The organism is Streptomyces aurantiaciflavus (genome assembly GCF_049808595.1).
Lineage (GTDB): Bacteria > Actinomycetota > Actinomycetes > Streptomycetales > Streptomycetaceae > Streptomyces.
Genome location: NZ_JBNCAQ010000033.1, coordinates 20,471 through 77,347 on the forward strand (window position 1 = coordinate 20,471; position 56,877 = coordinate 77,347).

The following is a 56,877-nucleotide window of genomic DNA, read 5'->3' on the forward strand; positions in this document are numbered from 1 at the left end:
GCCGGGCTGCGACGGAGACGTCTCCGACCTCCAGGGCGAGGTGTACGTCGACGGGACGCGCGGCGTCAGCAACGGCGCCGCGCTGCACAGCGCCGTCTACGTGGTCGGCGCCAACCACAACTTCTTCAACAGCGAGTGGACGCCGGGCACGTCCGAGGCGCCCTCCTGGGACGACTTCGGGGAGGCCGAGGAGCAGCGGGACCCGGTGTGCTCGACGGGTACCGCCACCCGGCTCACCGCCGACCAGCAGCACAAGGCCGGCGCCACCTACATCGCCGCCGCGGCCCGGCTGTTCGTCGGCGGGGACGACAAGGTGCGTCCGCTGCTCGACGGCACGGGCAGGCGGGCCCCCTCCGCCGACCCCGCCCGGGTCCTGACCCACGCGGTCGGCGCGCGCCGGGGGGCCGGCCTCCTGCCGGACGGCCCGGTGAAGGTGACCGGCGCCCGGCTGTGCTCGGCCGTCGACCCCGACCCGGCCGTCGCCTGCCTGGACCGCGAGGCCGCCGGGTCCTCGCCGCACTTCGCGTGGTGGGAGACGGGACGGGAGACCGGCCGCCGCGCGGTCGCGCTGAAGTGGTCGTCTCCGGGTGCCGCGGCCCGCGTCAGCCCGGCGAAGCCGCTCTCGCTCTCCGGATCCAAGGATCTGGCGCTGCGCGTCTTCGTACCGCCGAACACGACCGGCACGAAGCTCGACGTCTCCGTCACCGACGCCTCCGGACGCCGGGCCACGCTCGGCCGGGTTCAGCTGGACGGGCTGCCGGGCAGCGAGCGCACCGCCTCCCACTGGGCGCGCGAGGTCCGCGTGCCGCTGACCGCCGCGACCCGCGCGAAGCTCGACCTGAAGCACATCAAGTCCCTTGACCTGACCCCGCGTTCGGGCTCCGGCCAGGCCTGGCTGATGGACGCCTGGGGCTGGGCTCCCGGCACCCCTGCGGTGCGGACGGCGGCTCTGCCGCGCGTCGACGTCGGCCGTATGACGGTCAAGGAGGGCGACTCCGGCACCCGCACCTACCGGGTCCCGGTCTCGGTCTCCGGGAAGGGCTCCGGCCAGGTCCGTGTCTACGTCCTCGACCCGGAGACCGGCCTGGGCAAGGACAAGCTGGTCACGGTACGGCCCGGCAGCAACGCCATCGACGTACCGGTCGAGGTGAAGGGCGACACCCGCTTCGCCTACGACGTGAGCCACGACATCGCCGTGAAGGCGGTGCGCGGCGCGGTCGTCGGCTCGCACCGGGGTGGGGTCCTCGCAGAGAACGACGACCCCGAGCCGACGCTCACGGTGACGCCGGTCGCGGACCGGGTGACCGAGGGGCAGCCGCTGACCTGGCGCCTGTCGCTGTCCGAGGCGGCCGACGTGGGTCTGTCGTTCCCCGTGGTGGTGCGTCCCGTCACCGAGGGCGCGGAGCTGTCCACCAAGGACGTCGACCCGCGCTGGCTGGACGAGTTCACCGGAGAGAGCCCCGACCCGGAACGGCCACTGTCCGCGCTCGACCTCTGGCTGTCGGTGGACGTTCCGGCCGGGAGCACGAGTGTCGACCTGACCGTGCCGACGGTGACCGACCAGGTGGCCGAGTCGGCCGAATCGGTGCGGCTGGAGCTGACCGACTGGGAGGGCGAGCCGCAGCCCGGCACGCCGCCCATGACGGGCACGGTGCTGGACGCGTCGTGACCCGGCGCGGGTGAGGGTGAGGGGCACGGGCCGTGACGGCCCGTGCCCCTCCTGTCACAGCGTGATCCGGATCCCGACCGTCCCGTCCAGGCCCCGCCGCAACCGGCTGCCGAGGAGCGTGAGGCGACCGGTGAGGCCGTACTTGCGGGCGATCAGCGTGCGGTAGCGGGCGGTGGTCTCCGGGTCGCAGATCTCGGCGGTGGCCGGTATCTGCTTGCCGGTCGGCCGCCCGCGCAGGTCGCAGGGGCCGACGAGGACGTCGCCGCGGGCCCGGATCCGCTTCACCTTCCAGGAGTCGGCGGCCGTCCAGGCCCCGAGCGTGTCCCCGTCGCGCACCACCCACACGGGGGTGGCGACGGGGTTTCCGTTCTTCCGGTAGCTGGTGATCAGCAGGTACTTGCCCGCTGCCAGCGTGTCGAGCGCCGTTGCGTCCATGTCAGGCAGTCTAGGCAGTGCGCCCCTGGTCGCCGCCTGGGCGGACGCGGCTCGTACTCCGGCCGGATCCGCCGCATGCAGCCGGTGTCGTCGCGGCGGCGCGCGGTGCCTCGGAAACCGGCCCCGGACACGGCGACGCCGCCCGCTCCGGCGGTGAACCGGAGGGGCCGCAGCACATGTCCCAGCTGGTCAGCGCAGCGCCGCCGCCATCCGGCGCACCCCTTCCGTCAGGATCTCCGGCGAGGTCGCCAGGTTCAGCCGTACGTGACCTGCCCCGCCCGTACCGAAATCGGGCCCGGCACTGAGGGCCACCCGGCCGCGCTCCAGGAAGACCCGGGCCGGGTCGTCACCGAGGCCCAGTGCGCGGCAGTCCAGCCAGGCCAGGTAGGTGGCCCCGCCGGGTCGGTGCACGACACCGGGCAGGTGTTCGGCCAGCAGGTCGGCGAGCAGGCGGCGGTTGCTGTCGAGGCCGGTCAGCAGGGCGTCCAGCCAGGGCGTTCCGTCGCGCAGGGCCGCGGTGTGGGCGAGGACGCCGACATGGCTGGGGCCGTGGCCGACCTCCTCGGGCAGCAGGGCCAGGTCGGCGGCTGCCGCGGGGCCCGCGACGGCGAGAGCGGCCTTGAGGCCGGCCAGGTTCCACGCCTTCGACGCCGACATCAGCGACAGGCCGCTGTCCGCGCCGGGGACGCTGAGGTAGGGCACGAAGTCGACACCGCCGGCCGTGAGAGGCGCGTGGATCTCGTCGGCGACCACGCGCACGCCGTACCGGTCGGCGAGGTCCGCCACGGCGGCGAGTTCCCCGGCGGTGTGCACGGTGCCGGTCGGGTTGTGCGGGCTGCACAGCAGGTGCGCGGCACGCCCGCCGCCCGCGACGGCCCGCCGGTAGGCCTCCTCCAGCACTCCGAGGTCGAGGCGTCCGTCCGGGCCGAGCGGCGCCTCGGCGATCCGGCGGTCCATGTGGGCGATGAACTGGAAGAACGGCGGATACACCGGCGGGTTCACGACGACCCGGTCACCGGGCCCGGTCACCAGCTTGAGCATCTCGACGACGCCCAGCATCACGTCGGGCACGATCGCGGTCCGCTCCACCGCGAGCCCGGCCCAGCCCCACCGCTTCGCGGCGAACGCCGACAGCGCCTGGGCGTAGGCGGTGCCCGCCGGGTAGCCCGTGTCGCCGAGCGCCAGCGCGTCGGTGACCGCGCGGACGACGGGCTCGGCGAGCGGCACGTCCATCTCCGCGACCCACAACGGCAGCACGTCCTCGGGATAGGTGCGCCACTTCATGCTCGTACGACATCGGAGGCGGTCGAGGGTCAGGGCGTGGAGGGGATTCGGTTCGCCGGACGGTTCGTGCGGGATCCTGGTCATGGGCACAAGATAGGGGGCTGTGGTGTGACCTGGGATCCCATGAACGGGACCTCCGTGGCGGACGGGGCGCGCGTCGCGGAAGTCGCCTGTGACGAGTCGGGGTCGGACGGGGAGAACCTCACCGGCGGCAACACGCTCGTGTTCGCGCACGCCAGTGTGCGGCTGCCGGTGGAAACGGCCGCCGCACACGTTCAGGAGATCCGTGATCGCATCCGTTCGCCGGCCGTGGAATACAAGGCGAACCATCTGCTGCGGGAGAAACACCGGGCCGTTCTGGAATGGCTGCTCTCGCCCGAGGGGCCGCTGCACGGGCACGCCCATGTGCATCTCGTGGAGAAGGCGTTCTTCGTCGTGGACCGGGCCGTCGACCTGCTGCTCGACGACCCGGATGCGGCCCTGGCGCTTTTCCGCCAGGGCCGGCCGACTTTCGGGGACGCGGAATGGCGGGAATTCCTGACGGCGGCCAACCGACTGCTGCGGGTCCGCCACGCGGGGGACGCCCGGGCACCCGTCGAGGACTTCTTCCGTACGGTCGACCGGCTGCGCCGGGCGCATTCCGGATCGGAGCCGGCGGGGATTCTGGAGCGGCTCGCGGCGGCCCGTTCCCAGGCGCTTTCCTACCGTGCGGAAATCGACGGCGGGCCGGCCCCGCTCGTTCCGGTGCTCAATCCGCTCCTGCCGTCCGTCGTGCGCACGGCCGCGCACTGGAGCGCCGGCGGACGTCCCGTCCTGCTCGCGCACGACCGGCAGAACATGCTCACCCCCGACCGCATCGCCTGGATCGAGGACACGGCGCGCCGGCAGGGCGTCGCGCTCGTCGGCGTGCGCCTGGTCGTCGCGCGGGAGGACGCCCGTGTCCAGCTCGCCGACTTCCTCGCCGGAATCGCCCGCAAGATCGCCTCCGACGAGCTGAACGGCCACGGCGAACCGGCGCTCACCGCGCTGCTGCGCCCGTACACCGGCCCGCGGGCGGTCTGGGGCGACGAGCCCAGCTGGGCCCGGCTCGGACCGGTGGCCGAAGCGGGGGACTGCCGCACGGAGCTCAACTCGGCGGTTTAGATTGCTCCTTGACCAGAACCACCACGCACCAGTGAAAAACCGGGGAGCTGATCCGTGACCGAGAACCCGCCGGCGGTGGACGAGGCGGCGCAGTCGCTGCGCGACCGCATCAACACCACCCAGCCGCACACCGCCCGCATCTGGAACTACTGGCTCGGCGGCAAGGACAACTACGAGGTCGACCGCGCGGCCGGCGACCAGATCCGTCAGCTCCACCCCGGCATCGGCGAGTACGCCCGCGCCGACCGCCTCTTCCTGGGCCGTGCCGTGCGCCACCTGGTGGCCGACACCGGGATACGCCAGTTCCTCGACATAGGCACCGGCCTGCCCACCGCGGACAACACCCACGAGGTCGCCCAGCGGACCGCCCCGGACTCCCGGATCGTCTACGTCGACAACGACCCGCTGGTCCTTGCGCACGCCCGTGCCCTGCTCACCAGCACCCCCGAGGGCCGTACCGACTACCTCGACGAGGACCTGCGCAACGTCGACGCGATCCTCGAGCACGCCGCGAAGACCCTGGACTTCAGCCGGCCGGTCGCGCTGATACTGCTCGGCGTGGTCATCTTCATCGGCGACGACGAGGACCCGTACGGCCTGGTGCGCCGCCTGGTCGACGAACTGCCCTCGGGCAGCCACCTGGTGCTGTCGCACACCATCACCTCCCCGGCGATGCCGGACGTGGACGAGGCCGTGAAGTTCTGGAACGAGCACGGCACGCCGAAGCTCACCCAGCGCACCCCCGAGGACGTGGCCCGCTTCTTCGACGGCCTGGACCTGCTGGAGCCGGGCGTGGTGTCCTGCTCGCGCTGGCGTCCGGAGGGGACCGGCGGCGCGGAACCGGAGGAGGTCGCCATGTTCGGCGGGGTGGCCCGCAAGGCGTGAGGCGATCACTCCCGGAGTGAACACGGCGGGGTCCCGGCACGTAACAGAGTAAGGGCGCTCAACGACCGGAGTGCCCCGCGGTGTTGGGACCGCTCGTTCGGGGTTTTTCGGGAGCCATGCATGAGGCACGTACGACGACGGACCGTCCGGCGAGTGACACGGCTGGCGGCCGTCGGCGGACTCCTCCTGGGAGGCGTCATGGTCACGCAGGCGGCCATGGCGAGCGAGACGCCCGCCACGTCGACGGTGCGCAACGACGCGGCGCAGTCCGTCGCGGGCACCGGGGTGAACCTGGTGAAGAAGCTCGGCACCTCCCGGACGGCGGGCACCTGGATCGGCTCCGACGGGCGTCCGGTCGTCGCCGTCACGGACGAGAACACCGCCGCGACGGTCCGGGCGGCGGGCGCCGAGGCGAAGGTCGTCGGGCACAGCATGAACGAGCTGAAGTCCGCGACGGCGACACTGCGTTCGGCGCCCAGGATCCCCGGGACCGCGTGGGTGATGGACTACAAGTCCAACCAGATCGTCGTACGGGGCGACAGCACCGTGTCGGCCTCCGAGTGGTCCGGTCTGACGAAGGTCGCGTCGGGCATCGGCAGTTTCGTCCGCATGGAGCGCACCTCCGGCACCTTCACCACCCGCCTCAACGGCGCCCAGCCCATCCTGTCGACGGGCGGGCGCTGTTCGGCGGGCTTCAACGTGACCAACGGGTCGAGCGACTTCATCCTCACCGCCGGGCACTGCGGCCCCACCGGCTCCGCCTGGTTCGCGGACAACCAGGGCAACCGGCAGGTGGGCCAGACGGTCAACTCCACGTTCCCCGGGGCCGACTTCTCCCTGGTGGAGTACACGAGCAAGGACGCCGGCCAGGGGGCCGACATCGTGGCCATCGGCGACGGCAACGGCGTGCGGATCACGGGCGTGGGCGACGCGGCCGTCGGCCAGCGGGTGTTCCGCAGCGGCAGCACGACCGGGCTGCGCGACGGCGAGGTCACGGGGCTCGACGCGACGGTCAACTATCCGGAGGGCACCGTCTCCGGGCTGATCGAGACGAACGTGTGCGCCGAGTCCGGCGACAGCGGCGGCCCGATGTTCTCCGAGGGCATCGCGCTCGGCATCACCTCGGGCGGCAGCGGCGACTGTACGTCGGGCGGTACGACGTACTTCCAGCCGGTGACGAAGGCGCTGGCCCAGCTCGGGGTGCAGCTGATCGTGGCCGCGCCGTCGGACGTCGCGCAGAACGGCGCCTCGCCCGCGCCGTCCGGCGGCGCCCAGCCGTCGTCCTCGCCGTCGGGGGCCACGGTCGCCCCGGGTTCGGCCGTCCCGGGGTCGACGACTCCGGTGACGGGCGGCGTGGACGGCTCCACCCTGGTCTCCCGGCTCACCGACCCCCGCAACGTCGGCCCCGGTCTGCTGGTGATCGCGGGCAGCCTGGTGGCGCTCGCCGCGACCAGGTACATCCGGGCGGAGCAGGACCGCAAGGCGTACCAGCGGTACTACTCGGCGACCTGGGGGTGAGGCGTCGTACGGCGGTGGCGGCGTCACCCGACCGCCAGCAGCACGGTGGCCGCCGCCGCACCCACCAGTCCCACCGTCTGCCCTGCGGTGACCCGCTCGTGCAGCAGGGCCAGTCCCAGGACGACGGGGAGCGCCGGGTAGAGGGAGGCGATGACCACGGCGACGGCCAGCAGCTCGCGCTGGGCGGCGAGTTGGTAGAGGGCGAGCCCCAGGGCCGCCCCGGCGCCGACCGCGAGGGCCGCCACGCCGAGTGCCGCGTCGGCCGTCGCGCACGGCGGACGGCGCCCGGCAGCAGGACGGCGACGGCGGCCACCGCGGCCACCCGCCCGGCCGCGAGCGGCCAGAGCCCGCTCGTCGGCCCCGCCTGTCCGAGCGCGAGGTACTGCACGGCGACGCCCGCGCTGGCGAGGAGCCCGTCGCGCGCTCCGCCGCAAGAAGGGCGGCCGCCGCGGCGAGCAGCAGGCCGCCGATCTGGCCGAGGACGGTGACGGTGGCGAAGTGGGTGCGGCGGGAGAGGATGCCGCCGCAGAAGTCGACGAGGCCGTAGAGGACGGCCGAGGTCAGTGCGAGAAGGGCACCCATGTGGTGGGGGGTGCCCCGGGACGGAGCTCCGATGCTGGTCGGCCCCGCGGGCGGGCGGCTGTCAGGCCGCCCCGACCGGATGCGGGGCCGCGGCGGCCCACTCCAGGACGAGCCGCTGGTACTCCTCGCGCTGCTCGACGCTCAGTGTCCCGCCCGACCGGAGCCACAGGGCCCGGATCTCCTCGTTGACCTCTTCGGCCGATCGCTCGGACAGGGGTTCAACAGTGGTGGACATGGTGTGAATCTTACGGTGTCGGAGGTGAAGGCAACGTGAGTAATACCCTAGTTGAACGGACAAAACGGACGTGTTACTGATCACGTCCGTCTGCCCGCTCACCTGCCGTTCGTTCCCCGTCAGGTCCCCGGCTTGCGGCCGTACACGAAGACGTCGTCGCCGGTCTTCAGCAGCGACCAGTACTTCTTCGCGGCGGTCTTGGTCATGTTGACGCAGCCGTGCGAGCCGGGCGGGTTCCACATGCTGAGGCCGACCGAGTGGAAGGCCTGCCCGCCGTCGAAGAACTGGCTGTAGGGCATGGGCACGTTGTAGATGCTCGACACGTGGTTGATGTTCCGCCAGTAGATCTTCTTCAGACCGGTGCGGGTCTCGTAGCCGTTGCGGCCGGTGCGGACCGGGACGGGCCCGTAGACGAGCCTGCTGCCGTCCTGGATCCAGCTGATCTGGAGGGTGAGGTTGACGCAGGCGATGCGGCCCTTGTTGGTCGGGCACCTGCCGTCCTTGTTGGGCTTGTTGCCCACCGCCTTCTGCTTGTTCATGAGATCCATCACGCCCCAGGTGACAGGCCCCGCGTAGCCGATGTTCGGCGTGATGCCGTGCTTGTTCTGGAAGGCCCGGATGGCCTTGCAGTCGGCGGCCGACTGCCTGCCGTCGACGGGCCGGCCGAGGAACTTCTCCACCTGCTTCTGGTACGGCCCCGTCGCCGTCGTGCAACTCGCGGCCTGCGCGGGTGCCGCGCCCAGCGCGAGTGTCAACGGCGCGACGAGCCCCGTGACGCCGAGCAGGACGGCTCCTCGTCTGCGTATGTCCCCCATGTCTGCCCTCTCCCTGGCACGCTCGTGAAGGTCTCGTCCCAATAGACAGGCGGGCGGGGGCGTCGGTTGTAGTACTGGTCGAGCTGTGACGAAACGGTGAACTTCCGGTCCGTCAGGTCACTTCGGCGCTGTCGGGCGGGCCGCCGAGTACGGGACCTCACCGGTATCCCGTCGTGTCCGCCGGTTTGCCCGCGTCCTGGACCTCGACGAGGTAGCGCCAGGCGTCGGGGCGGCTGCCGTCGAGGTCGGTGAAGCCGTAGACCGGGGCGAGGCCGCCGCTGGAGAGGGATCGGCCGTTCCAGCGGGAGACGTCGGGGTCGGCGGCCAGCGCGGCGACGGCGCGGCCGACGTAGCGGGGTGTCTCGGAGATGGCGAAGTGGGGGACGCGGTCGAGGGCGTCGCGCCAGTTGTCCTCGGTCACGCCGAAGGCGTCGAGCATGATCTCCGAGCGCAGCCAGCCGGGGGTGAGGGCGACGGCGGTGGCGCCGCGCGGGCCGAGTTCGTGGCCGAGGGAGTACGCCATGCGCAGGACGGACGCCTTGGCGAGGTCGTAGAAGAAGGAGTTCCGGTAGTTGTCCCGGTTGTAGTCGGCGGTGCCGTCGGTCATCTCGACGACCAGTCCGCCGGGGTGGCGCACAAGGAGCGGCAGGGCGTGGTGGCTGGTGATCGCGTGTGTCTCGACCGCGAGCCGCAGCAGCCGCAGCCCCTTGTCGAGGTCGTGCTCCCAGACGGGGGTGTCCCACTCGAAGAGGTGCTCGCCGCCCCAGATGTCGTTGACCAGGACGTCGAGCCGGCCCTGTTCGTCGGCGATCCGGTCGACGAGGGTGCGGACCTGAGCGGGGTCGAGGTGGTCGGTGGGTACGGCGATCCCGTGGCCGCCGGCGTCGGTGACCAGGTCGGCGGTGTCCTCGATCGTCTCGGGGCGGTCGTACTCGGAGCGGCGGGCGCGAGTGGTGCGGCCGGTGACGTAGACGGTGGCGCCGGCCGCCCCCAGTTCCACGGCGATGCCCCGTCCCGCACCCCGCGTCGCCCCGGCGACCAGCGCGACCTTGCCCTTCAGTGGACCCGGCATGTCCGACCTCCTGTGTGTGTTCCGTCGATGCGTCATCGAGGATCGCGCGGAAGCCGGACACCTTCTGTCGCCTTTTCCGGCGGGGTCACCCGGGTGACCCCGCCGCTGCGGCTCCGGGCCGGTGCGGTCCGGAAAGGGCTGCCTAGTGGCCCCGCGCGATCCACTCCTCCAGGTGGGGTGCCTCCGCGCCGATGGTGGTCGTGTCGCCGTGGCCGGTGAGGACCTTCGTCTCGGGCGGGAGGGTGAGGAGCCGGTCGCGGATCGAGGTGATGATCGTCGGGAAGTGGGAGTAGGAACGGCCGGTGGCTCCGGGGCCGCCCTGGAAGAGGGTGTCGCCGGTGAAGAGCGCGCCGAGTCCGGGGTCGTACAGGCAGACCGCGCCGGGCGCGTGCCCGGGCGTGTGCAGGACGGTGAGGTCGGCGCCGGCGGCCTCGATGACCTGGCCGTCGGCCAGATGGGCGTCGGGCTCGCGGCCGGGGTGGGTCAGCTTCCACAGCGGCAGGTCGTCGGGGTGCAGCCAGATCGTCGCGCCCGTCAGGTCCGCGAGGGCGGGAGCGGCGCCGATGTGGTCGTTGTGGGCGTGGGTGCACACGATGGCCGTCAGCCGGCGGTCCCCGACGGCGGCGGCGATGGCCTCGGCGTCATGGGCGGCGTCGATGACGATCACCTCGTGGTCGTCGCCGACGATCCAGACGTTGTTGTCGACGTCCCAGGTGCCGCCGTCGAGGCTGAACTGGCCGGAGGTGACGAGGCGTTCGATGCGCGCGGTCATCACAGCACCACCACCGAGCGCAGGACGTCGCCGTGGTGCATCCGCTCGAACGCCTTCTCCACCTCGTCGAGCTGGATGGTCTCGGTCACGAACGCCCCCAGATCCAGGCGGCCCTGCAGATGCAGGTCGATCAGCATCGGGAAGTCACGGGAGGGCAGGCAGTCGCCGTACCAGGACGACTTCAGCGCCCCACCGCGCCCGAACACGTCCAGCAGCGGCAGCTCCAGCTTCATCTCCGGTGTGGGGACGCCGACGAGGACGACCGTGCCCGCCAGGTCACGGGCGTAGAACGCCTGCTTGTACGTCTCCGGACGGCCGACCGCCTCGATGACCACGTCGGCGCCGAAGCCGCCGGTCAGCTCGCGGATCGCCTCCACCGGGTCGGTGTCCTTGGAGTTGACCGTGTGGGTGGCCCCCATGGCCCGCGCCTTGTCCAGCTTGCGGTCGTCGATGTCCACGGCGATGATCCTCGCCGCGCCCGCCAGCCGCGACCCGGCGATCGCCGCGTCCCCCACCCCGCCGCAGCCGATCACGGCGACCGTGTCACCCCGCCCGACGTTCCCGGTGTTGATCGCCGCGCCGATCCCCGCCATCACACCACAGCCCAGCAGCCCGGCCACCGCCGCCGACACCGACGGATCGACCTTCGTGCACTGCCCCGCCGCCACCAGCGTCTTCTCCGCGAACGCCCCGATCCCCAGCGCCGGCGACAGCTCGGTGCCGTCGGTCAGGGTCATCCGCTGCCGGGCGTTGTGCGTGTCGAAGCAGTACCAGGGCCGGCCGCGCAGACAGGCCCGGCACTGCCCGCACACCGCCCGCCAGTTCAGGATCACGAAATCACCCGGCTGGACGTCGGTGACGCCGTCACCGACCGACTCCACCACGCCGGCCGCCTCGTGCCCGAGCAGGAAGGGGAACTCGTCGTTGATCCCGCCCTGCTTGTAGTGCAGGTCCGTATGACACACCCCGCAGGCCTGGACCTTCACCACGGCCTCCCCCGGGCCCGGATCCGGCACCACGATCGTCTCCACCCGCACCGGCTCGTCCTTGCCCGGTGCGATCACTCCGCGCACTTCCTGCGCCATGGTGCTGCCCTTTCGTCGGCGGCCATCTGTCCCTGTGCCGACCCTACGCGCGACTGATCGGTAACGGCACACAACAAGGCAGGTCATCGCCCGGAACGCCTGCTTCCGGCCACGAGCCGGGCACGTCGACGTAGCCTGAACGCTCCACCCGAACGCCCCCCATGAGGAGCCCCGTGAGCAACGCGGAGACGGCCGCCGTCCCACCCCCCTGGCGCCTTCTGCTCGGCTATGTACGACCCCACCGCCGGGCGCTGCTCGCGGGGGCGCTGCTCTCCTTGGTCACCGGCGGCACGGGACTGCTGCTGCCGCTGGTGGCGCGGGGGTTGATCGAGGACCTGGCCGAGGACCGCGCCATCACGGGCGCGTTGCTCGCCCTGTCGGCGTTGGTCATCGCCAACGCGGCGGTGGGCGCGCTGGGTTCGTACGTGTTGCGGCGTACGGCCGAGTCGGTGGTGCTCGGGGCGCGGCGCGCGCTGTCGTCGTATCTGCTGCGGCTGCGGATCGCGGCGGTGGACCGCAGCGAGCCCGGTGACCTGATGGCGCGCATCACCTCGGACACGACCCTGCTGCGGGAGGTCACCACCGACTCGCTGGTCGGCCTGGGCACCGGCGGGCTCACGCTCGTGGCGACGGTGGTGCTGATGGGGGTGGTCGACCCGGTGCTGCTCGGGGTGACCCTGGCGGTGATCCTGGGCGCGGGCACGGTCCTCGGGGTGATCGTGCCGCGCATCAACCGGGCCAGTCGCCAGGCGCAGGACGCGGTGGGGGTGATGGGGGCCTCCCTGGAGCGGGTGCTGGGCGCGCTGCGCACGGTGAAGGCGTCGGGCGCCGAGGACCGTGAGGAGCGGGCGCTGCACGCGGCGGCCGAGGAGTCGTGGCGGCAGAGCGTACGGGCCGCCAAGTGGTCGGCGGCCGCGGGCAACACGGCCGGCCTGGCGATGCAGACCGCGTTCATCACGGTGCTGGCGGTGGGCGGGGCGCGGGTCGCGACCGGTGCGATCGACATCGCGACGCTGGTGGCGTTCCTGCTGTACGTCTTCTATCTGATGTCGCCGATCCAGCAGGTCATCGGGGCGGTCATCCAGTACCAGACGGGCTCCGCCGCCCTCAGCCGTATCCAGGAGGCGCTCGGGCTGCCCGCCGAACCGGCCGCCCGGACGGCGCCGCTGCCGTCGTCCGCCGCCGCACCCGCCTCGCTCGCCTTCAGCGACGTCCGCTTCCGGTACGCCGACGACCTGCCGTACGTCCATCACGGCGTGACCTTCGAGGTCCCGGCCCGGGGCATGACCGCGTTCGTCGGCCCGTCCGGCGCCGGCAAGACGACGGTGTTCTCCCTCATCGAGCGGTTCTACGACCCCGAGTCCGGCACGATCACCCTGGACGGCCGTGCCCTCACCGACTGGGAGCTGCCCCGGCTGCGGGCCGCCATCGGCTACGTCGAGCAGGACGCCCCCGTGCTGTCGGGCACCCTGCGCGACAACCTGCTGCTGGGCAACCCGGAGGCCGACGACGACACCGTGCGGCGCGTGCTGAAGACGACCCGGCTCGACGACCTGGTGGCCCGGTTGCCCCAGGGCCTGGACACGTTGGTCGGGCACCGTGGGACCAAGCTGTCCGGCGGGGAGCGCCAGCGCGTGGCCATCGCCCGTGCCCTGCTGCGCGGCCCCCGCCTGCTGCTGCTCGACGAGGCGACCTCCCAGCTGGACGCGGTGAACGAGGCGGCTCTGCGCGACACCGTCGCCGACGTCGCCCGGACGACCACCGTCCTGTGCGTCGCCCACCGTCTGTCGACGGTCACCTCGGCCGACCGGATCGTCGTCATGGACGCGGGCCGGGTCCGCGCGGTGGGCACGCACCGTGAGCTGGTGGCGGCCGATCCGCTGTACGCGGAGCTGGCGGCGACCCAGTTCCTCGCGACGGCCGAGTGAGGGCGAAGGTGGTGCCGCGCGGTGACAGTCGCGGCGGCCGGCTGCGCTTGCCGAGCCCGGTGGGGCGGAGGAGCCTCGAAGTGAGGGCCCTGCGGGCCCGTCCCCCTCGGTCCGCTGCCCTTCGAGGAGGTCACCATGGGCACTGCGGCAGGCTCCGCCTTCGACACCGAGACACTGCGCAGAGGCATAGAAGGACACACGTCGGCAGCGCTGCTGTCGCTGTACGCCGAGGACGCGGAGCTGCGCGTCGTCGACCACAACACCCAGCCCAGCCATCCCAGGGTGCTGCACGGCCGTGACGAGATCGCCGAGATGCTCGACGACGTCTACGGCCGTGACATGACGCACCAGTTGCAGGACTGCGTCGTACAGGGAGATCGCGCCGCCTTCAGCGAGTCCTGCGAGTACCCGGACGGGGTGCGCGTACTGGCCGAGTCGATGGTCACGCTGCGCGACGGCAAGATCGTCGAACAGACGATGATCCAGGCCTGGGACGAGTAGGCAGGAGGTTCACCCGGGCGCCGGGGCGGGCGCGTCCGGCTCGGCCTCGGCGGCCAGGACCAGCTTGCGCAGCAGGTCGGCGAGGGTGCGCCGCTCCGCCGCGGACAGCGTGGAGAGCAGGGCGGTCTCGCCGGCCTCCTCCGTCGCCGCGTGCCGCTCGAACGCGGCGTGCCCGGCTTCGGTGAGCCGCACCCGCACGCGCCGCCGGTCACCGGTCTCGTGGGTACGGCTGACCAGGCCCGCCTCCTCGATGGGGCCGAGCCGCGCCGACAGCGCGCCGCGGGTGAGCCCGAGCAGGTCGGCGAGGCGCGAGGGGCTGGTCTCGTACGGCGGTCCCTGGCGGCGCAGCATCAGCAGCACCTTGAACCAGGCGTGGGCGAGGCCGTCCGAGTCGAGGGCGTCGCGGCGTGCCTGCTGCGTGTACCGGCCCAGTATCGCCAGCCGCGCGATGATCTCCTCCTTGACCGGGTCCAGCCAGTCCAGTTCCTTCGCCCACACGGCGACGTGCCGGTCGACCGAGTCCCGCATTCGCTGCTCCCCGCAGTGGTTTTCTTGTGGATGGTTTTCGCCATAACTACCGTCCCCGGCATGCCGAACACCACCACTTCCGTAGACGTCGACGAACTCCTTCGCGCAGTACGTGAGTTGAGCCGCGCCGCCCGCTGGGAGACGGCCGGCCGTCTCCTCGCCGCGCTCTCGGTCGCCGAGCCGTCCGCGCGTGCCAATGTCGCGCTGACCGCCGCCGAAGTCGCCCTGGAACAGGACTGGTTCAGCGGCACGGACCGAGCCGCCGAACGCATCGCGGCCGCGGAGGAGGAGGTCCCCCACGGCAGCTGGCAGCTCGGCTTCCTCCGCCTGCGCCACACCTACGCCCGTCTCCTCCTGGTCGACGGCACACTGCGGTTCGGCCCGGCGGGCAAGGACCCCGAGGCACTCGCCACCCTGCGCCGCCGGGCACGGGAACTGCGCGACAGCGCCCCGGACGGTGTCCGGCGCGGCTGGGCCGAGATGTACCTCGGTCTGATCACCGACAACCATCTCGCCGAACGCACCGCCGCCCGCACGCACTACGAGGCGGCCCTCGGCGCCGCCGAGGCGGCCCCGGACGACCTGCTGGCCCGCGAGGCCCTGCGCCACCTCGGCGACCACGCCCACGACACCGGCGACCGCACAGGGGCCCTGGCCCACTGGCGCCGGGCCACCACCCTGGGTGCCCGCGCTGGGACCGTCCCCGGCACCCTGTCCCAGCAACTCCTGCTGGCCGTCCTCGCCCGTGACGCGGACGAGGAGTCGGCCGCCCGGTACCTGGCGACGGAGGTCGCGCACTGGGCGGAGGCGACCGGCGCGCCCCGCCTCGCCGCCCAGGCGACGGCGTTCCTGGCGGGCGCGGATCCGACGGCGCCTTCCCCAGGGAACTGAGGCCCTTCGACCGCCCGCCGGGACGGCGTTCTCCGCTCGGGCGGGCCGTGACGGGCGCTGAGGTGGAGCACCGCCGGGGAGCGGCCCGTCCACCGTGGATGCCGCCCGGCAGCTCGGGGTGCTCGCTCAGTAGCCGATCCTGACCCCGGTGACGGTGTGCCGGTCGGTACGTCCACCGGTGGCGGCGGCGAAGCCGACGAGTACGTTCTTCGGCAGGCCGACCAGCCGGTCGAGGATGCGCTTGCCGTCGACGCTCACCACCAGATGGCCGGCGCTCGTCCTGTTCACCTCGATCGTGTGCGAGCCGGTGCGCAGGGCGGGGACGGCGGTGGAGGTGGCGGCGTAGTGGGGCCGCCCGCCGGAGCCGCCGGTCGCGATGCCGACGAAGTTGTTCGACGGTTCGGTGCCGTTGCGGTAGGTGTCCAGGGTCACGGCGATTCCCGGCAGGCCCGCGTAGCCCAGCCCGGCGCCTCCCGCGCCGAGCGCCCTGGGGGTCGTCCTCGCGGCGTCGAGCAGCAGCAGGGCGAGTCCGTCGGCGCCGGTGCCGCCGCCGATGGTCGCGGTGAAGCGGGTGCGCAGCCGGGCGGAGGGGACGGCGGTGCCCTGGATGCCCGTCCCGCGGTTGCTCGGTGTGGCCGGGGTGAGCACCAGGCTCGTACCGGACAGGGCGGCGGAGCCGTTGAGGGACCAGCCGTTGGGGCCGGGCGGCGGGACGGCGTAGGAGGCGGCGGTGACGGCCACGTCCCGCACGGTGTGGATGTCGGTCCTGGCGCCGGTGCCGCCGGTGAAGGCGACGAAGGCGGTCGGGGGCAGCGAGTTCACGGTCGTCCTGAGCAGTTGCACGCCGTCCATCGAGACGGTGATCGTCCTGCCGGTGACGGACAGGGCGACGGCGTGCGGGCCCGAGCGCAGGTCCGGTACGGAGGTGGTGGTGGAGGCGTAGGTGAGGGAGGTGCCGCGGCCCGCGACGGCGATGCCGACGAAGTTCGCGGACGGGTCGTTGCCGTTGCGGTAGGTGTCGACGGTGACCGCCACGCCCGGCAGGCCGGTCCAGCCGAGGCCGCCGCCCTTGGCGCCGAGGGCGGCGGGGGTGGCCTTGGCGGGGTCGACGAGGGCGAAGGTGAGGCCGTCGGCGCCGGTGCCGCCGCCGATGACGGTGGTGAACGTCGTGTTCAAACCGTCGGTGAGGACGGGCACCGGGAAGACCGCGGAGCCCGCCTGCCAGGCGGTGGCCTGGGTGAGCTGGAGGTCGTCGCCGGCCAGGTGGGCGGATCCGTTGAGCTTCCAGCCGCCCGCGCCGGGGGCGGGCAGGGTGACGCCCGTGCCGGTGGTGCCGGTGCCGGTGAGGGCCTCGTTGTGGGGGCCGCTGCCGTCGTCGGCGGTGAGTTCGTAGATGCCGCTGACCGCGCCGACGGAGGTCGGGGAGAAGGTGACGGCCTGGTGGATGACGTCCTCGGGGCCGATGACCTGGCCCTCGCTGAGCGGGTTGCTGACGTGGAAGGGGGCCGCGGGGGCCTTGGCCTTGGTGACGGTCAGCGGAATGTTGCCGGCGTTGCTGATGTCGAAGGTCCTGGTGACGGAGCGGCCGACCTTGACCTGGCCGAAGTCGGTGGAGGTGGGGGTGATCGTGAGGCGGGCCTCGCCGACGACGGAGTCGCCGGTCAGGCCGACGGTGACGGTGCCGTTCCCGCCGGTGACCGACAGCGTCCCGGTGTGGTCGCCGGCCTCGGTCGGCGCGTACGTCACCTGGACGGTGACGGACTGCTTCGGCTGGACGACCGTGCCGGCGACGGGCAGTCCCTCGGCGGTGAAGGGGGCGTTCGGCGCGGTGGTCGCGGTGATGGTCTCGGGGGTGGTGCCGGTGTTGGTGAAGGTGACGCCGAGGGTCTTGTCGGTCGTCGTGGGCACCGTGCCGAAGTCCAGCGCGTCCGGGGTGGCGAGCAGGCCGGGTCGGGTGCCGTAGCCGGTCAGGCCGAGGCCCGTGGTGCCGAGGTCGGTGGAGAAGCTCAGGACGGCGTTGTCGGGTCCGGGCGAGGTGGGTGAGAAGGACACCGGCAGGGAGTAGCTCTGGCCGGTGCGCAGGGTGCGGGGCAGTCCGGTGGGCGCGGCGGAGAAGGCGCTGTCCGCCGGGGTGTTCACGGCCTTGATGGTGACGTCGCGGGTCGCCGTGACCGTCGCCGTGGACCGGCCGGTGTCCCCGACGGGTACGTCGCCGAGATCCACGGTGTCGCCGATCAGCGCCGCGTTGGAGGGCCGCCCGAAGGCGATGAGGTGTCCGTCGCGGGTGCCGACGTAGACGCGGCCGCCGTCGGTGGCGGGCACCGAGAACTTGGACGCGATGCCGATGGGGCCGGACCACAGGCGCTTGAGGGTGCCGTCGACGGGGGTCGCCCGATAGGCGCGCAGCTGCCCGTTGGCGCCGTTCGCGCCGTCGGAGTGGACCGCCCAGACGACGGCGGAGCCGGGGGTGGTGCCGGTGGAGGTGATCACCGGGGAGCCGGAGGTGTAGCCGAAGGTCTCCGTGCTGCGGCCGGTGTTGGTGAGCGCGGGCAGGCCGGCGCCGGTGACGCCGTACTTGAAGGCGCGCAGCGGGCCGCGGCTGCCGATCGTGTACACGTAGCCGCCCTCGCCGCCGTAGACACCGGGGTGGCCCCAGACGCCCTCGTACGGGCCGAAGTTGCCGAGGGCCTTGTCGGTGCCGCCCGGTCCCTGCTTGCGGCCGCCGAGATGGTCGCGGTCGTGGAGGAAGAGGCGGCCGTCCTTGCCGATCTGCACCAGCAGGTGGGGGTGCTGCGGGGTGCCGAAGACGTCGTCGGGCAGGGCGACCGGGCCGCCGGAGCCGAGGTCGGTGTCGTTCTGGTCGAGGACGGGGGCGTTGGCGGGGCTGAAGAAGTCCTGGGCGGACATCGTGCCGTCGCTGTTGACGCCGATGCGGACGACGGACTCGGCGAGCTGGCCGGGGGGCCGTGAACCGGGGCCGGGGGCCGGGGAGATGCCGTTGCCGGTGGAGACCAGGCCGCCGCCGCTCATCCAGATGCCGGCCATGCCGTTGGCGGCGGAGTCCTCGGTGGCCCACAGCGTGGTCCTGCGGTGGGAGGTGTTGACGCCCAGGACGTAGCCGACGTACGGGTTGCGGTCGCAGTGGGAGGCGAAGGCCGCGTACACGGAGCCGCCCATGAGGAGCAGGCCGGGGCGCTGCATCGCGGTGTAGGCGTTGAAGGGGCGGCCCGGGTCGTTCGTCGGGGAGCCGGTGACCTTCACCGGCCAGCCGGTGCGCTCGGCGCCGGTGGTGGGGTTCAGGGCGTGGACGTACCAGTTGGGGTGCCGGGCGTCGACGCCGTCGTTCTTCTTGGAGGTGAGATAGACGGAACCGGTGGCCCGGTCGTACACGGGTGTCGCGGTGACGCCGATGTGGGGGACCAGGTCGCCGCAGCCGATGGTGGAGGCGGGCCAGGCGGGGCCCAGGTTCCTCGTCCACCTGATGGCGCCGGAGGCCGAGTCGATGCCGTACACCTTGTTGTTCTCGGTGGCGACGACGACCGTCTTGCCGATGACCAGGGGCTGGGCGTAGATCTGGCCGTCGACGGTGGTGGAGAACTGCCGCCCGAAGTCGGAGCTGGCGACCTGGTCGGGGGCGAGGCCGGGTTCGTTGGGGTCCCAGCCGGTGCGGTGGTTGTCCTCGGAGATCGTCGTCACGTCGGCGGCGCGTGGGGGGTCGGGGGCGGCGAGGGCCGGGGCGGTGACGCCGGCCGTCAGCAGACAGGTCGTCAGCAGTGAGGCCAGGAAGCCCGGTCGGCGTCCGTCGCTGAACCTGTTCCGCATGTGCCGCTCCGCCCGGGGTTCGGTGGGCGGGGCCGTCCCGCCGACCGTCATGGTCGGCGGGACGGTGCTATTTACCGATGATTGCGGGCGGGTCCGCGCGGATGGTCCACCCGGACGGGGTAAGACGGACCGTCAGGTCAGGGTCCATTTCTGGTTGTCGCCGGTGCCGCAGGTCCACAGCACGATCGGGGTGCGGTTGGCCGTGCCCGCGCCGGAGGCGTCGAGGCAGAGGCCGGCGTGGACGTTGGTGAGCGTGCCGTCCGCGCCCACGTTCCACTTCTGGTTGTTCTGGCCGTTGCAGTCCCAGATGACGACCTTGGTGCCGTTGGTGGTGCCCTGGTTGTAGGCGTCCAGGCACTTGTTGCCGTACACCACGAGTTCCTTGCGGGAGGTGTACGTCCAGGCCTGGTTGCTGCCGCCGTTGCAGTCCCACAGCTCGGCCTGGGTGCCGTTGGCGATGGTGGTGTTGAACATGTCGAGGCAGCGGCCGGACTGCTTGCCGACGACGAGGGTGCCGCCCGCGCCGGGCAGCGGCTTGACCGTGATGTCGGCGAGGGTCGGGGCGCCGGTGAAGGTGAGGGTGTTCGACGAGCCCTTGGACAGGGCGACCTGGAGGGTGATCGTGCCCTGCGCGGAGCCCGTGGGCGGGAAGGACACCGTCGTCGCCGTCTGGCCGTTGACCTTCAGGGTCGCGGTGCGGGCGGTGGAGGCCGTGTTGGTGTAGGCGACGTCGACGACCTTCAGGCCGGTGCTGCCGGCCACCACGCCGGAGAAGCTCGACGTGCCGGTGTAGGTGCTGCCGGAGGCCTCGGTGGCGCCGGTGACGGTGAGCATGACCGAGCCGCCCGCCGGCACGTTCGCGGTGTAACTCGTGCCGTAGGTGCCGACGTCGGCGCGGGCCCACAGGTCGCGGACGGTCGCGGAGGCGTTGGTCAGGCCCAGGTCGGACCAGCGGACGGTGATGTTCTGCGCGGCGGAGGTGCGGTTGAGCAGGACGACGGCGCGTTTGCCGGTGCCGGCGAGGACCTTGCCGTAGACCTGTGCTCCGGCGGTGTCCTCGGCGACCTTGACGCCCTGGAGGCCGCGCGGGTCCTGGTCGACGGCGATGACCTCGGGGTTCTTGAGGATGTTCGCGGTCTCGGTGGTCATGGTGGCCAGGTTGTTGCCGGCGAGGAGCGGGGCGCCGGAGACGGCCCACAGGTTCATGTGGGTGCGGTTCTGGGCGGCGGTGAAGCCGTCCATGCCGACCATCAGCATGTCGGGGTCGTTGTAGTAGCCGGTGTGCTGGGCGGTGGGGTGCAGGCCCTGGTCGAAGTTGGACAGCAGGTTCGTCATCGAGGGCTTGTTGCCCCAGAAGATGATGTCGGTGCTGGTCCGGTACATCGGGGCGAGGCCGGGGGCCCAGTTCCAGGTGTTCTGGTAGCCCCAGTTGCAGATCGAGAGGGTGAGCGGGCGGCCGGTGGTGGCGGTCGCCTTGGCGACGGCGTCGCTGATCGCCCTGTACGTCGTCGCCGCGTCGAGGCCCTCGGCATCGCCGCCGCACCAGTCGACCTTCACGAAGTCGAAGCCCCACTTGGAGAACTGGAGCATGTCCTGCTCGTAGTGCCCCTCGCTGCCGCTGCCCGGCGCGGCGGGGCGGCCGGTCGGGAAGTAGTAGCCGCAGCCGTCCTTGCCGGCGTCGGTGTAGATGCCGGCCTTGAGGCCCTTGCTGTGGATGTAGGCGGCGATGGCGCTCATGCCGCCGGGCCACTCGGCCTCGTCGACGGTGATGTTGCCCGCGCTGTCACGGGTGCCCTGCCACCAGCCCTCGTCGATGTTGATGTACTGGTAACCGGCCGCGGGCAGGCCGGCCGCGACGAACGCGTCGACCTGCTGCTTGATGACGTTGTAGTCGATCTTCGCGGCGAAGCTGTTCCAGGACGCCCAGCCCATGGGCGCCGTCGGCACCGGGATCTGCCGCGCGGTCGCGGCCTGCACCGGACCGGCCTGGACGAACACGACGGCCGCGGCCGCGGTCAGCAGCAGGGCGAGAACGCGGGCGACGGCGTGTCTGCAGCGCCGGACGAGGCCGGGGCGGCGTGGGGGTGGGGGGTACATGCGGCTCCTTCGCCGGGGCGAGCCCCGGTTCTCCTACGGCGGCTGGGGGTTGCGGTGGTTTCGACGCACATCGGCATTCGAAATACCGGACGAGGATCGACGATTCGAACGTGCTGCGCGCCGAAAGTAGAGCCGTGGGAGGGGGAAGTCAACGGCTGGGACAGGAGTGAAGTGGCCGCTTTTCCACGGTGGTTCGCCCCGCCGCCGGCCCGGCGCCTCCATACTGTCGGTCGTGCGAGTGGCGATCATGACGGCGGGCTCCCGGGGCGACGTCGCCCCCTTCACCGGACTGGGGCACGCGCTGGTGCGCGCGGGCCACGAGGTCACCCTGGTCACCCATGCGCGGTTCGCACCGCTGGTGACCGGCTCGGGGGTCGGGTTCCACCCGCTGCCCGTCGATCCGCGGGAGGAGCTGGAGTCGGAGCGGGGCCGGGGTCTGCACCGCAGCTCCACCGGTGCGGGCAAGTTGCTGCGGGTCGCGCGGATGGGGCGGGCGCTGGTCGGCCGTATGACCGACGACCTCGTGGCCGCCGCCCGGGCGAACGACGCCCTGCTGCTCTCCGCCTCGGTGGCCCCGCTGGGGCACACCGTCGCCGAGGGGCTGTCCCTGCCGAGCCTCGGCCTCTTCCTCCAACCCGTCACCGCCACCCGGGAGTTCGGGCCGCCGATGCTGGGAGGCGGCTCGTGGGGCGCGCTCGGCAACCGGCTCGCCGGGCACGGTGTGGAGCTCGCCGTGGAGCAGGTCTTCGCCCCGGCCCTGCCCGCCGTCCGCGCACAGCTGGGGCTGCCCGCCGCCCGCCGCTTCGGCACCGGGATGCGGGAGCGCCGGGGCGGGCGCGTCCTGCACGGGTTCAGCTCCCACGTGGTGCCCCGGCCCCGCGACTGGCGGCCCGGCCTCGACGTCGTCGGCTACTGGTGGCCGTACGACCGCGAAACCCGGCTCCCGCCGGCGCTGCGGGACTTCCTGGACGCCGGGCCGCCGCCGGTCTTCGTCGGGCTGGGCAGTGCGACGGTGCCCGATCCGCGGCGGCTCGGCACCGAGATCGTGCGGGCGCTGCGGCGGGCCGGGCTGCGCGGGGTGATCCAGCGGGGCTGGGCCGGCCTCGCCGCCGACGGCGACGACATGCTGACCGTCGACGAGGTCCCCCACGCCCTCCTGTTCCCGGAGACTGCCGCCGTGGTCCACCACTGCGGCGCGGGCACGACGGCGGCCGGGGTACGCGCCGGGGTGCCCGCCGTACCGGTACCGATCCAGTTCGACGAGGGTTTCTGGGCGGACCGGTTGGTGGCCCTGGGGGTGGCTCCACGGGTGGTGCCGTTGCGCCGGCTCACCGCGGACGCGCTGTCCGCCGCGCTGGTCCGGGCCACCCGGGAGCGCGCCTTCCGGGAGCGGGCACGGGAGTTGGGGGCGCGGGTGCGGGCGGACGACGGGGTCGGGCGGGTGGTGGAGGCGGTGGGGCGCATGGGGTAGCGGGGCGGCTGCCGTGCCGCGGCCGGTCCGGCGTGCGGGTCAGGTCGCGCGCGGCTCCCACTGCGGCGGGCGCAGGATCCCCAGCAGCTGCCGGACCAGTTCGTCCACGACCTCGTCCAGGGTCGCGTCCACCCAGCCGGCGGTCCAGTCGTGGAGGAGGCCGTTGACGCTGCCGATGAAGGCCGTCGCCGCGAGGTGGTAGTCGCGGGGGAACGCCTCACCGCGTTCGGCGGCCGCCGTCGCCTCGGCGCAGATGAGCTCGATCCAGCGGGCGCGGCGGGCCAGGCGCTGCTCCTCCAGGCGGGGGCTGACCCCGACGATCTCGACGAAGGTGATGCGGATGCGGCGCGGGTCGGCGGTGACATTGCCGGCGTAGGCGCGGAAGATCGCGGTGACCCGGTCGGCGAGCGGCAGGTCCTGGGCGGCGGCGAACGCGGCCACGACCGCCTCCTCGGCCCAGTCGTTGACCTGCAGGTGCAGGGCCGCCAGCACGTCCTCCAGGGTGCGGAACTCCTCGTAGAACTGGCGTGTGGACAGGCCGGCCGCCTCGCTGAGCGCCGCCACCGTCGTGCCCCGGTAGCCGGGGGCGTCGCCGAACAGTTGCAGCGCCGCGTCCAGGAATCTCCGGCGCCGCTCGGCCTGCCGCTCCTCGGCGGACTTGCCGGCGTAACGGCCGGTCGGCGCCTTCAGCCTGCCCGCCATGACCCTCCCTCGTCGCTCCATCGGTCAATTTTGTCGTGTACGCAGTCTTGTCGCGAAGGGTGCCCCTTCCTTACTTTCCAGTAAGTCCACTCTGAACGCGGCTGTGTTCAGATTCGGGCCTTCCTTCCCCATGCCCCCGCACCCGCCCGCTAAGGAGAGAGCAGCCATGGCTGCCTTCAGAACCAGGCACCTTTGCTCGATCGCCGCCGCCCTCGTCCTGACCGTCACCGCGCCGGCGACCGCCGCCACGGCCGTCACCTCCGCGGGCGCCGCCGCGCAGCGCGAGGTGCTGCTGGTCGCCAACAACTGGGACGGCACGGCCGATGTCATCAAGTCCTCCGGGGACTTCGCGAAGATCGGCCGGATCAACGTCATCCCCGACAAGGACCAGCGGATGGCGGAGATCAACGCCGACCCGATCCGCTGGGTCGCCTTCATGACCATCCGCAACAGCGTCGGCGAGGGCCACGACCAGTTCGTCGACGACATGTACTCCACGCCGGACGGCTCGTCGGTGGTCGTCTCCCGGCCCAGCTTCGCCGACGTCGTCTCGATCAACGTGGCCACGGGGGCCGTCAACTGGCGCTTCCCCGTGTCCGGTTACCGCTCCGACCACATGGCGGTCTCCCCCGACGGCACCCGGGTCGCGGTCTCCGCCTCCACGTCGAACACCGTGCACGTGCTCGACATCAACACCGGCAAACAGCTCGGTTCGTACTCCACGGGCGACAAGCCGCACGAGAACATCTTCACCAAGGACGGCAAGTACATCTGGACCATGTCGATCGGTGACGTGAACACCGCGCTCGACGCGCCCTGGCTGGACTGGACGAAGGGCGACCGGCGCATCACCGTCGTCGACGCGACCACCTACCAGCAGGTCAAGGTGATCGACATGCGCCAGCGGCTGGACGCGATCGGCCTGACGGACTACTCGGACGCCGTCCGCCCGGCCGTCTTCTCCCCGGACGAGTCCAAGCTGTACTTCCAGGTCTCGTTCTTCAACGGCTTCTTCGAGTACGACATCGCCACCGACAAGATCACCCGCACGAAGACCCTGCCGAAGAACCCGGCGACCAGCGACGACCGCACCACGTTCGTCAACGACTCGCGCCACCACGGCCTGTCGATGAGCCCCGACGGCAGCAAGCTGTGCGTCGCGGGGACGATGGACGACTACGCGACGGTCGTCAACCGCACCACCCTCCAGGAGGGCCCGCTCGTCACCGCCTCCAAGCCCTACTGGGCCACGGTCAGCGGCGACGGCAAGAGCTGTGTCGTCTCCGAGAGCGGCGCGGACCAGGTCACGGCGATCGACTTCGCCACCGGCCGGAAGGTCGTGTCGGTCCCGGTGGGCGACCACCCGCAGCGCGTCCGGCTGGGCCATGTCGCGGCCGACTGGACGGGCCCCGGGAACTGACTCAGCCGAACCGCTCCGCAAGGAACTCCAGGACGCGTCCCGGTCCGTCCTCCGTCGCCATGTGCCGCGCGACGGCCCGGGCGGACCGGGCGTGCGACGGCCGGCGTACGGCCCGCTCCAGCGCGTCCGTGAGCGCCTCGGCCGTGAGGGACGCGAACGGCAGGGGCGCGGTGGCGGCGCCGAGCGCGGCCAGCCGTGCCGCCCAGAACGGCTGGTCCGCCGTCACCGGCACCGGCACCGCGGGCACCCCGGCACGCAGTGCGGCCGCCGAGGTGCCCGCTCCCGCGTGGTGGACCACGGCGGCCACCCGCGGGAAGAGCAGGGCGTGGGGCACCTCCCCCACGGTGAGCACGTCGTCCCCGTCGGCGGCGAGCCCGGCGCTGCCGGTCTGCAGGACGCCCCGCAGACCGGCGGCGCGCAGGGACCGTACGGCGATCTCGCTCAGCCGCTCCCCGTGCCCGGCGGCCATGCTGCCGAAGCCGACGAAGACGGGCGGCGGACCGGCGCTGAGGAAGTCCTCGACGGCGGCGGGCAGTCGCCGGTCCGGGTCGTGGTACGGCCACCAGGTGCCGACGATCTCCAGACCGGGGCGCCAGTCGGAGGGACGGGGCACGAGCGCCGTGCTGAAGCCGTGCAGGACGGGCCAGTGCGCCCGCTCCTGGCGCCGGCGTGCGGCGGCCGGTGTACGCGGGGGCAGCTCCAGACGGCGGCGCAACTCGGTGACGGCCCGGCGGTGGACGCGGTCGGCCACGCGCAGGGCGAGGCGGCCGGCGGCGCGGTTGCCGTGGCGGCCCAGGGAGCGGGTGCCGGTGACGACGGGCGGGAAGTCGCCGGTGGGGGTGGTGGGCTGGAGGTAGGCGCCGGCGCTCGGGATGCCGGTGGCCTCGGTGAGGTGCCAGGCGAGGGGGGCCGTGGTGGCCGACAGCAGGAGCAGGTCCGTGTCCGGGGTCACCGCGTCGGCGAAGCCCTGGCCCAGCTCGGTCACGAACACGGCCGCGCTGCGCAGGAGTGCACGCCGCCCGGACACGTCGCCCTCCGGGCGTCCGGGCAGGCCGCGGAACTCCAGCCCCGCCTCCCGCGCCAGGGGTGCGAAGGCGTCGGTCGCCGCGAGGGCGACGTCGTGTCCCGCGCGCCGCAGTTCCGCGCCCAGACCGGTGTAGGGGGCGACGTCACCGCGCGAACCGGCGGCGGCGATCAGGATTCTCACGGCTGCTGTTCCTCCTCAGACGGCACACGGGCCGCGTTGGCGTGCACGGCCTTGCACACGTAGGCGGCGAGGCCCGGGCGTTGCTGCGACGGGGGCACCACGAGGGCGAAGGCGCGCGGGTCGGCGGCGAAGTCGTCGGCGATGCGCCGGTGCATGGCGGGCGGGCAGTCGGTGAACCAGCGCGTGATGTGGCCGCGGTGCCGCTCGGCGAGGTCCAGGGCGCGCTCGCCGTCGGCGGGCTCCCCGGCGTCGAAGGCGTCGAGCAGTTCGGCGCGCCACTCGGCGGCCTCGGCCATCAGCCGCCGCCAGTCCTCCTTGGTGTGGGCGGCGGCTCGCGCCGTCGCCTCGCGCTGTCCGGCGGAGTCCGCCCACTTCAGCCGGGCCTCGGTGGCGTAGCTGAGGTCGAAGGTGATCTCGCCGAACACCTCGAAGCGCTCCTCGGGGGTGAGGGAGACCCCGGTCTGCTGGACCTCGATGGCCCGCTCGGCGACCTCCGCCAGCCGCTGCAGCCGGGCGATCTCCTCACCCAGCCGTCGTTGCCGGGCCCGCAGGTGCTCGAGGGCGTTGGCCTGCGGGTCCTGGAGGATGGCGGCGATCTCCTCGAGGGAGAAGCCGAGTTCGCGGTAGAAGAGGATCTGCTGGAGCCGGGCCAGATCGGCGTCGTCGTAGAGCCGGTATCCGGCCCGGCTGCGTCCGCCGGGAGTGAGCAGTCCCGTCCGGTCGTAGTGGTGCAGCGTGCGCACCGTCACGCCGGCGAAGTCCGCGACCTGCCGCACGGAGTAACTCATCCACCTGCCCTTTCGTCGGGGAACAGCGTCAACCCTGACGTAAGGGGAGGGTCAAGCGGCGGCTATCCGATCTTCTGCGCGACCCAGGTCGACAGTTCCGAGCGGGCTGCCGCGAGGAGGGAGGCGGAGGGGTTCGCCGCCCCGTTGGCCACCAGCGCGTAGTGCACGGTGCCCGAGTCCGCCGTGGTGAGCAGCAGGCGGCGGCTGCCCGTGCCGCCCGGTTCGGGGGCCGCGGCGATCTTCGTGGCGCTCGTGTACGCGGGCGGGGCGTACACCGTGCCGAGGTCGGAGACGACGGTGGTGGACGCGGTCGGGAAGGAGGCGGGCAGGTGCAGTTCGGTGGGTGCGCTGCCGCCGTTCGACCGCCACACCAGCAGGCCGTACTGGCCGGAGCCGACGAGTTGCGCCACGTTCGGCAGGGAGCTCGGCACCGGGTTCCAGGTGAGGGTCGTCGAGCCGTCGCGGGAGCGGTCCTCGTAGGTGAAGGCGAGGGTCGTGCCGCTGGTGGCGCTCGGGTAGATCCGGTCGAGGAGGCGGGCGTCCTGACGGAGGGTCACCTTGCCGGTGTCGTCGAGGCGTACGGCGGAGAGGTCCTCGTCGTTCCAGGCGTCGCCGGCGGTGAGCACCTTGTCGGGGTTGCCGTTCATCAGCTCGTGGTGGCGGCCGTGGTAGATGTCCCACTGCCACTGGCTGCCGGAGAGGACGGGTCCCGAGGCGGCCGGTGTCGTCCACCAACTCGCGCCCTTCACCCGGGAGTCGAGCGCCTGGTACATGGCCTTGAGGACGGTCGGCGCCTTGTCCGAGACCGTGCCGGACAGCGGGTGGCCGAACTCGCTGACGATCGCCGCCGTCCGGGCCGCCGAGGCCCGGTCGCGGACGGTGCCGAAGTCGGTGACGTACTGGCCGTCGGCCGCCTTGCCCCACATCAGGATGCCGGAGATGGCCTTCTGGTCGTAGAAGTGGGTGTTGAAGACGTAGCGGGAGCCGAGCGTGCCCGCGTCGAGGAGGCCGCCCTCCTCCTTGCTGACGTTGCCGTTCCAGAAGAGGTTCGGCTCGACGAAGGCGGGCTTGTCCTGCCAGCCGGCCGCGTCCATCCGGGCCCGGAACTTCACGTAGAAGGGCCACAGCAGGTCGCGTTCCCAGGTGCGGCTGGTCTGGCCGGAGTCGTAGGTGCCGGCGTACGGCTCGTTGTAGGGGTCGAAGCCGAGGACGCCCGCGAACTGCTCGGTCGTCAGGTTCTGCTTGATGTGCGCCATGGTCTGCTGGGCCATGGCGAGGAAGGAGTCCTGGAGGCCGTGGGCGTTGTGCCAGAAGTCGTACTGGGCGGCCTTCACCGCGCCGTTCTGGGTGATGTTCTGGCCCCAGAGGAAACAGATCCCGCAGGACTCGTCGGGGTAGTTGCCGAGGTCCACCGCCCACTGGGGGGCGCCGTCGCCGGTGTACCAGCTGTCGGGGTCGAAGAGGTACCGGGAGTACAGGTCCTGGTGGAAGTCGGGGTAGACGCGGATGCCGGCGTCGAGGAAGGCGCGCATCTGGTCGGTGGCGGCGGCCAGGTAGGCGGTGTCGACCTGGCCGCGCACCGGTTCGGCGTAGGCCCAGGAGAGCAGGAAGCGGACGGAGTTGCCGCCGCCCAGGGCCCGCAGGGCGGCCGCCGACTTCCTGGCGTCGGCGACCGAGGCGAAGGGCAGGCCCTTGTTCTCGGCGAGCTTGGTCTCGCCGGAGACGTTGTAGCCGCGCAGTACGACCTCGCGGCCGCCCGCGTCGACGAAGCGGCCGCCGGAGACGGTGAGGGGGGTGCCGTCGAAGGAGAGGGAGTCGGGGACGGTGGCGGCGGTGGCGGTCGGGGTACCCGCCACCGTCAGGAATCCGCAGAGGACGACCAGAACAGCGAGCAGACGCGCCCGTATATTCGGCATGTCCACTACAGTCCGGTGATTTCCGGACACCGTCAATACCATCTGACCCGGGAGTAAGTTGACTATCAGTCACCCCACTGGGTCCGCACGGCGGCCACAGCCTCCTCAACTGCCCGTCCGGCCCGTCACGTTCAGCAGGTACTCCTTCCGGTTGAGCGGGTTGTGGTCGGTGCGCGGGCGCTCGGGGACCGTGCCGTGGGCGACGGGCGCGTAGTGGTCGAACGCGCTCTCCAGCTCGCCCTCGCCCCGGGTCAGCCCGGGCAGCCGCTGTTCGAGGGCATGCACCCGGGCGGCCGGCACCGCGCCGTCCAGGACGCACAGCGCGCCCCGGGTGCGCGTCGTGCGCGGTACGGCCCGCAGTGCGGCGAGCACCGGCAGCAGCGCGCCCAGGGTGTCCGCCGGGGCCTCGATCCGGAAGCGGTGCATCGGCTCGTACACCTGCGTCCCCGCCTTCCGCAGCGCCTCGACCAGGACCAGCGGGGTCAGACCGCGGAAGTCGTAGCCGGTGCTGGACATGCTCTTGTCGAAGCCCTGGTGGGCGTGGCTCTGTCGGGGCGAGTAGCCGGAGTGCGTCATGGTGACGGCGCAGTCGGTGACCTGCCAGCCGTGCAGCCCCTGGCCGAGCGTGTCGCGGACGGTGTCCTCGACCGCCTTGAAGAACGCGTACGGCATGGAGCCCAGCTCCACCTCCAGGCCGAAGGTCACGCCCGTGCCGGGCGGGGCCGGGTCGACGCGCAGGCCGACCGTCGCGAGGAAGGGGTTCCCGTCCTTCTTGTTGAACTCGACGGCCGCTCCGGTGCCGGCCGGCCGCTCGACGCACAGCGGCGTCGTCTCGCGGAAGGTGACGTCGAGGCCGTACTCGTCGGCCAGGGTCGCCTGGACGACCTCCTTCTGCACCTCCCCGTAGAGCGACACGGAGATCTCCTGGCGGACCTCGTCGTGCCGCAGGCCGATCAGCGGGTCCTGTTCGGCCAGCTGGGTGAGGGCGAGATGCAGCGCGCGGCGGTCGGCGTCCGGGCCGGGCACGACGACCGTCTCCAGGGTCGGCGGCGCGAAGACCTGGCCCGGCGCGGTGCGCGGCACGCCGAGGCTGTCGCCGATCCTCACCTCGGCGAGGCCCCAGAGGCGGGCGATGCGGCCTGCCGGGACCTCCTCGTCCCGGACGTCGGTGCCGTGGTCGAAGACGCTGATCGCGGTGACCTTGCCCTCCCGTCCGCCGAAGGGGACGCGGTCGCGGATGCGAAGGGTGCCGGAGAAGAGGCGCGCGTAGGCGATCTTCTCCCCCGCCGGGCCCCGCTCCACCTTGAAGACGGTGCCGGAGAGCGGGCCTGCGGGGTTCCCGTCGGCCCGGGGCAGCAGTTCCCTGATGCCGGCGATCAGCTCGGGCACGCCCGCGCCGGTCGCCGCCGAGCCGAAGTAGACCGGGTGGACGAGGCCGGCGCGGGTCTGCGCGACGAGCGCCGCGTGCAGACGCTCCGGCGTGAGGGAGCCCTCGACGTACGCGGTCAGGAGGTCGTCGTCGTGGTCGGCGAGGACGTCGGGGGCCGGGTGGCCGGGCCGGAAGGCGGCCCGGCTCGTGCCGAGTGACGTGACCGTGCCCATCGGGACGACCGGTACCGACAGCCGGCCGGAGAGCTCCCGCAGCACACCCTCGTGGCGGGCCCCGCGTCGGTCGATCTTGTTGACGAAGACCAGCGTGGGGATGCGCAGCCGGCGCAGCGTGCGCATCAGGACGCGGGTCTGGGCCTGGACGCCCTCCACTGCCGAGACGACGAGGACGGCGCCGTCGAGCACGCCGAGGACGCGTTCCACCTCGGCGATGAAGTCCGGGTGGCCGGGGGTGTCGAGGAGGTTCACGGTGACGTCGTCGACCGGGAAGGAGACGACGGCCGACTTGATGGTGATGCCGCGCTGCCGCTCCAGCGCGAGGGTGTCCGTCTGGGTGCTGCCGGCGTCGACGCTGCCGATCTCGTCGATGATGCCGACGGAGTGCAGCAGCCGCTCGGTGAGGCTGGTCTTACCCGCGTCGACGTGGGCGAGGATCCCGAGGTTGAGCAAGTGCACGAAGCGTCATGTCCTTTGGAGTGATGGTCGTTCCTTCCTGGGGGGACATGGACGCAGTGCGCATCTGTGCTCCTGGATCTTCCGGGAATGGGTCCTGGCAGTGCAGCAGACGGGCGGGCCCGGCGGCAACGGATTAACGTTCAAACAAGCCGGTCCCGTCGCCGTGGCCGGAAAGGAGCGGACCGTGCGTGAGATTCTCCCGGTGCTCAGCGGGTGGTACGCGGCCGGTGTGCCGTTCGGGCTGGCCACCGTCGTCGCCGTCAGCCGCAGCGCGCCGCGCGATCCGGGCGCGGCCATGGCGGTCGGGCCGGACGACGAGGTCGTGGGCAGTGTCTCCGGGGGATGTGTCGAGGGCGCGGTGTTCGAGCTGGCCCAGGAGGTGGTGGGGAGCGGGGAGGCCCGGCTGGAGACCTTCGGGTACAGCGACGACGACGCCTTCGCGGTCGGGCTGACCTGCGGCGGCGAGATCACCCTGCTGGTGCGGCCGGTCACGGCCGCCCTCGACCCGTCGTTCGGCGCGGTCGCCCGGTCGGTGGCGGCGGGCGAGCCGGTGACCGTGGCGACGGTGACGGACGGTCCCGCCCCGCGCGGCGCCACCCTCGCGGTCTGGCCGGGGCGGACGTCCGGCACGCTGGGCGCGAGCGGCCTGGACGTGGCGGTCACCGCCGACGCGCGCGGCGAACTCGCCCTCGGGGCCACGGGCGTACGGCACTACGGGCCGCGCGGTCAGCGGCGGGAGGACGCCGTCTCGGTGTTCCTGCACTCCTTCGCGCCGCCGCCGCGGATGCTGGTGTTCGGCGCGATCGACTACGCCGCGGCCGTGGCCCGGATCGGGGACTTCCTCGGCTACCGGGTCACGGTGTGCGACGCGCGGCCGGTCTTCGCCACCCCGAAACGCTTTCCCGGGGGCGTCGAGGTGGTCGTGGAGTGGCCGCACCGCTATCTGCGCGACACGGCCACCGACGAACGCACGGTGATCTGCGTGCTGACCCATGACCCGAAGTTCGACGTGCCGCTGCTGGAGGTGGCGCTGCGCCGGCCGGCCGCGTACGTCGGGGCGATGGGCAGCCGCCGCACCCACGACGACCGTCGACGGCGGCTGGTCGAGGCGGGACTGACGGACGGTGAACTGTCCCGGCTGCGCTCACCGGTCGGCCTCGACCTGGGGGCCCGCACACCGGAGGAGGTGGCCGTGTCCGTGGCCGCCGAGATCGTCGCGCTGCGCTGGGGCGGCAGTGGGGCGCCGCTGACGGCGACGCAGGGGGCGATCCACCCCGCGCCGTGAGGCCGCCACGCGTCAGGCGCCGTCCTCCCGGTGATCCGCGATGATCTGCTCCAGGTGGCGCAGGGCCGCCGCGGTCCGGGCCGGGTGGTCGCGGAAGAAGGGGTCGTCCGGCACGGGCAGCGAGCTCGCCAGCGCCCAGCCGCGGCCGCGCGCCCAGGTCGCGTCGTCGGCGCCGACCGCCTCCCGGAACACCCCGCGCGCCTCGGCGGGCAGGAACTTCCAGGCGGGCAGCAGGTCCACCGCCGGGTCGGCCACGGCGAGCGTCCCGAAGTCGATGACGGCGCCGAGCCGGCCGTCGCGGAGCAGGAGGTTGCCGGCGTCCAGGTCGCCGTGGATCCATACCGGCGGCTTGTGCCAGGCGGGCGCGGCGAGGGCCGCCTCCCACACCTCGGTGACCGCGTCGGTGTCGACCAGCCCGGTCCCCTTCAGCGCCTCGATCTTCGGCCGTACCCGCGCCTCCACGGCGATGGAGTCGCGGGGGTCGCCCAGGGGCACGCCCCGGAAGGCGTTGCTCTGCTCGGGGCCCGGGCCGCCGCCGGCGTCGCAGGCCTGGAGGGCGGTCAGGAATCCGGCGAGGTCGAGGGCGGTGCGCACCGGGTCGGCGAGGGCCTCGGTGGTCGCGGTCTCCCCTTCCAGCCAGCGGTACACCGACCACGGGTAGGGGTAGCCCTCGCCGGGCGTGCCCTGGGCGACCGGTTCGGAGACCGGCAGCGGCAGGTGCGGGGCGAGGTGCGGCAGCCAGCGGTGCTCACGGGCGACCTGGCCGGTCCAGTGCGCGTAGCGCGGCAGCCGTACGGACAGGTCGTCACCGAGGCGGAAGGTGGCGTTGTCCATGCCGGACTGCGGGACCGGGACGACGGGGAGACGGGCCCACTGCGGGAACTGGGCGGCGAGCAGACGGCGGACGAGCGGGGTGTCGATCAGCACGCGGTCCATGTCAGCGGGCCACGGCGGGGGGTGTCCACCGAATTACCGCGTGCGGGCCGGGAGTTCAGCGGGGCGGAAGCCGGTGCAGGACGACGTCCGTGAGCCGGCCGCCGGCCGCCTCGGCCGTCAGGTAGGTGCAGTGCGGCTGGCGGCGGCGGTCGGTCGGGGAGCCCGGGTTGAGCAGGCGCAGTCCGCCGGGGGCGGTGGTGTCCCAGGGGATGTGGCTGTGGCCGAAGACGAGGACGTCGAGGTCGGGGAAGCGGGCGGCGCAGCGCGCCTCACGCCCCTGGGCCGGCCCGGTCTCGTGGACGACGCCGAAGCGCAGTCCCCCCAGTTCGGCGTAGGCGACCTCGGGCAGGCGGGCGCGCAGGTCGGGGCCGTCGTTGTTGCCGTACACGGCGAGCAGCCTGCGGCTGCGGCTCTCCAGCAGGTCGAGGGTGGCCGTGTCGACCCAGTCCCCGGCGTGGATGACGACGTCGGCGCGCGGGAGCTCGTCGAGCAGCGGGGCGGGGAGCGTCCTGGCGCGCTTCGGGAGGTGGGTGTCGGACAGCAGCAGGAGGCGCACGTTCCCAGCGTACGGGGGCCGCCGTGCGTCCATCTCGCCGTGCGCGGGGCGGGGTGCGGGCCGGGCTGGGCGGTGCGGGCGAGGAGACGGGGGCCGTCGCCGTCGGTCCGCGGGGCGCGGGCCTCGTCGGTCCCGGTGTACGGCGGTGTGGGCGGCGCGGTCGGCCACGAGGGCGGGGTGGTGTTCCCGGAGCGCCCGGTCGACGGTGTCGGGCCGGGCGACGCCGTCTCATGTCGTTTCCGCGCCGCGCTTCAGGGGCTCCCACCAGTCGCGGTGGTCCCGGTACCAGGCGACCGTGTCGGCGAGGCCGGCCGCGAAGTCACGGCGGGGGCGGTAGCCGAGTTCGGTGCGGGCCTTGGTCCAGTCGACGCTGTAGCGCAGGTCGTGGCCCTTGCGGTCCTCGACGTACTCGACCCGGTCCCAGCCGGCTCCGCAGGCCTGAAGCAGCAGGCCGGTCAGCTCGCGGTTGCTCAGTTCGGTGCCGCCGCCGATGTGGTAGACCTCCCCGGGGCGGCCCTTCGTGCGGACCAGGTCGACGCCCCGGCAGTGGTCCTCGACGTGCAGCCAGTCGCGGACGTTGCGGCCGTCGCCGTAGAGCGGGACCTTCTCGCCGTCGAGGAGGTTCGTCACGAACAGCGGGACGAGCTTCTCGGGGAACTGGCGCGGGCCGTAGTTGTTCGAGCAGCGGGTGACGCGGACGTCCAGGCCGTGCGTGCGGTGGTGGGCCAGGGCGATCAGATCGGCGGAGGCCTTCGACGCGGAGTACGGCGAGGTGGGGCTGAGAGGCTGGTCCTCGGTCCAGGCGCCGGTCCCGATCGAGCCGTAGACCTCGTCGGTGGACACGTGCACGAACGGCCCCACGCCGTGCCGCAGGGCCGCGTCCAGCAGGGTCTGGGTGCCGAGGACGTTGGTGCGGACGAACACGCCCGCACCCGCGATGGAGCGGTCGACGTGGGACTCGGCGGCGAAGTGCACCACCTGGTCGGCGCCGGACATGAGCTGGTCGACGAGGGCGGCGTCGCAGATGTCGCCGTGGACGAACTCCAGGCGGGGGTGGCCGAGCGGCAGGTTGCTGAGGGTGCCGGCGTAGGTGAGCTTGTCCAGGACGGTGACGGCCACCGGCTCTTCGGCGCTGTCGGCGTCCTGGGCGAGGAGGCCGCGGACGTAGGCGGAGCCGATGAAGCCGGCCGCTCCGGTGACGAGGAGGTTCATCTGTGGATCCGGACCTTGCGGTGGTCACCGAGGACGAGCGGGTGGGCGCCGCACACGGCGGCCGCAGGGGCGACCTCGACGCGCCGGCGCCGCTCCGGGACGTCGGCGACGTCCCGGACGGACCGTGAGCCGTCGCCGACGGCGAGGGACTGCGGGGCCGCCGTCGAAGCGGACGGCCTGGTGGGCGACCGGCACGGGCTGTCGAGCCTTCCCCGCTCACCCTGGCCCGGGCCGTCAGGCTCACAGCCCGCGGGATCGCCTACTTGATCACTGGTGTACGGAGTTTCTGAGCGCTGAGCGCTCGCGTGCGGTGCTGCGGGACGACAGGCCGTTCAGTCCTCACCCCTGACGATGTTCCCCTCCGCGCCGGACTGTGTGCCGGGCGGAGTCCCGGGGACCTCCACGGCCGGGACGCAGGTGCGCGGTGCCGCGTTGCCGCGGCGCAGGCGGCGCGCCCTGGCCCAGCCCGTCTCGGGTCGGCGGGTGACTGGTTTCTCGTCGAGGTGCGCGGTCACGGTGTGTCATCGCCTTTCTCTGTCATGGTCAGCGGACACCGGGGCCGCCGCTGCCGAACGAGCCGCTGGAGCCGGGGTTCCACCGGGGGCGGCTCTGGTCGTCGCTGTCCCGGCCGCCGGTCGGCCGCAGGTCGTGCGGGGTGAGGCGGGCGCCGTCCTCCCGGCGCGGCACCTCGTTCGGCTCGCGTGCCTGACGGCTCTCGCGGACCGGGCCGGACTCGGGCATCCGGGGGTGCTCGTGGGGCTGCGGCGGCGCGGGCTCGCGCCTGCGGACGCGGTAGCCCAGCCGGAAGGCCCACAGCAGGCCCAGGACGAGCGCGACGCCCACGACGACGAGGGCGACGGAGGCCAGCGCGGACCCCCCGGAGGCGGCCAGGTGGGCGGTGGCGAAGGTGTCCATGCACGCCGGGTACCCAGCGCGCGCCCGGGGACACGTGGCGAGCGCCAGGTGTACTGATCACGGGCGGTCCCCCACGCGAGCGATGCCGAGCGTCGGAGAGGGTGTGCCACCTGCCGGGCCACGCCCCGTGTCCGCGGCATGACCCGCCGGACGGGCACCTGGGCCCACCCGAGACAGGCACCTGGGCTCACCCCTCCAGCGGGAGCTCGCTCCACACCTGCTTGCCGCCGCTGACCGGGACCGTTCCCCATGCGTCGGACACGGCCTCCACGAGGAGGATGCCGCGGCCGCCGGTCGCCTCCCAGCTGAGACTGGTCGGTTTGACGGGGGTGCGGGGCGAGGCGTCGGTGACGGCGATGCGCAGACGGTCGTTGACGAGGGTGAGGTCGAGGCGGACCCGGCCGTCGGTGTGCACGAGGGCGTTGGTGACGAGTTCGGTGACGACGAGCAGGGCGGCGTCCATCGTGTCGGCGGGCAGACCCCAGGCGCGCAGGGTGCGGCGGGAGAAGCGGCGGGCGTGCCGGGCCGCCTCGGGCACCCGCCACACCGTCCAGCCCTCGCGCAGGGGCCGTACGGCCATGCCGTCGTAGCGCAGGAGGAGCAGGGCGACGTCGTCGCCGCGGTGGGCGTTGCCGAGGAGGGCGTCGGCGACCAGACCGAGGTGGGCGGGGTCGGAGAGGGTGAGGCCGTCGGCGAGGCGGGTCAGGCCGGCGTCGATGTCGGACTCGGCGGACTCCAGCAGCCCGTCGGTGGTCAGGGCGAGGACGGTGCCGGGCACCAGGCGCAGCGGGGCCATCGGGAAGTCGGCCTGGGTGAGCACACCGAGCGGGGGGCCGCCGTCGGACTCGGCGATCTCGGTGGTGCCGTCGGGGTGGCGCAGGACGGGCGGCGGGTGCCCGGCCCGTACGCACCAGGCGGTGCCGGTCTCCATGTCGAGGTCGACGTAGCAGCAGGTGGCGAAGAGGTCGGTCTCCATCTCCGTCAGCAGCCGGTTGGCGTGGGCGACCACCACGTCCGGCGGGTGTCCTTCGGCGGCGTAGGCGCGCAGGGCGGTGCGCATCTGGCCCATGAGGGTGGCGGCGGCGGTGCTGTGTCCCTGGACGTCGCCGATGACGAGGGCGACGTGGTGCTCGGGCAGCGGGATCACGTCGTACCAGTCGCCGCCGACCTCCAGGCCCGCGGTGGCGGGCAGGTAGCGGGCGACGGCGACCGCGCCGGGAAGTTTGGGCAGGCGGCGGGGCAGGAGCTGGCGCTGGAGCATGCCGACGAGCTCGTGTTCGGCGTCGAAGGCGTGGGCGCGCATCAGGGCCTGTCCGACGAGGCCAGCGGAGGCGGTGAGCAGCGCGCGTTCGTCGGGGCCGAAGTCGTGGGGGGTGTCCCAGCCGATGAGGCAGGCGCCGGCCATCCGGCCCGCGGCGGGCAACGGCAGAACGGCGAGGCCGCCGGGGCCGACCTCCGCGAGGGCGGGTTCCAGGGCGGTTCCGGCGGGCCAGATCTGGGCGCGGCCCTCACGCAGCGCGGCGGCGAGGGTGGGCATGGCGCGCACGGGCGCGTCGGGCCACTCGGAGCGCCACTCCAGCCGCCACAGCTCGGGCCAGGCCTCGGGTTCGGGCGGGTCGAGGACGGTGACGACGAGCCGGTCGTTCTCCAGCTCGGCCAGGGCGATGCGGTCGGCCTGGAGGGGGGCGCGCAGGGCGGAGACGACGGCCTGGCTGACGTCGCGGACGGTACCGGCGGTGGCGAGCGCGGCGGCGAGGCGCTGGACGCGGGCCACGTCGGTGACGTCGGGACGCAGGGTCGAGACGTCGGCGACGGTGCCGACGAGGCGCGCCGGGTGGCCCTCGCCGCCGGGCACGAGCCGGCCGCGCAGGCGGAGCCATCTGGGCGGGCCGGCGGGGCGCAGCACCCGGAACTCCAGCTCGCGGTCGCCGATCGACATGTGCCCGGCCTCGACCACGGACATCAGCGAGGGCAGGTCCTCCGGGACGGTGTGGCTGAGCAGCGTCTCCACCCGGCCGTCGAACGCGGCCCGGCTGAGGCCGAACAGTTCCAGGATCTCGTCGCCGGCCTCGACGCGCCCGCTGTCCATGGCGAGGCTGAAGGCGTTGGCACGCAGTTCCTCGCCCTCGGCCGGGGCGGCGGGGGCGGGGAGGGCGACGGCCTCGGCGACGAGGGCGAGGCACTCGCGGTCGTCGGGGTCGAAGCCGCCGGCGCTCTCGCTGACGGCGAGGAGGCAGCCGCCCGCGCCGTCGTGCACGGGGAGGGCCGCCAGATGGACGTCCTGGGCGGGCATCCGACGCGATGCGGCCGAGTCGGCGAGCTCCTCCGGGCCGAGCCACACGGGCCGTCCCTCGCGGTGGGCCTCGGCGGCCGGGGAGCGCCCGTCGACGGGGTAGCTGTCGCGCAGTCCGTAGAGGACCCGTGGGACACCGGCCGATTCGAGCAGGCAGAGCAGGTCGGCGTCGTCGCCGGGCGTGTAGACGGCGGCCAGGGTCGCGCCCGCGAAGACGAGCGCCTGTTCGAGGACACGTCGCACCCGTTCGGGTGAGGCGGGATCGGCTGTGATCGTTTTGAGGGCAACTTCGGCACGCAGTGTTCGCGTTCTGCGCTCCGCAGCACCCTGACTGACCACGTCCGTATTACAGCGCTTATGAGACGTTCGCGCAGCCCCTGCGACCGTTGCGTGGACGGCGGAGGGTGTGGCGCCGGTACGGCGCGGCCCGCATCGCCCCAGGACATGGGCGCTCGCCGGCCGTGTACACCGCGGCGCGGGCCGACGCCGCTCGCCGTGCGCGCGGCGCCGTCAGGGGGCAGATTTGGTTCCTGGGACCGAGCGGCCGGCGAGGAGGTGGTCGCTGTGTCCGACGGACGCGGGTCCGGCCGGCCGACGGCGGCCGTCGAGACGCCGGTCGGCCCTCCGCTGCTGTCGTTGGCGCTGGCGGGGATGATGGAGGCGGTCGGGGCGCACTCCGGGGCGGTCTACCTGCGCCAGCCCGACGAGCCGGTGCTGGGGATGGCGGTGATGGCGGGGATGCCCCGGGCGTTCGCGGCGCCCTGGGAGCGGGTGGGGCTGAGCGCGCCGATCCCGGTCGCGGAGGCGGTGCGCGAGCGGCGGCTGGTGTGGGTGGGCGGCCAGGTGGACATGGCCCGCCGCTATCCGCGGATCGCCGTCGTCCTGCCGTATCCCTTCGCGCTGGCCGCGCTGCCGGTGGCGACCGAGTCCAAGGTGTACGGCGCGGTCTTCGTGACCTGGCCGGGTTCGCATCCGCCGGAGCTGTCCGACCGGGAGCGGCAGGAGCTGGAGTCGGCCTGTGCGCGGCTCGCGACGCGGCTGGAACGGGCGGCGGCAAAGAACCGTGCGGTGCGCGCCGAGACCGATCTGCTGCAGGCGTGGCCCCTGGGCGGCGTCTCCGACACCCTCGGCGCGGTGGAGGCGGCCCGGATGGTGGCCCGGCTGCCGTACGGGATGTGCTCGCTGGACCTGAGGGGGCGGGTGGGCTTCGCCAACGCGGCGGCGGCCGACCTGCTGGGCGTCCCGGTGGGCGAGCTGCTGGGCACACAGCTGTGGGCGTCGGTGCCCTGGCTCAACGATCCGATGTACGAGGAACGGTACCGGGCCGCGCTGCTCAGCCAGAACGCCACGTCGTTCGTGGCGCTGCGCCCGCCCTCCGAGTGGTTGTCGTTCCGGCTGTATCCGAGCACCACCGGGATCAGCGTGCGGATCAGCCGGGCCCGGTCCGTGGCCGGGACGGAGGCGACCGGGACGGGCGCGGGGGACGCGCCGACCCGCCTGGTGTCGATGTCGCAGGCCCTGAGTCTCGCCGGGGCGCTGACCGAGACGGTGAGCGTGCAGGACGTGGTGCGGCTGGTGGCGGACGAGATCGCCCCGGCCGTGGGCAGCCGGGCGCTGGTGCTGCTCGGCGCGCGGGCGGGCCGGCTGCGGGTGCTGGGGCACCACGGCTATCCCGATCCGCGGGTGGTGGAGCGGTTCGACGGGATGCCGCTGGACGCCCCGGCGCCGGGCGCGCACGTCGTCGCGCACGGGGTGCCGGCGTTCTTCGACTCGTGGCAGCAGCTCGAACGGCTCTACCCGGCCCGGCACGGCACCCCCGACGGCTTCGCGGCCTGGGCGTACCTGCCGCTGATCGCCTCCGGCCGCCCGGTGGGCGCGTGCGTCCTGGCCTACGCCGAGCCGCGCACGTTCTCCACGCACGAGCGGGCGGTGCTGACCAGTGTGGCCGGGCTGATAGCCCAGGCCCTGGACCGGGCGCTGCTCTACGACACCAAGCACCGGCTCGCCCACGGACTGCAGGCGGCCCTGCTGCCGCACTCGCTGCCGTCCGTGCCCGGCATGGAGACGGCCGCCCGCTACCTGCCCGCCACCCGCGGCATGGAGATCGGCGGCGACTTCTACGACCTGATCCCCTCGCGGCCACTGCCCGCCGCGGTGATCGGGGACGTACAGGGTCACAACGTGACCGCGGCCGGGCTGATGGGGCAGATCCGTACCGCCGTGAGGGCGTACACGACGGTGGGCCAGGAGCCGGCGGAGGTCGTGCGCAGCACCAACCGGCTGCTGATCGATCTCGGGTCCGACCTGTTCGCCAGCTGCCTGTACCTGCGGCTGGACCCGGAACACGGACGTGCGGTCATGGCCCGGGCCGGTCATCCGCCGCCGCTGCTGCGCCGGGCGGACGGCCGGGTCCGCGTCCTCGACCTCGCGGGCGGCCCTCTGCTGGGCATCGACGGCGAGGCCACGTACGCGACCGCGGAGATCGACCTCTCCCCCGGCTGTGTCCTCGCCCTCTACACCGACGGCCTGATCGAGTCGCCCGGCGTGGACATCGAGGACGCGGTCACCGAGTTGGGCCGCCGGCTCACCGACGCGGGCGAGCGGCCGCTGGAGGACCTGGCCGACTGCCTCGTGGGCCACTACGCGGCCGCGGAGGAGCGCGTCGACGACGTGGCACTGCTGTTGCTGCGGGTGCGGGGCGACGACTGACGCGCCGCTGTCGTCTGTTCGGGTGGGTGCCGTTCCGGGCTCCGCGACGGTTCGGGGGGACTTTCGTCCCTGCGCCGGGCGCGTGGCGACCGCACGCGGCTCACCCCCGAAGGCGCCTGACGTCGTGTCGGTCGCCGGAACGCGTCGGTCCGGCCCTCCCGCCGGAGGGCCGGACCGTGCCACCGATCGGCCGGAACCGCTGTGAGGCCGATCGGTGGGTCTGCGTCAGCAGCCGGGTCAGTGCTTCTCGTTCACCCCGGCGTTGTCACCGGCCCCGGCTTCCTGACCGGCACCCTGGTCCTGACCGGCTTCCTGACCAGCGCCCTGGTCCTGACCGGCTTCCTGACCGGCACCCTGGTCCTGACCGGCTTCCTGACCAGCACCCTGCTCCTGGCCGGCACCCTGCTCCTGACCGGCACCCTGCTCCTGGCCGGCACCCTGCTCCTGACCGGCACCCTGCTCCTGGCCGGCACCCTGGCCGCCGGCCTCGTCACCGGCACCGGCCTCGCCGCCGGCCCCGGCGTCCTGGCCCGCACCGGCACCCTCGCCCGCACCCGCTTCCTCACCGGCGCCGGCCTGGCCGCCGGCGCCCGCACCGGCGTCGCCGAGGGTCGCGCCGACCGCCTCCAGGGCGGTGGTCACCGGCTGGAAGAAGGTCTCACCGCCGACCGTGCAGTCGCCGCTGCCGCCCGAGGTCAGGCCGAGCGCCTGGCCGTCCTGGGTGAACAGGGAGCCGCCGCTGTCGCCGGGCTCGGCGCAGACGTTGGTCTGGATGAGGCCGGTGACGGTGCCTTCGGGGTAGTTGACGGTGGCGTCGAGCCCGAGGACCTGGCCGTCGGCGAGTCCGGTCGTGCTGCCCATCCGGAAGACCTGCGTGCCGACCGTCGCGTCGGCGGCCTGGTTGATCGCGACCGTCTGGTTGCCGACGTTGACCTCGCTCGGGGCCTGCGTGGCGGGGTCGTCGTACTTCACGAGTGCGAAGTCGCCCTCGCCGGGGAACACCGCCTGGTCGACGGTGGCGATCGGCTGGCCGTTCTCGGAGTCCGACCACTGCTCGGCCGCGACCCCGCAGTGACCGGCCGTCAGGAAGGCCGGGGAACCGTCGCCCGCGGTGACGTTGAAGCCGAGGGAGCAGCGCGCTCCGCCGCCGAAGATGGCGTCACCGCCGGAGGCGAAGGTCTTGAAGGTGCCCTTCGACTTCTGGATGGTCGCCATGCCCGTGCCGAGGCTCTGGACGGTGGACTCCAGCTGGTCCCACTTGCCGCCGGTGACCGTGGAGTCGGCGGTGACCAGGATCTGGTTCGTCCGGGGGTTGACCGCCCACGCGGTGCCCGGGATGGTCGCCTTGGCCTTCAGCGTCTTGGCGGCCGACTCCAGCTCGGCCGTGCTGTTCTCGACCTCGCGGACCTTGGCGCCGGCCTTCTTGGCCTGCACGATGACGTTGTTGTCGTCACCGGAGACGTTGACGACGTTGACCACCAGCTGCTGCTGGTCGGAGTCGTAGTACGAGCCGGCGAAGGCGTCCCCGAGCAGCTTCTCGAGCTGCGAGGCGAGGTCCGAGGCGTCGCCCGCCTTGAGGGTCTTCACCGAGGCGGCGCCGTTGGAACCGCCGTCCTGGGAGGCGTTGGCCTGGGGAAGCAGAATGGCCGCCGCTCCGAGCGCCGCCACTCCACCGACCGCGACGATGGCCTTACGCTTCGTAACTCGCTTGTGACTCAAAAAACTCGACCTCCTGGGGGACGGGGTCTGGCTGCCGGTGGTCGGCAGCTCCGTACAGCGGCGCCTGGTTGGCCATGGGTACGCAGGGGACGCGTGATGCGTTCAATCGCGTTTGCCAACTTCCTTTGCGAAACACGGAATCGGCCATGACCCGCGTCTGACCTGCCGCCCCGGGGAGCAATCGCCCATATGACGATGACGATCACCGAAGCCGACAAGATCCTTTCCGACTGCTTCGCACCCTGGGTGCGCGCTCTGGGTCTGTCCGTCGAAACCCTCGGAGACGACCGGGCGCTGCTGCGTCTTCCCTGGTCACAGGAGCTGGCACGGGAGGGCGGGGGGCTGTCCGGGCAGGCGTTGATGGCGGCCGCGGACACCGCCACCGTGATCGCCGTGTCGGCCGCCCGCGGGGGCTTCGTGCCGATGACGACGGTGCAGCAGTCCACGTCGTTCCAGCGGGCGGTGGCCGATTCGGATGTCCTGATCGAAGCGGTCCTGACGAAGCTGGGCCGCCGGATGGCGTTCGCGGACATCACGATGACGGCCGAGAGATCGGGCGAGCTCGCGGCGCGGGCGAGCACGGTCTACGCACTCCTGGGCTGATACCAGCGGTAACCGTCCACTGACGGTCCGTTCCGATCAAAGAGCGGAATCCCTGCTTCAGAGAATCTGCACATCGATTGCCCAAGCGGGTCACGGGAAGCAGGGGTTCTGCACAACTGCGCCGACCCCCGCCATGCCATTGGGGCGGGAGTGTCGGATTCGCCGCGACGACACCCACCGCTCATCCGAGCGAACCCCGCCCGAGGTGTGAAGAAGTCGCCGACAAGACGTGGGCGCGCCTGCACCGTTCACCGCTCATGTGACGCAAGTGCCCTGGTGAGAGCGGTGATTGATTGGCTGCGTCGGCGGTGGACCTGCTTTGATCCATCGCACCGCGGGGGCCGCAGGGTCCCGGAAACGGGTGCCCGGCGCCCGCGGTCGCGGCCGTCGTCTGTCCCCAGAGGGGGCCGCTCCCCCTTACGAGTTATCCATATGAAGGGAAGTTCCACCATGAACTCCACCCCCCAGGTTGAGACCGTCGAGATCGCCGACGCCGACCTCGACAACGTCTCCGGCGGCCTGTCCGTGAACGCCCTGGGCACCGCCACCGGCCTGGTGGACGGCATCGCCCCGGTTTCCGGCCTGCTCGACACCGCCGTCGGCACCGTCGAGGGTGTCACCGGCCTGAACACCGCCCCGGTCACCAACCTGGTCGCCGGTCTCTGATCGCGCCCTTGTGACCCCTTTGAGTCCCGGAGCCGTCACGGCTCCGGGACTCTCGGGCGCCGTGGAACGCGCCGAGCCCCGCGCCCCCGAAGTCCCCGACAGGTTCCGACCGGTGAGGGAAGTCCCTTGCAGTTCCGCCAACAGGCCCTCGCCAAGCTCCAGTCGCCGGAGGAACTCGACCTGCCGGTGCGCTTCGCGCGCCCCCAGGGCTGGCTGGTGCTGTCCGTGACCGTGGTCGCCCTCGCGGCCGCGTCCGTGTGGGCGGTGACCGGCTCGGTCGCGTCCACGGTGAGCGCCCCGGCCGTCCTCACCCACGGCGAGGGCAGCTACATCCTGCAGAGCCCCGCCGCGGGCCAGGTGACCGCCGTGCTCGCCGAGGAGGGCCAGCGACTGCCCGCCGACTCCCCCGTGCTGAAGGTGCGTACGGCCGAGGGCGACACCGTGGTGCGCACGGTCGCCGCGGGCCGGATCACCGCGCTCGCCGCCACCATCGGGCAGATCATCTCGACCGGCGCGAACGTCGCCGCCGTGGAGAAGGTCGCCCACGCCGACGACCCGCTGTACGCGACGGTGTACGTCCCGGCCGAGAACGCCGCCTCGATCCCGGCCGACGCGGCCGTCGACCTGACCGTGCAGACCGTGCCGTCCCAGCGGTACGGCGTGCTGCGCGGTCATGTGAAGTCGGTGGACCGCACGGCCCAGTCGGCCCAGCAGATCGCCGCGTTCCTCGGCGACAGCCAGTTGGGCGAGCAGTTCACGAAGAAGGGCCGCCCGGTGGCCGTCCTGGTCCGTCTCGACACCTCCAGGTCGACGAAGAGCGGCTACCGGTGGTCCTCCGCGGACGGGCCGCCGTACGCCCTCACCTCCATGACCATGGCCACGGGCTCGATCCGGCTGGCCGATCAGCGTCCCGTCGATTGGCTGCTCCCGTGACCACCGCTCAGGAAACCCGCGGCAGACGGCGTGCCGCGCCACCCCGGCGTTCGATCCCCAAGAGCGGGGCGAAGACCGTCCGTACGCCCACCGTGCTCCAGATGGAGGCCGTGGAGTGCGGGGCCGCATCCCTCGCGATGGTGCTCGGCCACTACGGCCGGCACGTCCCGCTGGAGGAGCTGCGCATCGCGTGCGGTGTCTCGCGGGACGGCTCGCGGGCGAGCAACCTGCTGAAGGCGGCCCGCAGTTACGGTCTGACGGCCAAGGGCATGCAGATGGACCTGGCCGCCCTCGCCGAGGTGAAGGCGCCGGCGATCCTCTTCTGGGAGTTCAACCACTACGTCGTCTACGACGGCATGGGCCGCCGCTTCGGCCGTCGGGGCGTGTTCGTCAACGACCCCGGCAAGGGCCGGCGTTTCGTGCCGATGGAGGACTTCGACGGCAGCTTCACCGGTGTGGTGCTGGTGCTGGAGCCGGGCGAGGGCTTCGAGCGGGGCGGGCGCAGGCCGGGTGTGCTGGGCGCGATGCCCGCCCGGCTGCGCGGCACCGCGGGCACCCTTCCGGCCGCTGTCCTGGCCAGCCTGCTGCTGGTCCTGGTGGGCGCGGCCGTTCCGGCGCTGAGCCGGACCTACATCGACATGTTCCTGATCGGCGGTCAGACCTCCCTGCTGGACGTGCTGTTCACGTCCATGGGCGCGTGCGTGCTGCTGACGGTCGCGCTGACCTGGCTCCAGCAGGCCAACCTCCACCACGGCCGCATCATCTCCTCGACCCTGTCCAGCGCCCGCTTCCTGCGCCATCTGCTGCGGCTGCCGGTGACCTTCTTCTCCCAGCGCAGCCCGGCCGACCTGGTGCAGCGCCTGCAGTCCAACGACGCCGTGGCCGAGACCCTGGCCCGCGACCTGGCCTCAGCGGGCGTGGACGCCGTGGTCGTCGTCCTGTACGCGGTCCTCCTCTACACCTACGACCCCCAGCTCACGTTCGTCGGCATCGGCGTGGCCCTGCTGAACATCGTGGCCATGCGGGTCGTGATCCGGCTGCGCGCGACCCGTACGGCCAAGCTGCGCGCGGACAACGCGCGGCTGACCAACACGGCGTACACCGGGCTGCAGTTGATCGAGACGATGAAGGCGACCGGCGGGGAGGACGGCTACTTCCGCAAGTGGGCCGGGCAGCACGCCACGACCCTGGAGGAACAGCAGCGGCTCGGGGTGCCGAGCGCCTGGCTGGGCGTGGTCGCGCCGACGCTCGCCACGCTGAACAGCGCGCTGATCCTGTGGATCGGCGGCATGCGGGCGATCGAGGGCCACATCTCGGTGGGCCTGCTGGTCGCCTTCCAGGCGCTGGTCACCCGCTTCACCGCTCCCCTGACCCGGCTCAACGGCGTCGCGGGCCGCATCCAGGACTTCGCAGCGGACGTGGCCCGCCTGAAGGACGTGGAGAACTTCCGTGCCGACCCCCTCTACGACCGTCGCGCGGGCGCCGACTCGACGCGCCGGCTGCACGGGCACGTCGAACTGCAGAACATCACCTTCGGCTACAGCCCCCTCGACAAGCCGCTGCTGGCCGGCTTCGACCTGACCGTCGGACCCGGGCAGCAGGTGGCGCTGGTCGGCGGCTCGGGCAGCGGCAAGTCGACGGTGTCCCGGCTGATCTCCGGCCTGTACACCCCCTGGGAGGGCGTGATCCGCATCGACGGGCAGCGCCTGGAGGACATCCCGCGTGGCGCCCTGGCCGCCTCCGTCTCCTTCGTCGACCAGGAGGTCTTCCTCTTCGAGGGCACCGTCCGCGACAACGTGGCGCTGTGGGACCCGTCGATCCCGGACGACGCCGTGGTCGAGGCCCTGCGGGACGCGGCCCTGTACGACGTCGTCATGCGGCGGCCCGGCGGCGTCCACAGCAAGGTCGAGCAGGACGGCCGCAACTTCTCCGGCGGGCAGCGGCAGCGTCTGGAGATCGCCCGGGCGCTGGTGCGCCGGCCCAGCATCCTCGTCCTGGACGAGGTGACCAGCGCGCTGGACGCGGAGACCGAGCTGGTCGTCATGGACAACCTGCGCCGGCGCGGCTGCGCGTGCGTGGTGATCGCCCACCGGCTCAGCACGGTCCGCGACAGCGACGAGATCGTCGTCCTGGAGCACGGCGCGGTCGTGGAGCGCGGGCGGCACGAGGACCTCGTCGCGCGCGGCGGGGCGTACGCGGCGCTGGTCAGGGAGCGGTGACGGCCATGCACGAAGGCGACCTCGTCCTCGCCGCGCTCGGGCAGATGGGCGCGCGGATCGACTGCGCGGGCTTCAGCCGCCTCGACCTCGAAGGGCCGCAGGTGCTCTGGCTGGTCGCGGCCGGTGCGCTGGACCTGTTCGCGGTGGACGCCGAACAGCAGGGCCACTGGCACCACCTGGGCCGTCTGGAGGCGGGCTCCCTGCTGCTCGGCCCGGTCGCCGGTCCCCAGCACACCCTGGTGGCGCGCCCGTCGCGCGACTGCGTGGTCCACCGCATCGACCTGCGCGAGCTGTACCAGCCGGCGAGCACCCAGACCTGGTCCTACGACGAGTACGGCAACCCCCAGTACGTACCGCCCACTTCGAGCCCTCTGGAGTACGCGCTCGCGCTGGGCGTCGGCCGTGGCCTGTCCGTCCTCTTCCAGGCGCCGATGGCGAGCGAGAAGCCCGCCGAGGGCGGGGGCGCCCCCGTGCGGGCGTACGCGAGCACCGGGGACGACGACGACGTGTTCTGGATGCAGGTCCCGCCCGGCAGCGTCCAGTACGGATCGCTGTACGGCGCGGAGGCCGCCGCGGATCTGCTGATGGACCCCGCGGTGTGGCAGTCCATGGTCGACCAGCAGTACCGGCTGCTGACCACGCTGGACCGCTGGATCGAGCAGCTGGAGCGCACCCACGAGACGCGCACCGCCGCCGGGATCAAGGCCGGTGAGGCGGTGCGCGTCCAGGCCGACCGGACGCTGCTCGCGTCGATCGGCAAGAAGTCGGCGCAGCGCGCCACGTCCGCCGACGCGGACGCCACCTTCGCCGCGTGCCGGCTGGTCGCCCGGGCGGCCGGGATCACGCTGGCGGAGCCCGCGCGGATGGGCGCCGGCAACGACCGTCTCGACCCGGTCGAGCAGGTGGCCCTCGCCTCCCGCGTGCGCACCCGTGCGGTACGGCTGGACGGCCGCTGGTGGCGGGACGACGTGGGCCCGCTGGTGGGTCACCGGGCGCTGTCCGGGGCGCCGGTCGCGCTGCTGTGGCGGCGCGGCGGCTATGTCGCCGTGCATCCCGCGACCGGGCGGGAGACGCCGATCGAGAAGGCCAACGCGGAGGAGTTCGAGCCGCGGGCCGTCATGTTCTACCGTCCGCTGCCCGAGCGGAGGCTCAGCCCGCTGGGGCTGCTGCGGTTCAGCATGCGCGGCACCGGCGGGGACCTGGCGCATCTGCTGCTCAGCGGGCTGGTCACGGTGGCGATCGGGGCGCTGGTGCCGATCGCGACCGGCAAGGTGCTCGGTGAGTACGTGCCCAGGGCCCAGCAGGGGCTGATCGTGCAGGTGTGTCTGGCGGTGATGGTCAGCAGCGTGGTGGCGGCGGCCTTCATGCTGTTGCAGAACCTGACGATCCTGCGCCTGGAGGGCCGGATCGAGGCGACGCTCCAGCCGGCCGTGTGGGACCGGCTGCTCAGGCTGCCGACGAAGTTCTTCGCGGAGCGCTCGACCGGTGAACTGGCAGGCGCGGCCATGGGCATCAGCGCGATCCGCCGTCTGCTGGCGGGCCTCGGCCCGTCGGTGGCGCAGTCGGTGACGATCGGCGCCATGAACCTGGGGCTGCTGCTGTGGTACAGCGTTCCGATGGCGCTGGCCGCGATCGGGATGCTCGTCGTCATCGCCGGGGTGTTCCTGGGGCTGGGTCTGTGGCAGGTGCGCTGGCAGCGGCGGCTGGTGGTGCTCTCCAACAAGCTGAACAACCAGGCGTTCCAGACCCTGCGGGGCCTGCCGAAGCTGCGGGTGGCGGCCGCGGAGAACTACGCGTACGCGGCCTGGGCGGAGCGGTTCGCCCGCAGCCGTGAGCTGCAGCAGCGGCTCGGCCGGATCAAGAACCTCAACACGGTGCTGGGCGCGGTGTACCTGCCGCTGTGCTCGCTGCTGATGTTCATGCTGCTGGCCGGTCCGGCGCGTGGCGCGCTGTCGGCGGCGGACTTCCTCACCTTCAACACGTCGATGACGATGCTGCTGACCTCGGTCACCTCGCTGACCGGCGCGTTCGTGTCGGCGGTGGCCGCGCTGCCGCTGTTCGAGGAGATCCGGCCGGTGCTGGAGGCGACCCCCGAGGTCCGCGCGGCGAGCACCCGGCCGGGGCCGCTGTCCGGCGCGGTCGAGGCCCGCCGGCTGTCGTTCCGCTACTCCGACGACGGCCCCCTCGTCCTGGACGACGTGTCCTTCGAGGTGCGTCCGGGTGAGTTCGTGGCGATCGTCGGCCCGAGCGGCTGCGGCAAGTCCACCCTGCTCCGGCTGCTGATCGGCTTCGACCGCCCGGTGTCGGGCAGCGTGCTGTACGACGGCCAGGACCTCGCGGCCCTCGACCAGTCGGCCGTACGCCGGCAGTGCGGGGTGGTGCTCCAGCACGCGCAGCCGTTCACCGGCTCCATCCTGGACGTCATCTGCGGCACCGAGTCGTACACGCCGGAGGAGGCGATGGCGGCGGCCGAGATGGCGGGGCTCGCGGAGGACATCAGGCGGATGCCGATGGGCCTGCACACGATCGTCTCGGGCAGCGGGTCGGTCTCGGGCGGTCAGCGCCAGCGGCTGATGATCGCGCAGGCGCTGATCCGGCGGCCGCGCATCCTCTTCTTCGACGAGGCGACCAGCGCCCTCGACAACGAGACCCAGCGCACGGTCATCGAGAGCACCCGCAAGCTCAACGCCACCCGCGTCGTCATCGCCCACCGTCTGTCCACCGTCATGGACGCCGACCGCGTCGTGGTCATGGAGAACGGCAAGGTCGCCGAACAGGGTCCGCCCGCGCAGCTCCTCGCGAACCCGAACGGGCGGCTGCACGAGCTGGTGCGCCGACAGCTGGCCTGACGACCCTCCGGCCCTCTCCTCCGCCTTCTTCCGCCCTCCCCCCGGCCCTCTCCGGGAGGCCCCAGAACGAAACGTTGCCGTTTCGATCGAAGTACTCTAGGCTCGATGTGTACGAAACGGTTTCGTTTACCGGTCCATTACTTTCGGACGAGTTCCCCGGAGTGGTTCACCGATGTCCCAGAAGACCCTGTCCGACGGCACCCGCACGGGTGCCGGCCAGGCGGCGCCCGCCGCCTCGTCCAAGCGGTGGTGGATCCTCGCGATCGTCGCCCTGGCGCAGCTGATGGTGGTGCTGGACGCCACCATCGTGAACATCGCCCTGCCCTCGGCCCAGGCCGACCTCGGGTTCTCCGACGGCAACCGGCAGTGGATCGTGACCGCCTACGCGCTCGCGTTCGCCTCGCTGCTGCTGCTCGGCGGCCGGATCGCCGACCTCTTCGGCCGCAAGCCCGCCTTCCTCGTCGGTGTCGCCGGGTTCGCGGTGGCCTCCGCGCTCGGCGGCGCGGCGAGCGGCTTCGGGATGCTGGTCACGGCGCGCGCCCTGCAGGGCGCCTTCGGCGCGCTCCTCGCGCCGGCCGCCCTGTCCCTGCTCAACACGACGTTCACCGACGCCCGCGAACGCGCCCGCGCGTTCAGCGTGTACGGCGCCATCGCGGGCGCCGGTGGTGCGGTGGGCCTGCTGCTCGGCGGGCTGCTGACCGACGCGCTCGACTGGCGCTGGACGCTGTTCGTCAACGTGCCCATCGCGGTCGTCGCCTTCGCCGGCGGCTGGCTGCTGCTGAGCAACCACCGTGACGCCGCCAACGCCAAGCTCGACGTGCCCGGCACCCTCCTGGTCGCCGGTGGTCTCTTCGCCCTGGTCTACGGCTTCTCCAACGCCGAGACCCACGACTGGGGCTCACCGCAGACGTGGGGCTTCCTGATCGCGGGCGGCGTCCTGCTGGCGGCCTTCGCCTGGTGGCAGACGCGGTCCGCGCACCCCCTGCTGCCGCTGCGCATCCTCCTCGACCGGGACCGCGCGGCCTCCTTCCTCGCCGTGCTGATCTCCGGCGCGGGCATGTTCGGCGTGTTCCTCTTCCTCACCTACTACCTGCAGCTCAACCTCGGCTTCAGCCCCACGAAGACCGGTGTGGCGTTCCTGCCGATGGTCGGGGCGCTGATGGTGACGGCGCAGGTCGGCACCACGGTTCTGGTGCCGCGGATCGGGCCCAAGATCGTCGTGCCGCTCGGCTTCGCGATCTCCGCGGCCGGCATGGCCTGGCTCACCGGCATCGGAACGGACTCGGACTTCGCGACCGCGGTGCTGCCGCAGCTGATCGTGATCGGCGTGGGCCTCGGCCTGGTCATGCCGCCCGCCATGCAGCTGGCCACCGGCGGAGTCGCCGCCGAGGACGCGGGCGTGGCCTCCGCCACGGTCAACGCGATGCAGCAGGTGGGCGGCTCGATCGGTACGGCGCTGCTGAACACCCTCGCGGCGAGCGCCGCCACCGACTACCTGGCCGGCCGGGACGCGACCAGCAAGGCCGTGCAGGCGCAGGCGACGATCGAGAGCTACACCACCGCGTTCTGGTGGTCGGCGGGCTTCTTCGCGGCGGGCGCGGTCATCGCGTTCCTGCTCCACCGTCGCGGGGTGCCCGAGCAGGACGCGAACGCGGCACCGGTCGTCCACATGTGACCGACGCACCGGGATCCGGGCCGAGGGGCCGCCGTCCGAGCGGGGACGGCGGCCCCTCTCGTGTGGCCGGACCACGCCGGTGCGTAGGCGGAGCATGCCTCTGCGTGACGTATGAAGGCGCCCGCATGGGTACTCGCCCGGTCATGAGAATCAGCGTGCTGGACGTGGGATCTAACACGGTGCGGTTGGTGGTGGCGGACGCGGAGGACGGCGTACCGCTGCCGGTGCACACGGCCAAGTGGCGGCTGCGGCTGTCGGAGCAGGTGAGGCCGGGTGAACCCATCCCCGACGAGTCGGTCGAGCGGCTCGTCGGCGCGGTCGCCGCCGCGAGCCGCACCGCGACCCGGTGGGGGGCGGCGAGCCCGCTGGCGTTCGCGACCGCCATGGTGCGCAGCTCACCGAACCGGCACGAGGTGCTGCGCACGGTCCGCGCACGGACCGGTGTCCCGCTGTGCACCCTGCCGGGCGAGGTGGAGGCCGAGCTGACCTTTCTCGGCGCCCGGCGCTGGATGGGCTGGCGTTCGGGGCCGCTCGCGCTGATGGACATCGGGGGCGGCTCGTTCGAGGTGGCGTTCGGGCGGGGCCGGCTGCCGGACTTCGTGGCCTCGCTGCCGCTCGGCGCGGGCCGGCTGACCCACGAGTTCTTCGCCGACCAGGACCCGCCGCCCCCGGAGCTCGTCCGCGCGCTGCGGCGCAAGGTGCGCCACCAGCTCCGTGACGTCGCCGCCCGGATCCGCTGGGAGGGCCCGCGCACCGCGGTGGTCACCTCCCGTACGTTCCAGCAGCTGGGGCGGCTGTGCGGGGCGCCGCCCGGACGCCACGGTCCGTTCGTCGCACGCACGCTGGACTCCGGTGATCTGGGCCGGGCGGTCACCCGGCTGGCCGCCCTGCCCGCCGCGGAACGCGCCCGGCTGCCCGGCATCTCCGCGCCGCGCGCCGCCCAGAGCCTGGCCGGCGCGGTGGTCGGGCACACGGCGATGAAGCTGATCGGTCTGAGGACGGTCACCGTGTGCCCGTGGGCGATCCGCGAGGGCGTCATGCTGCGCCACATCGAGGACGGCGCGTCCTGGTGGGCGGAGGTCGCCCGGCTCGCCGAGGAGAGCGCGCCCCCGGATCCGGTGCCGCTGCGCATCGCCTCCGCCAAGAACTGACCCGACCCTCCGGAAAGGGGCATCTCCGTGTCCGACGACGCCAAGCACCCCGAAGCAGAGCACGACCGCCCCAGGACCGCCCTCGAAGAGGTGCTGCGGGAGGTGGAGGACGCCGAACTCCACCCCACCGACGACCAACGAGCCGAGCGACGCCACAGGGGCGAGGCCGCCGAGGCCATCACCCCCAACACCCGCGCGGAGGAGGAGTCGCAGGGCGACTGACGCCCGGGGCCGCGAGGCCGCGAGGCCGCGCATCGCGCCGCCGCCCCGCCCGGGGAGCGGTACCCCTGAGCGCGAGCCCGACGAACCCCGCCCGACCGGGCGCCCCCAGGCGGCCGCTCGGCCGGCGCACGGGCGGCTCCGGCCAGGGCACGGCGGCCACGGCCAACTGCCGGCCGAACATCAAACCCAGCCCGGCGAACCACACCACAGAGACGAGCCCGACGAACCGCGCCCAACCGGGCAACCCCCAGGCGGCCGCTCGGCCGGCGCCCGGATGACGCAGGCCAGGGCACGGCCGGTGCTGCGGGGCCGGTCTCCGCCGGCATCGCCGGTCAGCCGGGTTCGGACGTCCAGGTCGACGGCCGGTACGACCTGGGCGGGCGGATGACCCGGTACCGGCGGGGTACCCGGCGCGCATGGCTCACGAAGGACCACGTCTGCCGGCCGCCCGGGGGCCGCTCTCCGCGAGTGTCCGGGAGTACCTGCTGGACACGGGCCCGCTCCCGCCCGCCGAGGCGGTCGCGCGGGCGTCCGTGTACGGCGACGACCTCCAGCTGGCCCTGTACCTCTGCTACGAACTGCACTACCGCGGCTTCGCCGGGGTGGCCTGCGACCATGAGTGGGACCCCGAGCTGCTGCGGGTCCGCGCCGCGCTGGAGCACCGCTTCCTGACCGCCCTGCGCGCCGACACGCCGGTCCACGACACGGTCGACGACGCCCTCGCGGAGCTCCTCGTCGAGCCCGTCGAGGGCACCGGCGTGTCCCACTTCCTGTGCGGCGAGGGCGAGTTGTGGCAGCTGCGCGAGTACGCGGCGCAGCGCTCCCTGTACCACCTCAAGGAGGCCGACCCGCACGCCTGGGTGCTGCCCCGGCTGTGGGGCCGGGCGAAGGCGGCCATGGCGGCGGTGGAGTTCGACGAGTACGGCGGCGGCCGCCCCGACCGCGTCCACGCGCGTCTGTTCGCGGACCTGATGACGGACCTGGGCCTGGACACCGCCTACGGCCGCTATCTCGACGCCGCGTGCGCCGAGACGCTGGCCACCGTCAACCTCATGTCCCTGCTCGGCCTGCACCGCTCCCTCCGCGGCGCCCTCGTCGGGCACTTCGCGACGGTCGAGATCACCTCCTCGCCCGGTTCCCGGCGGCTCGCCGAGGCGATGCGCCGCACGGGCGCGGGGCCCGCCGCCGCGTACTTCTACGACGAGCACGTGGAGGCCGACGCGGTCCACGAGCAGGTCGTCCGGCACGACGTCATCGGCGGTCTGCTGGAAGAGGAGCCGCATCTGGCCCCCGATGTGGCCTTCGGCATCGGCGTCACCGGCCTGCTGGAGGACCGCCTCGCGGACCGTCTGCTCACCGCCTGGCGCGCGGGACGCTCCTCCCTGCACACACCCCTCAATGCCGAAATGGCCCATATTTCCTGATGGCCGGGGTACCTGGTCCGCGTGAATCCGCTGGTACTTCCGGGCGTGTACGCCCCTCAGGAGGACACCGACCTGCTGGCCGGGGCGCTGTCCGAAGAGCCGCTCCGGCCGGGCGCGGACGTCCTCGACGTGGGGACGGGCTCCGGCGCGCTCGCCCTGCAGGCAGCGCGGCGGGGCACCCGTGTGACCGCGGTCGACGTGTCCTGGCGGGCGGTGTGCGTGGCACGCTGGAACGCGTGGCGGGCCCGGCTGCCGGTGCGGGTGCGGCACGGGAACCTCTTCGGCCCCGTGCACGGGCGGTCCTTCGATGTGATCCTGGCCAATCCCCCGTATGTGCCGGCCCCGGGCGGCCGGCGGGACCCGCGCGGTGAGGCCCGGGCCTGGGACGCGGGCGGGGACGGCCGGCTGGTCCTGGACCGGATCTGCCGGGAGGCGCCGACGCTGCTGCGCCCCGGCGGGGTGCTGCTGATCGTGCACTCCGCCCTCAGCGACCCGGACCGCACGCTCGCGCTTCTGCGCGCGGCCGGTATGAAGGCCTCGGTGACCCGGCGCCGCCGCATCCCCTTCGGACCGGTCCTGCGGTCGCGCGAGGGCTGGCTGCGTGCTCGCGGGTTGCTGTCCGCCGAGGAGAACAACGAGGAACTGGTGGTCGTCCGTGCCGAACTCCCCTGGTGACAAGCCCCGCCGGATCACCGTCCAGCGCAAGGGGCCCCTGCTGGTCGAGGGCCCGGTGGAAGTGCAGCTGGAGGACGGCTCGACGGTCGCCTCCGACCGCTTCCGGGTCGCCCTGTGCACCTGCCGGCGCAGCCGCCGCTATCCATGGTGCGACACGAGCCATCGCGACCGGGTCTGACGGAGAACCGGGGGCGCCCCCGGTGACACGCCTTCACGGTGATGCGCCCGTACGGTGATACCAGGGGCCGGCGGGCGGCCCCACTCCGCCCGTCCGGCCCCTGGTGCGAGATCGCGGTGGTCCCGTGTCAAGTGGCCCGTACTCCCCACGTCACGAGCCTCTCGCGGCGTCCACGGGGGGCCACGCGATCCCGGTCTCAGAACGCGAAGAGGACGCTCCCGGTGGAGTTCTTCACGCACTCGTTGGCGAAGGTCCGCTCATAGGAGACACGCTTGCCCTGCCAGACGCCGTCGACGGTGACGACGACGGGGTCGTACTCCCTGGTGCACAGCGCGTCGCCCGTCGCGGCCAGCGCCTCGAAGTCACCGCCGCTGGCCCGCAGTTCGGCGCAGGCCAGGGCGGCGGCCGGGTGGCTGCCGGAGGGTCCCGGCGCGCAGGTCAGGGTGACGGCACGGGCCGGGTCGACGGCGGCGGCGTTCTCTCCGTGCCCCAGCGTCAGCACCAGGGCCGAGGGGGCGTAGAGCGAGGCCGGGGCGGCCGGGGCGGCGAGCGCGGACCCGGTGAGGGGTCCGCAGACGGCGGCGGCCGTGAGGCCGAGGGTCGCTGCCCAGCGCGCGGTGTTCCGCATTGTGTGCATCCTTCCGCTCGATTCGGGGGTGGGCCGGTCCGGCGCGATCGGAGCCGGACGCGGCGACGCCGATCCTGCCGAGTCCGCCGCCGAAACTCACATCGACCCCACCGGTTTCAGTAACCTTTCGTGTTGAATCAGTGGCGCGAAGTCACGGAATTCGAACGTTACAACGCCGCAAGCAAGCGCTTCATGATCCCCCGGTCCGCCGCGATGACCGGTTTTCATGGGTCCGTTAATCGGCCTGAAACATTCCGCTCCGCTCCCCGTTCCGCTCTCGGCTGACTCCTCCGCGTCCCCTTGTGTTCATGTACCAGCGGAGTAATCGTCATTACATGATTACAGAGGCGCAGAAAGAGAAGCTGCGGGGCTGGTTCGCCGGGCGGCTGCCCGACGACCTGTTCGAGGAACTCACCGAGGTGTCGGTCGACCGGGAGGAGATCACGGTCGTCGGCCGTGTCCCGGCGCCCCGACTCGCGGAGGACGCCCCGGCCGCCGAGCGCGAGGCGGCCGTGACCGCCCGGATCCAGGAGTTCCGGGAGCGCACCCGGGAGACCCGGATGGCCGTGGCCCGGGACGCCGAGCACCGGTTCCGCAAGAAGGTGTCGTGGGGTGTGGTGTGCGACGGGCAGCGCGCCCTGTTCACCCACGTGGCCGCACCGGTGATGACCCGGCTGCGGCAGCCCGAGCGGCAGGTCCTCGACACCCTGATCGCCGCCGGCGTGGCGCGCAGCCGCAGTGACGCGCTCGCCTGGTGCGTCCGGCTGGTCCAGCGGCACGCCGACGACTGGCTCAACGAGCTGCGGGAGTCCCTGGAGCACGTCCAGCGAGTGCGAGCTCAGGGGCCGGACGCGGAGGAGGTGACGGATTCCCGGGACGATTCGTCCGGACAGGACGTGGAAGAAGGATGATGCGCCCGCCGGCCGGGGCTCTCCCCCACCCCCGTACGTTCGGCAGACCCCGTCCCGCATGCCGGGCTTCCACACCCGGCGCGGCTGGTACGACCCCGAGTCCCTCCAGGTCTTCAACCGGCGTCAGCGCGGCGGACGTTACTGGTTCGCGCACGGCTGGAACCGGCGCGACACGACCGCCTGGTGGGTGTCGGCCCTCGTGGGCGTGCTGTGCAGCGACATCCCGGCCGGTTCGTCGGCCCGCGCGGCGACCTGGCGAACGGCGTCGACCTCAGCCTGCCGCTGTCC

General features: G+C 72.9%; 47 protein-coding genes and 2 pseudogenes (1 of these 49 running past the window's edge). 25 read left to right on the top strand and 24 right to left on the bottom strand.

Annotation, left to right across the window (positions count from 1 at the left end; all coding sequences use genetic code 11):
* Window positions 1-1,669: pseudogene (locus ACPT94_RS31995) on the top strand (hypothetical protein); the annotation flags it as partial.
* Window positions 1,670-1,723: 54 nt separating this feature from the next.
* On the opposite strand, the gene ACPT94_RS32000 reads toward ACPT94_RS31995, so the two are convergent.
* Together ACPT94_RS32000 and ACPT94_RS32005 are read right to left on the bottom strand one after the other, a co-directional pair.
* Window positions 1,724-2,104, bottom strand: coding sequence for a PPOX class F420-dependent oxidoreductase (locus tag ACPT94_RS32000; RefSeq protein WP_360342676.1), 381 nt, complete (start codon window positions 2,102-2,104; stop codon window positions 1,724-1,726).
* A gap of 189 nt (window positions 2,105-2,293) precedes the next feature.
* Window positions 2,294-3,472, bottom strand: a complete 1,179-nt coding sequence (locus ACPT94_RS32005; RefSeq protein WP_425247410.1) for a MalY/PatB family protein — start codon at window positions 3,470-3,472, stop codon at window positions 2,294-2,296.
* Window positions 3,473-3,511: 39 nt separating this feature from the next.
* Here ACPT94_RS32005 and ACPT94_RS32010 point away from each other — a divergent pair, with 39 nt between their 5' ends.
* The 3 genes from ACPT94_RS32010 to ACPT94_RS32020 all read left to right on the top strand — a co-directional run bounded on the left by ACPT94_RS32010 (window position 3,512) and on the right by ACPT94_RS32020 (window position 6,934).
* Window positions 3,512-4,531: a hypothetical protein gene (locus tag ACPT94_RS32010; protein ID WP_425247411.1), complete on the top strand. Its 1,020-nt coding sequence runs from the start codon at window positions 3,512-3,514 to the stop codon at window positions 4,529-4,531.
* Window positions 4,532-4,585: 54 nt separating this feature from the next.
* Window positions 4,586-5,416: an SAM-dependent methyltransferase gene (locus ACPT94_RS32015; RefSeq protein ID WP_360342667.1), complete on the top strand. Its 831-nt coding sequence runs from the start codon at window positions 4,586-4,588 to the stop codon at window positions 5,414-5,416.
* Between the two features lie 120 nt (window positions 5,417-5,536).
* Entirely contained in the window at window positions 5,537-6,934 is a 1,398-nt protein-coding gene (locus tag ACPT94_RS32020; RefSeq protein ID WP_360342664.1) for a S1 family peptidase, read from the top strand.
* Window positions 6,935-6,957: 23 nt separating this feature from the next.
* Here the strand turns inward: ACPT94_RS32020 and ACPT94_RS32025 are convergent, their stop codons facing one another.
* From ACPT94_RS32025 to ACPT94_RS32050, 6 genes are all read right to left on the bottom strand, one after another.
* A complete protein-coding gene (locus ACPT94_RS32025) occupies window positions 6,958-7,179 on the bottom strand; it encodes a hypothetical protein (protein WP_425247412.1) in 222 nt (73 codons plus the stop codon).
* A gap of 398 nt (window positions 7,180-7,577) precedes the next feature.
* Window positions 7,578-7,751 (bottom strand): hypothetical protein, encoded by a 174-nt coding sequence (locus ACPT94_RS32030; protein ID WP_360342658.1) that lies wholly within the window; start codon window positions 7,749-7,751, stop codon window positions 7,578-7,580.
* 119 nt (window positions 7,752-7,870) lie between these two features.
* A complete protein-coding gene (locus tag ACPT94_RS32035; protein ID WP_360342655.1) occupies window positions 7,871-8,566 on the bottom strand; it encodes a L,D-transpeptidase family protein in 696 nt (231 codons plus the stop codon).
* A gap of 157 nt (window positions 8,567-8,723) precedes the next feature.
* Window positions 8,724-9,638 carry an SDR family oxidoreductase gene (locus tag ACPT94_RS32040; protein ID WP_360342652.1) on the bottom strand — a complete coding sequence of 305 codons (915 nt, stop codon included), beginning with the start codon at window positions 9,636-9,638 and terminating at the stop codon, window positions 8,724-8,726.
* 142 nt (window positions 9,639-9,780) lie between these two features.
* The gene (locus ACPT94_RS32045; RefSeq protein ID WP_360342649.1) at window positions 9,781-10,410 is read right to left on the bottom strand and encodes an MBL fold metallo-hydrolase; all 630 of its coding nucleotides are present in this window, start codon (window positions 10,408-10,410) and stop codon (window positions 9,781-9,783) included.
* Window positions 10,410-11,495 (bottom strand): S-(hydroxymethyl)mycothiol dehydrogenase, encoded by a 1,086-nt coding sequence (locus ACPT94_RS32050; protein ID WP_425247413.1) that lies wholly within the window; start codon window positions 11,493-11,495, stop codon window positions 10,410-10,412. The genes ACPT94_RS32045 and ACPT94_RS32050 overlap by 1 nt, the downstream gene beginning before the upstream one ends.
* Window positions 11,496-11,656: 161 nt before the next feature.
* On the opposite strand from ACPT94_RS32050, the gene ACPT94_RS32055 reads away from it, so the two are divergent.
* Window positions 11,657-13,423, top strand: a complete 1,767-nt coding sequence (locus tag ACPT94_RS32055) for an ABC transporter ATP-binding protein (RefSeq protein WP_425247414.1) — start codon at window positions 11,657-11,659, stop codon at window positions 13,421-13,423.
* A 135-nt stretch (window positions 13,424-13,558) separates the two neighbouring features.
* Window positions 13,559-13,924: a nuclear transport factor 2 family protein gene (locus tag ACPT94_RS32060; RefSeq protein WP_360342640.1), complete on the top strand. Its 366-nt coding sequence runs from the start codon at window positions 13,559-13,561 to the stop codon at window positions 13,922-13,924.
* Between the two features lie 9 nt (window positions 13,925-13,933).
* Here ACPT94_RS32060 and ACPT94_RS32065 read toward each other — a convergent pair whose 3' ends face one another.
* Window positions 13,934-14,452 (bottom strand): MarR family winged helix-turn-helix transcriptional regulator, encoded by a 519-nt coding sequence (locus ACPT94_RS32065; protein ID WP_360342637.1) that lies wholly within the window; start codon window positions 14,450-14,452, stop codon window positions 13,934-13,936.
* A 60-nt stretch (window positions 14,453-14,512) separates the two neighbouring features.
* Between ACPT94_RS32065 and ACPT94_RS32070 the strand changes: the two genes are divergently transcribed.
* Window positions 14,513-15,343: a hypothetical protein gene (locus ACPT94_RS32070; RefSeq protein WP_425247415.1), complete on the top strand. Its 831-nt coding sequence runs from the start codon at window positions 14,513-14,515 to the stop codon at window positions 15,341-15,343.
* Between the two features lie 126 nt (window positions 15,344-15,469).
* Here the strand turns inward: ACPT94_RS32070 and ACPT94_RS32075 are convergent, their stop codons facing one another.
* Both ACPT94_RS32075 and ACPT94_RS32080 read right to left on the bottom strand, forming a co-directional pair.
* Complete coding sequence (locus tag ACPT94_RS32075) at window positions 15,470-19,165, bottom strand: choice-of-anchor D domain-containing protein (protein WP_425247416.1); 3,696 nt, start codon at window positions 19,163-19,165, stop codon at window positions 15,470-15,472.
* 132 nt (window positions 19,166-19,297) lie between these two features.
* The gene (locus ACPT94_RS32080) at window positions 19,298-21,262 is read right to left on the bottom strand and encodes a ricin-type beta-trefoil lectin domain protein (protein WP_360342628.1); all 1,965 of its coding nucleotides are present in this window, start codon (window positions 21,260-21,262) and stop codon (window positions 19,298-19,300) included.
* 247 nt (window positions 21,263-21,509) lie between these two features.
* Here ACPT94_RS32080 and ACPT94_RS32085 point away from each other — a divergent pair, with 247 nt between their 5' ends.
* Window positions 21,510-22,733 carry a glycosyltransferase gene (locus ACPT94_RS32085; protein WP_425247438.1) on the top strand — a complete coding sequence of 408 codons (1,224 nt, stop codon included), beginning with the start codon at window positions 21,510-21,512 and terminating at the stop codon, window positions 22,731-22,733.
* 39 nt (window positions 22,734-22,772) lie between these two features.
* Here the strand turns inward: ACPT94_RS32085 and ACPT94_RS32090 are convergent, their stop codons facing one another.
* Window positions 22,773-23,435: a TetR/AcrR family transcriptional regulator gene (locus ACPT94_RS32090; protein WP_360342625.1), complete on the bottom strand. Its 663-nt coding sequence runs from the start codon at window positions 23,433-23,435 to the stop codon at window positions 22,773-22,775.
* A 166-nt stretch (window positions 23,436-23,601) separates the two neighbouring features.
* Here ACPT94_RS32090 and ACPT94_RS32095 point away from each other — a divergent pair, with 166 nt between their 5' ends.
* Entirely contained in the window at window positions 23,602-24,855 is a 1,254-nt protein-coding gene (locus ACPT94_RS32095) for a YncE family protein (protein ID WP_425247417.1), read from the top strand.
* 1 nt (window position 24,856) lies between these two features.
* Here ACPT94_RS32095 and ACPT94_RS32100 read toward each other — a convergent pair whose 3' ends face one another.
* The 4 genes from ACPT94_RS32100 to ACPT94_RS32115 form a co-directional block, all read right to left on the bottom strand.
* A complete protein-coding gene (locus ACPT94_RS32100; protein WP_360342619.1) occupies window positions 24,857-26,062 on the bottom strand; it encodes a glycosyltransferase in 1,206 nt (401 codons plus the stop codon).
* Window positions 26,059-26,850 (bottom strand): MerR family transcriptional regulator, encoded by a 792-nt coding sequence (locus ACPT94_RS32105; RefSeq protein ID WP_360342617.1) that lies wholly within the window; start codon window positions 26,848-26,850, stop codon window positions 26,059-26,061. The genes ACPT94_RS32100 and ACPT94_RS32105 overlap by 4 nt, the downstream gene beginning before the upstream one ends.
* Before the next feature lie 62 nt (window positions 26,851-26,912).
* A complete protein-coding gene (locus ACPT94_RS32110) occupies window positions 26,913-28,766 on the bottom strand; it encodes an endoglycosylceramidase (protein ID WP_425247418.1) in 1,854 nt (617 codons plus the stop codon).
* 105 nt (window positions 28,767-28,871) lie between these two features.
* A complete protein-coding gene (locus ACPT94_RS32115) occupies window positions 28,872-30,830 on the bottom strand; it encodes a GTP-binding protein (RefSeq protein ID WP_425247419.1) in 1,959 nt (652 codons plus the stop codon).
* Window positions 30,831-31,014: 184 nt separating this feature from the next.
* On the opposite strand from ACPT94_RS32115, the gene ACPT94_RS32120 reads away from it, so the two are divergent.
* Window positions 31,015-32,115 carry an XdhC family protein gene (locus tag ACPT94_RS32120; protein ID WP_425247420.1) on the top strand — a complete coding sequence of 367 codons (1,101 nt, stop codon included), beginning with the start codon at window positions 31,015-31,017 and terminating at the stop codon, window positions 32,113-32,115.
* A gap of 12 nt (window positions 32,116-32,127) precedes the next feature.
* On the opposite strand, the gene ACPT94_RS32125 is transcribed toward ACPT94_RS32120, so the two are convergent.
* From ACPT94_RS32125 to rfbB, 3 genes are all read right to left on the bottom strand, one after another.
* Window positions 32,128-33,051, bottom strand: a complete 924-nt coding sequence (locus ACPT94_RS32125) for an aminoglycoside phosphotransferase family protein (protein ID WP_360342605.1) — start codon at window positions 33,049-33,051, stop codon at window positions 32,128-32,130.
* Window positions 33,052-33,106: 55 nt separating this feature from the next.
* Complete coding sequence (locus ACPT94_RS32130; protein ID WP_360342602.1) at window positions 33,107-33,607, bottom strand: metallophosphoesterase family protein; 501 nt, start codon at window positions 33,605-33,607, stop codon at window positions 33,107-33,109.
* A gap of 228 nt (window positions 33,608-33,835) precedes the next feature.
* Window positions 33,836-34,819, bottom strand: coding sequence for a dTDP-glucose 4,6-dehydratase (gene rfbB, locus ACPT94_RS32135; RefSeq protein ID WP_425247421.1), 984 nt, complete (start codon window positions 34,817-34,819; stop codon window positions 33,836-33,838).
* Between the two features lie 2 nt (window positions 34,820-34,821).
* On the opposite strand from rfbB, the gene ACPT94_RS32140 reads away from it, so the two are divergent.
* Window positions 34,822-34,947: a hypothetical protein gene (locus tag ACPT94_RS32140; protein WP_360342599.1), complete on the top strand. Its 126-nt coding sequence runs from the start codon at window positions 34,822-34,824 to the stop codon at window positions 34,945-34,947.
* A gap of 204 nt (window positions 34,948-35,151) precedes the next feature.
* On the opposite strand, the gene ACPT94_RS32145 is transcribed toward ACPT94_RS32140, so the two are convergent.
* The 3 genes from ACPT94_RS32145 to ACPT94_RS32155 all read right to left on the bottom strand — a co-directional run bounded on the left by ACPT94_RS32145 (window position 35,152) and on the right by ACPT94_RS32155 (window position 38,366).
* Window positions 35,152-35,334: a hypothetical protein gene (locus ACPT94_RS32145; protein WP_360342596.1), complete on the bottom strand. Its 183-nt coding sequence runs from the start codon at window positions 35,332-35,334 to the stop codon at window positions 35,152-35,154.
* Window positions 35,335-35,362: 28 nt separating this feature from the next.
* Entirely contained in the window at window positions 35,363-35,734 is a 372-nt protein-coding gene (locus ACPT94_RS32150; RefSeq protein ID WP_360342593.1) for a DUF6479 family protein, read from the bottom strand.
* Window positions 35,735-35,921: 187 nt separating this feature from the next.
* A complete protein-coding gene (locus ACPT94_RS32155; protein WP_360342590.1) occupies window positions 35,922-38,366 on the bottom strand; it encodes a SpoIIE family protein phosphatase in 2,445 nt (814 codons plus the stop codon).
* A 216-nt stretch (window positions 38,367-38,582) separates the two neighbouring features.
* Between ACPT94_RS32155 and ACPT94_RS32160 the strand changes: the two genes are divergently transcribed.
* A complete protein-coding gene (locus ACPT94_RS32160; protein WP_360342587.1) occupies window positions 38,583-40,736 on the top strand; it encodes a SpoIIE family protein phosphatase in 2,154 nt (717 codons plus the stop codon).
* A gap of 237 nt (window positions 40,737-40,973) precedes the next feature.
* On the opposite strand, the gene ACPT94_RS32165 is transcribed toward ACPT94_RS32160, so the two are convergent.
* Window positions 40,974-42,404: a S1 family peptidase gene (locus tag ACPT94_RS32165; protein WP_360342584.1), complete on the bottom strand. Its 1,431-nt coding sequence runs from the start codon at window positions 42,402-42,404 to the stop codon at window positions 40,974-40,976.
* A 240-nt stretch (window positions 42,405-42,644) separates the two neighbouring features.
* Here ACPT94_RS32165 and ACPT94_RS32170 point away from each other — a divergent pair, with 240 nt between their 5' ends.
* The 11 genes from ACPT94_RS32170 to ACPT94_RS32220 all read left to right on the top strand — a co-directional run bounded on the left by ACPT94_RS32170 (window position 42,645) and on the right by ACPT94_RS32220 (window position 55,050).
* On the top strand, window positions 42,645-43,058 hold the full coding sequence (locus ACPT94_RS32170) for a PaaI family thioesterase (protein ID WP_360342581.1): 414 nt from the start codon (window positions 42,645-42,647) through the stop codon (window positions 43,056-43,058).
* 450 nt (window positions 43,059-43,508) lie between these two features.
* Window positions 43,509-43,724: a type A2 lantipeptide gene (locus ACPT94_RS32175; protein WP_360342578.1), complete on the top strand. Its 216-nt coding sequence runs from the start codon at window positions 43,509-43,511 to the stop codon at window positions 43,722-43,724.
* Between the two features lie 126 nt (window positions 43,725-43,850).
* Window positions 43,851-44,657 (top strand): HlyD family efflux transporter periplasmic adaptor subunit, encoded by an 807-nt coding sequence (locus ACPT94_RS32180; RefSeq protein ID WP_360342575.1) that lies wholly within the window; start codon window positions 43,851-43,853, stop codon window positions 44,655-44,657.
* On the top strand, window positions 44,654-46,876 hold the full coding sequence (locus ACPT94_RS32185; protein WP_360342572.1) for an NHLP family bacteriocin export ABC transporter peptidase/permease/ATPase subunit: 2,223 nt from the start codon (window positions 44,654-44,656) through the stop codon (window positions 46,874-46,876). Before ACPT94_RS32180 ends, ACPT94_RS32185 begins: the two co-directional genes overlap by 4 nt.
* Window positions 46,873-49,725 (top strand): NHLP bacteriocin export ABC transporter permease/ATPase subunit, encoded by a 2,853-nt coding sequence (locus tag ACPT94_RS32190; protein ID WP_360342569.1) that lies wholly within the window; start codon window positions 46,873-46,875, stop codon window positions 49,723-49,725. The genes ACPT94_RS32185 and ACPT94_RS32190 overlap by 4 nt, the downstream gene beginning before the upstream one ends.
* A 172-nt stretch (window positions 49,726-49,897) precedes the next feature.
* Window positions 49,898-51,400, top strand: a complete 1,503-nt coding sequence (locus ACPT94_RS32195) for an MFS transporter (RefSeq protein ID WP_360342566.1) — start codon at window positions 49,898-49,900, stop codon at window positions 51,398-51,400.
* Between the two features lie 143 nt (window positions 51,401-51,543).
* On the top strand, window positions 51,544-52,551 hold the full coding sequence (locus ACPT94_RS32200) for a Ppx/GppA family phosphatase (protein WP_360342563.1): 1,008 nt from the start codon (window positions 51,544-51,546) through the stop codon (window positions 52,549-52,551).
* Between the two features lie 27 nt (window positions 52,552-52,578).
* Window positions 52,579-52,773, top strand: a complete 195-nt coding sequence (locus tag ACPT94_RS32205; RefSeq protein WP_360342560.1) for a hypothetical protein — start codon at window positions 52,579-52,581, stop codon at window positions 52,771-52,773.
* A 416-nt stretch (window positions 52,774-53,189) separates the two neighbouring features.
* Window positions 53,190-54,197 (top strand): iron-containing redox enzyme family protein, encoded by a 1,008-nt coding sequence (locus tag ACPT94_RS32210; RefSeq protein ID WP_425247422.1) that lies wholly within the window; start codon window positions 53,190-53,192, stop codon window positions 54,195-54,197.
* A gap of 21 nt (window positions 54,198-54,218) precedes the next feature.
* A complete protein-coding gene (locus ACPT94_RS32215; RefSeq protein ID WP_425247423.1) occupies window positions 54,219-54,872 on the top strand; it encodes a HemK2/MTQ2 family protein methyltransferase in 654 nt (217 codons plus the stop codon).
* On the top strand, window positions 54,853-55,050 hold the full coding sequence (locus tag ACPT94_RS32220; protein ID WP_425247424.1) for a CDGSH iron-sulfur domain-containing protein: 198 nt from the start codon (window positions 54,853-54,855) through the stop codon (window positions 55,048-55,050). Before ACPT94_RS32215 ends, ACPT94_RS32220 begins: the two co-directional genes overlap by 20 nt.
* A gap of 196 nt (window positions 55,051-55,246) precedes the next feature.
* On the opposite strand, the gene ACPT94_RS32225 is transcribed toward ACPT94_RS32220, so the two are convergent.
* A complete protein-coding gene (locus ACPT94_RS32225; protein WP_360342551.1) occupies window positions 55,247-55,678 on the bottom strand; it encodes a protease inhibitor in 432 nt (143 codons plus the stop codon).
* 335 nt (window positions 55,679-56,013) lie between these two features.
* Between ACPT94_RS32225 and ACPT94_RS32230 the strand changes: the two genes are divergently transcribed.
* Together ACPT94_RS32230 and ACPT94_RS32235 are read left to right on the top strand one after the other, a co-directional pair.
* On the top strand, window positions 56,014-56,589 hold the full coding sequence (locus ACPT94_RS32230) for a hypothetical protein (RefSeq protein WP_425247425.1): 576 nt from the start codon (window positions 56,014-56,016) through the stop codon (window positions 56,587-56,589).
* Between the two features lie 58 nt (window positions 56,590-56,647).
* A pseudogene (locus ACPT94_RS32235) lies at window positions 56,648-56,877 on the top strand (cytosine permease) (its annotated part continues 186 nt past the right edge of the window); the annotation flags it as partial.

What these genes read in the sequence shown, in the direction of transcription:
- ACPT94_RS32095 (WP_425247417.1), top strand. Translation starts at nt 23,602, where the DNA reads ATGGCTGCCTTCAGAACCAGGCACCTTTGCTCGATCGCCGCCGCCCTC.
- ACPT94_RS32195 (WP_360342566.1), top strand. Translation starts at nt 49,898, where the DNA reads ATGTCCCAGAAGACCCTGTCCGACGGCACCCGCACGGGTGCCGGCCAG.
- ACPT94_RS32055 (WP_425247414.1), top strand. Translation starts at nt 11,657, where the DNA reads ATGAGGAGCCCCGTGAGCAACGCGGAGACGGCCGCCGTCCCACCCCCC.
- ACPT94_RS32005 (WP_425247410.1), bottom strand. Translation starts at nt 3,472, where the DNA reads ATGACCAGGATCCCGCACGAACCGTCCGGCGAACCGAATCCCCTCCAC.
- ACPT94_RS32225 (WP_360342551.1), bottom strand. Translation starts at nt 55,678, where the DNA reads ATGCGGAACACCGCGCGCTGGGCAGCGACCCTCGGCCTCACGGCCGCC.
- ACPT94_RS32020 (WP_360342664.1), top strand. Translation starts at nt 5,537, where the DNA reads ATGAGGCACGTACGACGACGGACCGTCCGGCGAGTGACACGGCTGGCG.
- ACPT94_RS32035 (WP_360342655.1), bottom strand. Translation starts at nt 8,566, where the DNA reads ATGGGGGACATACGCAGACGAGGAGCCGTCCTGCTCGGCGTCACGGGG.
- ACPT94_RS32065 (WP_360342637.1), bottom strand. Translation starts at nt 14,452, where the DNA reads ATGCGGGACTCGGTCGACCGGCACGTCGCCGTGTGGGCGAAGGAACTG.
- ACPT94_RS32040 (WP_360342652.1), bottom strand. Translation starts at nt 9,638, where the DNA reads ATGCCGGGTCCACTGAAGGGCAAGGTCGCGCTGGTCGCCGGGGCGACG.
- ACPT94_RS32170 (WP_360342581.1), top strand. Translation starts at nt 42,645, where the DNA reads ATGACGATGACGATCACCGAAGCCGACAAGATCCTTTCCGACTGCTTC.
- ACPT94_RS32090 (WP_360342625.1), bottom strand. Translation starts at nt 23,435, where the DNA reads ATGGCGGGCAGGCTGAAGGCGCCGACCGGCCGTTACGCCGGCAAGTCC.
- ACPT94_RS32210 (WP_425247422.1), top strand. Translation starts at nt 53,190, where the DNA reads ATGGCTCACGAAGGACCACGTCTGCCGGCCGCCCGGGGGCCGCTCTCC.
- ACPT94_RS32110 (WP_425247418.1), bottom strand. Translation starts at nt 28,766, where the DNA reads ATGCCGAATATACGGGCGCGTCTGCTCGCTGTTCTGGTCGTCCTCTGC.
- ACPT94_RS32045 (WP_360342649.1), bottom strand. Translation starts at nt 10,410, where the DNA reads ATGACCGCGCGCATCGAACGCCTCGTCACCTCCGGCCAGTTCAGCCTC.
- ACPT94_RS32080 (WP_360342628.1), bottom strand. Translation starts at nt 21,262, where the DNA reads ATGTACCCCCCACCCCCACGCCGCCCCGGCCTCGTCCGGCGCTGCAGA.
- ACPT94_RS32105 (WP_360342617.1), bottom strand. Translation starts at nt 26,850, where the DNA reads ATGAGTTACTCCGTGCGGCAGGTCGCGGACTTCGCCGGCGTGACGGTG.
- ACPT94_RS32060 (WP_360342640.1), top strand. Translation starts at nt 13,559, where the DNA reads ATGGGCACTGCGGCAGGCTCCGCCTTCGACACCGAGACACTGCGCAGA.
- ACPT94_RS32030 (WP_360342658.1), bottom strand. Translation starts at nt 7,751, where the DNA reads ATGTCCACCACTGTTGAACCCCTGTCCGAGCGATCGGCCGAAGAGGTC.
- ACPT94_RS32125 (WP_360342605.1), bottom strand. Translation starts at nt 33,051, where the DNA reads ATGGACCGCGTGCTGATCGACACCCCGCTCGTCCGCCGTCTGCTCGCC.
- ACPT94_RS32200 (WP_360342563.1), top strand. Translation starts at nt 51,544, where the DNA reads ATGAGAATCAGCGTGCTGGACGTGGGATCTAACACGGTGCGGTTGGTG.
- ACPT94_RS32085 (WP_425247438.1), top strand. Translation starts at nt 21,510, where the DNA reads ATGACGGCGGGCTCCCGGGGCGACGTCGCCCCCTTCACCGGACTGGGG.
- ACPT94_RS32050 (WP_425247413.1), bottom strand. Translation starts at nt 11,495, where the DNA reads ATGGCGCAGGAAGTGCGCGGAGTGATCGCACCGGGCAAGGACGAGCCG.
- ACPT94_RS32175 (WP_360342578.1), top strand. Translation starts at nt 43,509, where the DNA reads ATGAACTCCACCCCCCAGGTTGAGACCGTCGAGATCGCCGACGCCGAC.
- ACPT94_RS32150 (WP_360342593.1), bottom strand. Translation starts at nt 35,734, where the DNA reads ATGGACACCTTCGCCACCGCCCACCTGGCCGCCTCCGGGGGGTCCGCG.
- ACPT94_RS32075 (WP_425247416.1), bottom strand. Translation starts at nt 19,165, where the DNA reads ATGCGGAACAGGTTCAGCGACGGACGCCGACCGGGCTTCCTGGCCTCA.
- ACPT94_RS32230 (WP_425247425.1), top strand. Translation starts at nt 56,014, where the DNA reads ATGATTACAGAGGCGCAGAAAGAGAAGCTGCGGGGCTGGTTCGCCGGG.
- rfbB (WP_425247421.1), bottom strand. Translation starts at nt 34,819, where the DNA reads ATGAACCTCCTCGTCACCGGAGCGGCCGGCTTCATCGGCTCCGCCTAC.
- ACPT94_RS32070 (WP_425247415.1), top strand. Translation starts at nt 14,513, where the DNA reads ATGCCGAACACCACCACTTCCGTAGACGTCGACGAACTCCTTCGCGCA.
- ACPT94_RS32000 (WP_360342676.1), bottom strand. Translation starts at nt 2,104, where the DNA reads ATGGACGCAACGGCGCTCGACACGCTGGCAGCGGGCAAGTACCTGCTG.
- ACPT94_RS32010 (WP_425247411.1), top strand. Translation starts at nt 3,512, where the DNA reads ATGAACGGGACCTCCGTGGCGGACGGGGCGCGCGTCGCGGAAGTCGCC.